Here is a 57,671-nt window from a genome sequence, read left to right as displayed (position 1 = left end):
TCTGGTGTGACTAAGGCATCTATATCGTGGCTAAATAATGCGCCTAAACCACCAAACTGAAAGCGCTGCTTTACGTCTAAGTCTACATCGGGCCACTGTTCTAAATAGGGCGAAACTACGGTTAATAACCACTGATAACAAGGGTGGCATTCCATTCCTATTCTTAATGAACCTCGTTTACCTTTTGCTATTTGCGCTATGATATGTTCGGTATGCTCTAGCTGAGGGAGGGTGCGATTAGCTAACGATAATATATGTTCGCCTGCTTGAGTTAGTCGTAAATTTCGACCTTCTTTCGACCAAACTTTAATGCCTAATTGACCTTCTAATTTTTTAATAGCGTGACTTAAAGCTGATTGAGTAAGGAATAGCGCATTAGCTGCTTCGGTAAGTGTTCCTAGTCGATCGACTTCTCTTATTATTGATAAATGTGTTCTTTCAATCATGTGATGGTTTGTTTTTTTATAAAGCTTACTTATGATTTTAATTCATAGAATCGTCTATTTATATCATTATTTTTCATAAATCTACTTGAATGCAATTAGCTTATATTATTTATAGAAATAATGTTGATCATGGCAATGTTAAGTAGCCTGAATTTTTATATGTAATCATATTAAGGTTTTGATTTTTATTGTGATTATTTTTAAGTGTTATTTGTGGAGAATTTATTTTTAATATGTCAGGTCTTCTTAGAAGAGATTAAATATTAACTGGAGGATGTTATGTGTAGTTCACCAAAACCTAAAACCCAAGTTAAGGGCACAAAGTCAGTAGGTAGTAGTGGTAGTATTTTGTCGAGTATATCTACAGAGAGCCGAATTCGATTTTCAGAGCGAGCTAATTTAGCACAAGAACGAAGAGATCAAATAAAATTAGAAGAAAAGCAAAAAGCCTTACGTCTTCAAGCTATCCATAAAAAAAATGAAAAGCGCCTATTAAAAAATAAACAAAGTCGATTAAGTTACTGGTTACTAAGTGCTAGCTTAAAAGAGATAATTCAATTATTGTTTTTAGGTAAAACTAAATCTATTTAATAAAAGCGTAGAACAAATTATAAAAAGTTACTCTTTAATTTCTATACGGTTACGTCCGTTTCGTTTAGCTTGATATAAGGCATTGTCAGCCCTGTTTAAAAAGGTACTTAATTGCTCTTTAGATTTATAAGCTGTAATACCAAAACTTATGGTAACTTTAGGTTCTATATCACTTTTCAGTAAGTTTTCTTGAATGCGTTTAGCTGTATTTTTTGCGCCTTCAATAGGAGTATCGGCTAGCATAATAATAAACTCTTCGCCGCCCCATCTACACACAGCATCACTTTCTCTTACATAAAGCTTACATGCTTGAGCAACATACTGAATGACTTTATCGCCTGTTAAATGTCCGTAAGTATCATTAACGTGTTTGAAATGGTCTATATCGAGCAAGATTAATGTGAGTGGTTGGCTTTTTCTTTTACACTGTTCAATATTGTTTAATATGATAGGTTCGAAGGCTTGTCGATTAATCAGTCCTGATAACTTGTCGGTAGTGGCCATAACCATTAATTTGCTTTGATAACGATTAAAAGCGATATGCGCAATAATTAAGACTCCTGCTGTAACCAGTAAGCTGAGTAATATATTAATTATAAAGGTTTTAGTGAGCTCTTTTTCACTGTCTACCACGCCTTGTTCAACAACTAAATACCAATTAAATTCTTCAATAAAACGGCTATTAAGATAAATTTTATTACCTGAGTTTTCATAATGTACTGAGTTTGAAGAGGTATTAAGAATTATATGTGCAAGTTCACTGTTTTTTAATCGTTTTGAAAGTTGTAAGTCATTACTAAAATTATCACCATGAAGTGTTATATCACCCGTTTTATTAATAAAATAAACGGTACGTTGGTAGCGCTGTTGGTAACTTTCGATGAGTTGTTTTACGGTATTTAAAGCCAGCCCAACGCCGGTAATACCAATGAAATTATTGTTGTAGTCATATACTTTGTAATTGACAAAAACCGTCATGTTATTTGGATCAGCGGTATCGTGATCTATATTGATTTCGTAATCTTGTGTGATAGGTGTATTTTTAAAAGAAAAATACCAATTATCTTGCGGATCGTTTTTTGATACTTTTTTGAGTATGCCTTTAGGATGGTAATAGTTGCCACTTGCATTACTCACAAAATAGCTGGTTACTATATTATATTTTGTTTGAATTTCTTTTAAGTATTTTACGACTTTCTCAGGATTATTTTCACCATTTAACTTCCAATCACGCACAAAGGTGTCTTGCGCCATAAGTGATGAGATGAAAATCGGTCTAAATAAATCATGTTGTATTTCTGAATAAATATTGTCGCTTGTTAAGGGAAGAGAGTCTGTTGAGATATGTTTTTCTATTGAGCTTCGAGCCACTTGATAACTTAGCCAACTTGTTACAAGAAAACCAGACAGTATTAAAATAGCTAGGAGAGAGCTAAAATCTTTTTGTCTTTTGAGCATTAAATATCCAAGGTAGCCGTTTAAAAAAAACGCTATTTTGACGGAATAATACTCAAATACAAGAGGAAGAAATAAAAAGTTGAAGAAACAATTAATCAAGGAGTATTAATTGTTTCTATTTATCAATTATTTAGTTTAAGAAAAGAGGCTTAAATAATGATTTAAAGTTTGTTAAGCATACTCATTAATTCTTCATTTAATGCGGTGTTGGTTAGCTTTCCTGTTTCACCATCAAAATTATCATAAAAACTTGGTACGGATAACGCACCTACAATGTTAGCGGCAAAATATGGTCCTGACGTTAACGCATTATTTAAAACGTTTTTTGCGCCACCAGGACCTGGTGTAGTAGACATAATGACCATAGGTTTATTTTGATAAAGCTTTTGTTCTATTCTTGAGGTCCAGTCAAATAAATTTTTAAAGGCTGCTGTATAAGTGCCATTGTGTTCAGCATACGAAATAATAATAGCGTCAGCCTCGCCAATTTTTTGGTAAAAGTTTTTTGCTTGCTGTGGCTGACCGAGATCTTTTTCTCTGTCTTCACTAAAAATAGGCATTTCATAATCGTTTATATCAATAATTTCTACTTCTGCATTTTCAACTAAATTTGCAGCGTATGTGGCTAATTGTTTGTTAATAGAGTTTTTACTGTTACTGGCGGCAAAGGCTAATAGTTTCATTATATTTTCTCTTTTCAATGGGTTATTAAATGTGGTTAATAAAGCTGATTAATTTGTTATTTAAAATACCAGTTTTTTGCTATGAAGTTATTTTATATAGTTTCTATATAAACATTAATAGACTTAATGTGTAAACATTGTTTCCAAATGACTTTTAATTAATTGGTGATAGCGTTATGCTTTTAAGTATAGGGTTTAATGGGATTTAGGCATGAAGAATAATCTTAAATTATTTGATGGTATGGTGTTATTTACACAAGTAGTCAACAGCGGTGGATTTACCGCTGCGTCACTTGTTAATGGCCATTCAACCTCGTTTATTAGTAAAGAAATTAATAAGTTAGAATCGCGTTTAGGCGTAAGACTATTAAGTAGAACTACACGGAAAATAAGTTTAACACCGGAAGGGCAAGCATTTTATCAACAATGTGAGCAAATGATCATAGAAGCAGAGCAAGCTTTGGGGATTATTAATCAAGCAAATACTGAACCGAAAGGCGTGCTGAAAATAAGTTGTCCTATTGGTTATGGGATGAGTCATTTACAGTCTCCTATTGCGGAGTATTCAACCTTGTATCCCGACGTAAAGCTTGATCTTGATTTTAACGATCGTAAAGTTGATGTTATACAAGAAGGGTATGATCTCGCCATAAGGGCAACGCAATATTTAGAAGACTCAAGTTTGGTCTGTAAAAAAATAGCATCCTATAAAGCGTATACCGTAGCATCACCTCTCTACTTAAAACAACACGGAACACCGCTAAAACCAGAAGATTTATCAACACATAAATGTCTTAGCTACAGTAACCTTAAAAACCCAACTAAATGGAAATTTGAAACGCTAAGTGGTGAGGTTGTTCAAGTTGATGTGCCTGCTACTATATTGTGTAATAACGCTGAAATGGAATTGGCTATGGTGTTACAAAATAAAGGTATATGTCGTTTACCTGAGTTTTATATGGAAAAAGAGTTAAAAGAAAATAAAGTGGTTATTTTATTTGAGGGTTTTAAGCAGGTTAATATTGATATTTACGCGCTATACCCTAGTAGAAAACACTTGTCGCCTAAGGTCAGAAAGTTTTTAGATTTGTTGGTTAAGGAATAGTTTTAACCGTATTGTGAACTTGTCGATAAATAATGCCGTATGAATTTTATGAAATATAAGTACTCGCAATACGCATTTCAATTGGTTTTATATAAAGGCTTTTGATTATGCAAAAGCCTTTCAGTGGAGTTTATTGGTTATTTATAGTATAGGTGCAGTACGTATACCTGAGTCTCTAATTTGCCAATATTTATTAAACATGGCTGTTACGCGTTCTTTATGCTCCGCTTTATTTACTAAGTTATTTTTTTCTTGTGGGTCTTCTTTTAAATTATATAAAGCATGTATTTTACGTTCGGTTACGTCTCTGTTTGTTTGCATGATTATTTTCCAATCACCTTCTCTCATCATCAGTTCTTTGTTACTACCGCCTTGCTGCATTAATAAGTGACGTTCTTGAAAAGGTTGTCCTAAAAATGTTGGTAATAAATTCCATGAATCTTTTGCTTGCTTTTCGTTTAACTTTACTTGGGTTAATGCGGCAATCGTTGCAACAATATCAGTACCATTAACTAAGGTATTATTTACTGAACCTGCTTTTATTTTGTTAGGCCATACAGCAATAAATGGTACTCGGTGTCCACCTTCTAAAGCTGAGTTTTTTCTTCCACTGTAAGGGCCGGATGAAAAATGACCTGCTTTTTGTTCAAATGGATTACCGATACCACCATTATCAGAAGTAAATATAATTAATGTATTATCATATTGATTTGTATCTTTTAACGTTTGAATAATTTGTGCCACTTCAATATCAAGAACACGGTTCATGTCTAAGTGATTGGTAGGAGTTGTACCTGCTATTTTAATGCCATTAATTTCTTGAGGAGGCGTATGTGGTATATGTACAGCAGGGCTCCAGTAGTTTAATAGGAAAGGTTTTTTCCCTGCATTGCGCTTTATAAAGTTAGTGGCTTTTTTTGCTAATAACATATTAAGTTTACGAGCATCCCAATGGCTTTCTCCCATTCCAGGGCCTTTATCTGAAACAAACTTTTTGTCTAATGCGCTATTTTCATCTACATAAGCAATTTTTGAATCTTTGTTAAGCGGATACCATACTGAATTTTCATAAGCCAAATACATAGGGCCTTGAACACCAGAGGGAACAGTAAAGTCGTAATCAAAGCCTATTTCTTTGGGGTTTCCTGCAATCCAACGACTTACGTCTACCACTTTCGTTTTAGGGCCTCCTCTTGTGCCGCTATATTGCGTTCCATCTTTTCTGTTAAATGTTCCGCCCATATGCCATTTACCGATAAATCCGGTTGTGTAACCTGCTTGTTTTCCTACACGGCCAATGGTTGCATCATCAGCGGTAATAGCAGTTTTATCGAATGTGCTCCATACCCCCCATGGTTGATACCCGCGGTAGGTTGAATTGCCACTCATAACGGAATAGCGAGTTGGTGCACATAAAGCGGTAGGAGAGTGAGCATCCGTAAATGACATCCCTTGTGCTGCTAAGCTATCAATAGTCGGTGTTTCAGCGACAACGGGTCTATCGCTGTATTGTTTATGAAAAGCACTAACATCGCCTAACCCCAGATCGTCAGCCATAATAATAACAATATTAGGTTGATGTTTTTGTGCGGTTGATATTGTTGAAAAAGTACAACATAAGGTGAGAAGGGTTAATTTTATTTGATGAGTTATATTCATTTTGACCTAACCTAATTGAATTTTTTATTAAAAACTATCGATACTATCGATATATAGAATGTATTTAATACGACAATCACAAGGTGACTTAACTAAAATATCACTTGCATAAGATTATTTATATAAAATTTAATATTTATATATGAATTCCTGATTAAATATATCATAAATAATTTAGAGAGGATTGAACTTTTATTGGAATTTAATTCAATCTGTTTGTGAGGTTGGTCTCATAAATAGAGTTAATATAAGGTTCTTATATGGCAAGTGCTTAATGAGCTTTTAATCTTTAACTATATTGTTGATTCAGTCTTTTTTGCCAATTACCTTCATGAGATAAATCGCAGTTTTCTTCACTATCAAACCGAATATGCTTAGCAGGTTTTTTTAATGTAATATCTAAGTCTTTTAAGCAATCTAACAGTGTATTAGTCATATGGGTTAATTCGTCTTTTTCTTTTGCATCTTCTAACGTGTCATTATCTTTAAATATGCAAATAATTTTTATACTTTGAGCAATGTTTGAAAAATTAACGGTGTGAGTCAGCCATTCAAAACCGCTAACTGTGGTTTTAAATTCTTCGCAGCATAGTGTAAGGGCTTTAATAAGTTCTTTCTCAAATTTTTTATCTTGTTTGTTCATTTTCCACTCGTAGTTCATTGTTTATAAAGAGCTGTGCTGCAAGGTTATTTCTTCAGTCAATATCATCAATTAATTCATGTTTTTTACTATTAATAAAGTCTGCTGACAGGTTTTGTCAGCAGGCTTGTTGAATAATACAAAGGCTTAAGGAAAGCCTTAAGTTAATTTAAATAAAGGAAATATTATGCAAGTTGTCGAAATTATAACATTTAAAGCAATCGCGGGTGTAAGCCATGATGAAGTGGTTGCCGTAAATAAGTTAGCGTTAAGTGAAATAGAAAAAATAGAGGGTTTTGAATATCGTTCATTATCGTTTGATGCGGTTTCAAATACATGGACTGATATTATTTATTGGAGAGACAGAGCTGCGCTAAAAGCTGCAGAAGTCGTATTTATGAGTTCTGCTGCTTGTAAAAAGCTAATGGATATTATTGAAAAAGAATCGACGGATATGAAAGTAAGCGATATTCTGTATTCAACCTGTACTGAAGCTGAAAACTGTGGCTAAAGCCGATCGATTATTAAAAATAATAACGCTTTTAAAAGGACGGCGCACTGTAATTACAGCGCGTCAACTTGCTGAAGTTGTTGAAACCTCTGAGCGTACTATTTATCGCGATATTCAAGTGTTGCTTGATACGGGGTTTCCTATTGAAGGTGAAGCTGGTGTTGGTTATCGGCTTCAACCTGGTTTTGAAATTCCACCTATTATGTTTACCGCAGAACAACTATTAGCTGTGCAGTTAGGTTTGAAAATGGTGAAAGGGTGGACGGATAAAGACCTTGCCATTGCTGCTGAACAAGCAAGATTGAAAATTGAAGCTGTGTTAGCAGAGCGCTTAAAACAAACAAACCTCGAAAATAGCTTACTCGTTCCGTCTTATTTTCTTGATTCGTCAGCATCTGATTATTCGCTTACCATTCGTAAAGCTATAAAGCAAAACTACGGTTTAACCATTGATTACATAAGAGCCGATGGTGAACATTCAACACGCAGTATTCAACCCTTAGGTTTAGTGTTTTGGGGGCAAAAATGGACCTTAATATCATGGTGTTTATTACGTGAAAGCTATCGTGAGTTCCGATTAGACCGTATACAAAAATTAAACGTAGATGAAGTGGTGATAGCGCCTAATCCTAAGGTAAGTTTAGATAACTATTTATTACGATTAAAAGAACAGTATGGTGATTGTGAGGTGTTTAGTAGTAATTCAAAATAAAAATGTAGAGCTATATTAACTCTACATTTTATGATTTTTAAATGATTAAAGCTTTAGATGTTAACTTGCCTTTGGTGTTTCTTCATACCAATCAGTCATGTCGTCGTACATTTCACCTTTCATTAGATGATAAACCGATTTGTGGTAAATTTTTATATCATGAAATGGGTCTGTTAAAATTTTAGTAAACCATACCAAACCTGATTGAACGCCCATTAATTTAAATAGGTGTACCGTTCTAAATATTACTGCACCAAAACCTACTACTAACCAAATCATTGCCATGTTGTTGACGAAGCCCATTAGCTCGGTGTGTTCTTGCATCATGCCGAAAAATGACGGTTCGAAAAATAAAATAACAGGAATTAAGGCCCAAATAGAAAGTAGCACGACTTTACGTTGTAAGTTGTAGCCGACTTTTACACTTTCTTTATGTTCGTGCGTGGCTTGGTTTACTTGGTCGTAGGTTTTAGGTTCGAAAAAGAAGTGGCCTGTTTGGCGAAGTGTCATTGCCAGTAACCAACCCACTAAAGCGGCGGCAGCAGGGTAGTAAAATACCAATACGTAACTTGCTAAAAAACAACAAGCGCTTAGTAAATGTAAAAATTGGTTGATGCGGTTGTGGTGATAAAAACGGTGATCATCCCAGCGTTGTTTTTGTAGTTCGTCGTAAAATTTCATAAGTTTCCCATTTATAAAGTAAGTGAATAAAGTTAGTTTATGTTTTTAATGCAATGTGTTGTTTTAAAGCTTTACTGTGTTACTGCACTTGCCGTTGTTTTAGTGTTTTCTGCTGATTTATTTCCTTTATTTTTTGTGTCAGACATTTTGTGACCACTTAACAAGGCTTGTCCCATATTTACACGTTGACCATTTTCTATGCCTTCACAAAACGTATAGTTTTTTGTGGCGAATAAAATAATGGTTGAGCCGTGTTGAAAATATCCCATTTCGTCGCCTTTACTAAAACGAGCATTACAATGAATGTAATTAGGCCCTTTGTATTTAATGTCTAAGGGTTTAGGTAAGAAGTTAAACTTCATGCAGGCCACTAAAATTGCAGCAACAGGTACTAAAGTTATACTGCTCTCGGGGTCGCCTGTTTTTAGTTCTATAACGGCGCGTTCGTTTTTGCAAAATAGGTTTTCAACACGCTTTAATGCAATAGGGTTCACATTCCATGTGTCGCCTGAAATGTAATTCACCTTTTTAACTGTGCAATCTACGGGGGCATGAAAACGGTGATACATGCTTGATTTAAGCCTAAGGGTGATAAATTTTCCGTCACGGTATTTATTAATTAAATGAAAGTCAGGTATTAGGTCATTTAATTCGTAAGGAAAGCCTTTTGCTTGAAATACTTTAGTGCCTTCAATGTTTCCACATGCGCCAACAATGGCATCGCAAGGACTAGTGACTATTTCTTTGTCAGAATCTATTGGGCGTAAGCCGTCTTTCAACTCGCGCGTAAAGCAGTCTTGTAGGCTTTTAAATCGTTGCTTTTTTGCGTCATTTAATTGTAAGTCGTCGGAAAAAGCAGCCCAAAGCGCGATAGATACTTTAGTTAATGTGGGGTTTTCTATTTTGCTGTACCACCCCATAAATTGTGTTAGCCAACGCCTTGGAATACGGTTGGTAATTAAAAAATTTAATTGTTCTTTTGTGGTTAACGTGTGAGTGAATTTTGTTGTTACTTTTGTCATGGAGTTAGGCAACCGTTTTCTCTTGGGCGTATACGTTTTCAGATGAACTGTACTGAGGTTCAGCGTCAGCTTTGGTGGTAGTGTGCGTGTTATGTTTATTTGTTGGATATCCTGATGGAATATCTAAACCCAAGTCACACATAAACTGATGCATAATAGGCTCTGCTTGGTATTCTGAAGCTCTTATTAATGCATTGTTTTTCATTACACTACGTTGTGTGTCGTTGCTGTAAAACTCCACTATTTTGTTCGCCATATCATTAATATTTTCAACTAAATAACCATTTTTGTTATGTTGAATAATATCTTTTGGTCCTTTGCAGTTATAAGCGAGTGTTGGCATACCGTGCACAAAAGACTCTAAAATTACGTTGCCAAAGGTGTCGAACTTTGACGGAAATATGAATAAGTCGAGTGTTAAGTACAGGGCTGAAAGTTGTTCTTTACTTTGCCATCCTAAAAATAGTGCTTCAGGTAGTTTTTCTTTTAACTCTTCAGTTGCAGGACCTGAACCTGCGATAACAAGGCGTAAATCAGGTATGGTTTGTTTCGCTTTTTCGAGTATTTTGGGTAAGTCGAATAAGCCTTTTTCTTTGCTGACTCTGCACGCAATAAATAAAATAGGTGTGTCGTCTGTAGCATCAGCAAACAGATCTGATTTTTTCATGGGTTTGGCATTAGCATTTCTTGGCTGTGTATGGTGTGCAGTTAAAAATACCTTGCTGGGTTCTAGCTGCATTTCGTGATCCGTTAGCCACTCTTTATGTTCGCTGTTTAATACAAAAATACCGTCGTATCTATTGTATAACGCACGTAGTAAACGGCGTACTCGGTCGCGTTCGTATTGTGTTAAGTCAGTGCCGTGCTTGATAAAGTCGATCCAATCGGTGTGCATAAAAAAGTAACAAGGCACATTAAACATTTGTTGAATAAATAACGACACAACTGCCATTGGTCCTTCCGTAGAGCAAATAATACGGTCGTAACCGCCTTCGTAAAATATACGCGCTATTTCCATTAAGTCAGGAATACGTATTTCTTGATCGCCATAATGAGGAACCGAAAACGTTGAAATAGGACGTACAACATAAAGGTGTGGTTCTGGCGCAATATCGGTATGACAAATTAAAAAATCGATAGGTAAATCGGCTTTTTGAATTTCTTTTAACTTGCCCGATAATGAGTTGGATACACCATTTTTATCGCGTAATGTATCGGTTAAATACAAGGCTTTATTTTGATGGCGGTTTTTACCTAAGTGGTCAGCAAAACCATTTAATAAATTACGGTTTTGGTATAAAACACGTGTAGACGCTAAAGTTGCCCCGGCTAAAAAAGTACTAATAAGTAGTGGAAATGAAAGGTGGTCGAGTAATTTTTCAACCTTCACATTACTCATGTTGTCTTTTTTTACGTTGTTACCAAAAAATAGTGCTGTAAGTTGGCTAGGTACTTCAAATTTACGGGTTATTTCTTCAGTAGAAATGTTAGTAAGTTTAGGGCCTTTATTATGGTTAATGGTTTCTTCAATTTTAGTGGCCATTAATTTGTTTAAATACGCGAATAATTTGCCAATAACATCGTTAACGGTACTTACAAATTCTTCTGGCGATTTATGTTTACTGTCGGCTATTTGTTCTAAATAATTAAAACAAAAACGATAGTTTTTAGAGGTTTGCCATTTAATGAGTTTGTTGGGTTTTTTACCTTGAAGCGCGTCATGAATAAACTGGAAGAACTTCATCGCTTTTTTGTTTTTTTGCATTTCTAACAAAAAGTTACTTACTACAAAACAACCTATTTTGTCCCATGCTGAACCTCTGTGCAGCATTATGCGTAATAAGCCGGGGTCGGTTATTTTGGTTGCCACTTGCGAAAAATAATCGAGCAGGGCGATATTGAGCTTTTGGTTTTCACCTATTTGACCAAAAGGCGATACGTTGCCTTCTCGTAGAGCTTCAAGAGCGAGAGCAGAAGGTTTTTCGGTTTCTAATCTTTTAGCTAAATTAGGAATATAAAGATTTGAGCCACATTGCCCTGCAAAAATACCTGTATGGTCGTCGGACCCTCCGGTTAAAATTTTAGGTTTGTTGGGATCAACCGCAAAATCAAAAGGGTTTAAGTTGTGTTTTTTAGCGTACGAGAGTATTTTTTCTGCCGTTAAACTTTGTGCCCAATTTAAGGTCAGTACACTTTGCCATAAATCGCGCTGACCATTTAACACTTCAAAGCGTTGAAACATTACCGCGAGCTTTTCAAATAATGAGAGATCTATTTTTTCATTTTTAGTATAAAAATAGAGTGGGTGAGGCATTATTACTGGAATGTCGGCTTGTGCTGTGTAACGAAGAAAGTCATAAATGTTTTGACGTTTTTCGTTTAACTCAACTTCTTGTTCTTTAGTAAAGCCATAAGTTAATACATGAATGTATAACTCGTACTCAGGAAAGTAACAGGTAAATTCGGCGGCAACTAAAACATCAATACCTTGGTCTAGTAGTTTCCAACATGAGCGCGCATTATTATGATTACTTACTGTGATCACATCCATGTTGTTCTTTTTAAGTAAGCTCACGAGCTCTTTTGTTTTTAGCCATGTTTCAGGTAAACGTAATATGCGGCCCCATAATTCATCGGGCACGTCGCTGTTATGATCATGGCAATGTAAATCTATTTTTAAACAGTTTTCACTGTCGAATCGATTGGCTTGAGAATTTAAGTAGTCGTTGTATTCGTTTTGTAACGACTCTCTGAAACTACTTTTGGTAACGTGCTTCTTTAATGATTGCTCTTTATTTATGGCGTCAGGGATTTGAAGCATATTAAGATACCTTCTTTATTGTTGTGTTTTTCGTTTCAGGTTTGTAGGTTAATGGTTCTTTAATGGGTTGGATGTTAGTTGTGTTTCTTACTGACGTTTTAGGTGATCTTGAATCTGCCTTTAAAGAAATACTTTTAATCGGAGAAGACATGATGTTAGTGAGAACAGGAAACATATTTGTTAACATGTCGAACAAGAACTGGCGCTTAATTTTTTGGTTAGTAAGCTCTGTTGAATGCCACCACCAACCGTCGTTTTTCATGCTAAGTGCGGCTTGAACAAAACGAGCCATAACTTCTTCAAACTCTTCATCAGTAAAGTTAAAGCTCATGATCATTCTGCCAGATCCTAACCAACTCATTTCTAAACCTGCATTTTTTAAATAGAATTGCAGCATCCAGTTGTATCGACAGGGCTTGGTATATAAAACCGATAAAATGCTATGCATATTGGTAATTTTTATCGGTAAGTTATTTGCTTGTAATTTATGATTAAACTTCTCAACGCGCTTGTCCCAAACGTCTTCTATAGTTTGGTAAATGTTTTGAATTTCAGGCGATTGAATACGATTTAAAAACTCATTCATAGCGCCCATTACATAGGGGTGAGAGTTGAACGTACCGCGTGCGAAAGACACATCAGCGGGCGCGTCTTTTCTGAATCTTTTCATTAAATGTGATTGCCCTGCTAATACGCCTACAGGCAGACCACCACCTAAGGTTTTACCGTAAGTCACTAAGTCAGCTTGCACATCAAAATAGCCTTGTGCGCCTCTGTAACCAAGCCTGAACCCTGTAAATACTTCATCAAAAATAAGTACAATGTTGCGGCGATTACATATTTCTTGAATATTTTTAAGCCAAGCTGTGTACTGTTTTTTATTGAAATTAGTGGTTCTGTCGCTGGCGACAAGTGTTGAGTCTGATCCTGAGTCAGCGTTTGGATGAAAGGCTTGCAATGGATTTATTAATACACAAGCAATATCATTTCTTGTTGATAACACTTGTAACGCGTTTTCACTTAAATCAGCTAGGGTATAAACATCGTTTACTTTACGACGATTACCTACGCCCGGTTGTACACCGTCCCACCAGCCATGGTAAGCACCACAAAAGCGTACTAAATGTGTTTTTTTAGTATGATAGCGCGCTAATCTAACGGCTTGCATAACGGCTTCAGTGCCCGACATGTGAAAAGACACTTCGTCTAATCCTGAAATACGTTTAATTAACTCGACATTTTCACCAATAATAGGGTGATACGAACCTAAAACAGGGCCTAGGTCTTTTACTTGCTCAAAGCCTTTGTCCATACAGTCTTTGTAGAAGTCGTATCCAAATACATTGACGCCGTAAGAACCCGATAAATCAAAACGCCAGTTACCGTCTAGATCTTTTATTTTTGTCCCTTGAGTTTCGTCGGTGATAGATCCTAACTTAAAAGCTTTTGGTAAGAGTTTTTGAAAAGGAAAGGGGATACGGTAATTGCTGGTAAATTGAATATCAGAAATACTTTTTTCAAGCTTATTACAGTAATCAATGGTTTTTGAACAAGCTTGATTAACGTTTGTTGCTAAATTATGTAATGCCTCTTTACGCTGTAACGCTATGTGTTCTGGTGCGCCATCACAACTAAAATAGTGAGATTCATTATATGAAAAATAAGGGATTCTACTGGTGATTCTTCGCGACCATTTACTATGTCCACGTAATGATGGGTGTTTAGCTTTAGATAGCTGTAAACGTATTCTAATACGGTTTAATACGTAAACTAAAATTACCGCAAATACACTATATAGTAAAAAATTCTCTTTCATTGTTAGTCTCAGCTATTCCTTTAGCTTTGAGATTACCAATGATATTTGAAGGATTTATTTCAGATATATGTCGTTTGTGTAACAGGTTTGTTTTAGATGTATGACAAAGCTGATAAAGGCGAAGAGTTAAGATTAAATGGGGTGGGGGGAATAAATCATCAAAGTAACTTTGAGGTGACATTACCTTGATGATTTTTTTATTACTTGATAGCGGCCCGTATTACTTACCAAATCGTCGTTGGTAAAGCTCGCTGTTTATTTCTTTAGTCGCATCAACCATAGCTTTATACGGAACATCGGCAATAGTAACAAACCCTACGTTGTAGTTTTCGCCATCGTAAGCCCGACCTGTAAGTGGAGAGTCGATATATTGAAACCAATGTGCGCCAACAAAGTAAGGGTTATCTACTACAGTTCTCATATATTCTTTGTACATACGCGCTCTGTCTTGTTGATCTGAAGCAAGTATTAACCCCGGGTGATATAAGCCGGTATCGCTTGTTGCGCCAACATGGTATTCACCAATAATACTGGGCATATCGGTTTCAGCTAAAAATTCCCATGCTTTTTCATGTAAACCTTCTTTGTAATAGTTGTAGCTCATTACGTTAACGTATTTTTTAGCGGCTTTTACGGCTTCTGGTGTCATTCCCCAATGTGCCATACGCACCCCCATGTACATATGGTTAGGTAATACTTTTTCTAATGCGTTATGTACAATTTTAAAGTATTGAGTAGCGTAAGCTTCTAATAATGTTGAGAAGTCTCCTATCATTTCATCTGTTAAATCACCTACTTTATAACCATTACTGAGTGTTTCCCATGAATCAAGGTTTGTATTCCAAGCGGTATTAAGGGCTTCAATAGACGTGTATTTTTCTTTTAATAAACGATTAAATTCATTTTTAGTTGGGCTGTCTTTATCTTTAATTGATAAGGTATGAATAACTATGCCGTAGTGGCCACGTTTAGTACTTATATTACCCCAGCTTTTTTCGTTATCGACAAAAACACCTATACACCAAGGATTGTTTTTTACTTCTTCAGCAATCACTTGAGTGGTTAGCTCTGCTCGGTGTTTAAACTCAGGATCGAATGGATCTGGCATAGGTGACCAAACGTCGTTTCCTGAAGAAACGGTTTTAAAGTCGCCAATTATCCAGCCATTAGCAAAATAAGGAATGCGATCCATTTGATAAAACTCTGCATCAGTCCAGTTACCGGTAGAAGTAAATCCCCAGTTTTTAAAGCGTTTAATGGTAACATCTCGCCATTTTTCATTGTATGAATCGGGATGAGTTTCCCCGTAACGTCTTTCTAAGTTAGCTTGGTAAAAACTAAAGGTTTCACCATGGTGAATAGGACCACGATGTACAGAACGTCGGTAACTGTAATGATTAGCTAATTCATCGTCGTAGCTAGGTAACCAAGTAAATAAGTTATGACGAACGTCTGATGAAATATAACGTGTTTTTTGTGCTTCTTTTGATACTGGGCGAATACCTAAAGAGTCTTCAGGCGTTACATCGTTTGGATCGATATATCTAACCGCATCGTCTTTAAAATCTACACCTGTAGTTGTAGTGGTATTAGCAATACGGATATTGGCTAAGGCTGAAGAAAAAAATAAGTAACCTTCAGGATCTACCATGGCCCATTTACCATCAACTTTTTCAGTTCTAAAGTAGCCTGTACCTTCTAGTTTAGGTCCGCTTTTCCAACCACCAAATTTAGAGCGATCAGCCATAGGGCCTTCTTTTTCTAATGTCGCTAATTCAGCATCCGCTAGTGCTTTTAGTTCTTTTTCTGATTTTACTTTGTTAGGAAAATCTACTTTAGCGTTTTGGCCAAATTTGTCAGTTATACCAACTAAATAGCTAGGGTCAATTTCAGGGTTTTCTCTTAATCTTACATTGTCGATGATCAAGCTTTTATCTTCATTCATCGTGTCTACGTTGTAAGTTATGCTAACAATATTTTCAAGCTGTAGTTTTTTACGGCCATTTTGCCAAAACATTTTTTGGTCAGTTGACGTCCATGCTGGTGGATCTTCACGTAAACCGCTATCAAACTCTAATTGTTCACCTTTCAATTCTGCATAGTATGTTCCGCTAGAGTGAGCAGGAATACTAACACTACGTCTATGAAACCAACCGCTGTTATCTTTAACGGTTAAATAAAGGTGTACGGAAACGTCGCTTGGGTTGGTGATATCAGTTGCTAAATTAAAAGCATTAAGCTTGCTCCAATCCCAAGGTTTTTTGGGTTGTAAAGTTACTGACGCTTTTAGCTTACTAGAATCAAAATCTATATTAAGTGCTTGTTTACCTTTAGTGACTCCATTACTTGAGACTTGTTTTATTGCTGCATTTTCACTGCTTATCCATGCAGGGATTTTTTGTTCAAAGTCTGCAATTAATACATCACTAGTTGGAGATACTGTGTTGGTAATCTCTGTTGTTTTATCGTTACCGCAAGCGCCTAATAATAGAGACATGGGTAAAAATACAGAATACATTGTTGCGTTTTTCATGCTTATTAACCTAATCAGTTTATTGAGTAAATCCACAGTAGGTTATCACTAGTAAATTTATTTGTTTATTGATGAAGGTTAACAATCTACCATGTTATTTGTCTTATGGAAACTAATTTTAACGAGGTCATTGAGGAAATGAGTGGTTAATATATGGGGTGAAAATTAATGGTTAACCTATAGATGAAAAACAGGAAAATTCGATAATAGCGCTGAGAGGGAAATCTGTTGGGAGAATTAATAAGGGGCTTTTGATATAATCAAAGCCCCTTATTAAGCTAAAGAGGTAAAGTGTAATATTGTTTTATTTTGATAGGGAATATAACAATATTATTTACGTTCTATATTCAGCATTAATTTTTACGTAATCGTAGCTAAAATCACAGGTCCAAATAGTTGCGCTTTCATTGCCACGATGAAGCTCTATAGTAATATCAATTTCAGCTTCGTTCATTATTGCTTGACCTACTTCTTCTTTGTAACTCGCGGCGCGGCCACCTTTTTCAGCGACCAATGTGTCACCAAAATATAATTCTAACAGTGTTGTGTCTAAGTCTTCTAATGATTTACATTCGCGTGAAGCATAACCTATAGCAGCGAGTACACGACCTAAGTTAGGATCTGAAGCAAACATGGCTGTTTTAACCAGCGGGCTTTTGCCAATAGAAAATCCAATGGTTTTGGCTTCTTCGATACTTAAGGCACCGTTAACGGTTACTGTTATAAATTTAGTGGCACCTTCTCCATCTCGTATGATGGCTTTAGCTAAATACTGCGAGGTTTCAAGCAGGGCATTAAATACTTCTTTAAAGCCCGCATCTTCACGACTAGTAATAGCAGGAGCATTACTTTTACCTGTAGCTATAACGATAAATGAGTCGTTGGTTGATGTGTCGCCATCAACAGAAATACAGTTAAACGATAAGTCGGCTACTTCTTTTGTTATTTCGTCTAGTAACGATTGAGTAATATTTGCATCGGTTGCTACATACCCTAACATGGTGGCCATATTAGGGTGGATCATACCTGCACCCTTAGATATTCCAGTAATCGTTACTTGTTCTCTACCTATTTTTACTTGAGTAGAGTAGGCTTTTGGAGCAACGTCTGTAGTCATAATCGTTGTTGCTGCATCAGCCCAGTTATTATTCTTTAAATTAGCTACGGCAAGAGGTAGTCCAGTTAATAATTTGTTCATGGGTAAATGTTCTAAAATAACACCTGTCGAAAAGGGTAATATAGATTCAACAGGAATATCCATGTTTTCAGCTAAATGTTGACAAGTTGTTATTGCATCTTGCATTCCTTGTTCCCCAGTGCCTGCGTTTGCATTTCCGGTATTTATTACTAAGGCCTTAATGCTGGCGACTTGGTTATTTTTAACAGCAGCTAAATGTTTTTTACATAAGGTAACTGGTGCGGCACAAAATCTATTTTTTGTAAAAACTCCCGACACAGAGCTGTTATCGGCAATTTCAATAACTAATAAATCTTTACGATTTCGTTTTTTAATATTTGACTCAGCCCAACCTAGGCGAATGCCTTCAATTGGAGTAAGTGACGCTGGGTTGAGTTCAGGTAAATTAACAGGCATAACATTTATAACAAGACAGAAAAAAGTAAATAAATATTACGCTTTTATGATTTTTTATGCAAAATAAATCGGATCGCCATCTATTTTTTATTAGCGTTTTAGTAAAAATAAACAGTGAATTACAATTTCCTATATTACTTATTAAACAAGAGCCTAGCTTGTATAACATTATATATTTACGTGGTTATCTTGTGAGTTAATCGTTAATATATATTTTACTATATTATGGATTAATTTTGTTAGGTGCTTTATGTCTTTTAAAATCATTATGTTGTTGATTGTTTTAATTGTTTTATATTTTATTTTTTTTAGGGGGAATAACAAGAAACCCACCTATAAAGTGTCTAAAACGGATAGTAAAAATTTAAAAAATCAATATCTAAAAGTTAACCCTGAACATGAAAAAAGTTCACAGTCTTTAGATAGTAACTCGAACATTATTCAAAACCCTCGTGAAGTACCCGATGGTTTTTTAAATTTTAATGTAAATATAGCGAGTGATTTAAATCAAGAAAAAACACTTGAAGTAATTAATATTGCTAAAAGGTTTAAGAAGCCTAACCCTGTTTTATTAATGTTGATTAAAGGTGCATTTGAACCTCATGAACTATTTGATTTGATTAAAGCTGATCCTAAAATGACAGCTAAAATATTAAATGCGGTTAACTCACCTTTATTTGCGTTAAGAACTCCTATTACTAGCATACAACATGCAATTAATTTTATGGGAGTCAATGCTATTAAAAATGTTGTTATGCAGATCACAGTACAAGATGCATTGAAGTTTGAAAACCCTCAACAAGAAAAAGCATATCAAAAATTATCGAAAGCAAGTTATATGGCAAGTGCATTTTGTTTACTTTTAGCTAAGGAGCTAGGTAAAGAAAACGCTGCTGAATTATCAACACGGTGCTTATTATGTTACTTGGGTGATATGGCTATGTTATCTAATGAGCCACTTATATCTGACGATTATTTATTGTCTAATTCACTGTATGAAAGGGTTAATAAAGCGCAAGAGTCTTATGGTTTTAATTCGGCCATTGTTGGTAAGGTTATGGCTCAAGAGTGGTCTCTCCCTGATTCTATTATTAATGGTATAGGCAATAGTTTATTAACTTTAAGTAATGCTAGTTTAGGTAGTGATATAAGTAATGACGAATTACAAGATAATTTACTCTGCTATATAGCCTGTCGTGTTGGTGATTTTTTTGCTTTTAATCATATTAAAGACATTTCATCTATCAACGGTTTAGGTTTAAATGATGGTGATCCTATTGAGTTTTATTATCTTCAAAATAAAATTAACTTATCAGGGCTGCAACATATTAAAGCGCTTTTTAATGATAGTATTTTTATTCGAAAGGTAAATACATTACTTAAAACTGACTAAATATTAAGTTGTATTTCTACTCAATTAAATAACATTATTAACATAATAGATTTATACTATTTTTATATAGGGTAATACAGGTGTATTATTGATGAGAATAAAATATGAAATGAATCAAAGCGGTTTTACGTTAATTGAATTAGTTGTAGTTATTGTTATTTTAGGGATTTTAGCGGCAACGGCTGGCCCTAAATTTGTTAATTTATCGGGTGATGCAAATAAGTCAGTACTTAAATCATTATCTGGTTCAATTACTTCTGCAGCAAAGCTTGTTTATGCAAAATCTATTATACAAGGTAAGCAAGGGGAAGCTGCTGATAGTATTGATTTTGATGGTGATGGAACTCCAGATATTGCTACTAAATATGGTTATCCATCTGCTCATAGATCTGATGGTTTAATCAATGCGCTAGATGTATCAGTGGATGATTGGACTTGGTCGGCTAATAATAATGATAATGTTTTTTACATCACAACAGCTACATTAGGTAAAACAAAGGGACAATATGTAAATAGGAGTAATATATCAGGAAGTAACTGTTATATTACCTATACAGGATCAACTGGTGTTGGTCAGCCTCCGACCGTAGTGGTTATTGATTCAGGCTGTTGATTGAATAGCATTCAATTAATACATTAATACGAAAAAAAACCAGCCGAAGCTGGTTTTTTAATGACATAGAATTATCTCTAGTAAAACATATTGTAAAACAATAACGCCTACTAAAAATAAAGTTAGCTACTAACGCGTTCGTTAGCTGCTTCTAATAATGGTTGCGATCCGGATTGCATTAGAGATAGGTTTTCAGAAACAACTTTCTTTGGTAATTTTGAAATCATCAAAGAGCCTGTTTTAACTGAGCCTTTATCTGCTGCAAACACCAACAGGTTTTTACCATTACATTGAATACCATCAAAAATACTACGAATTTTAAGTTTATTCGTCTTTAAAAAAGAACGCATGCGTTTCTTGTCATCAGCAGCTACATACTCACATACGCTTTGGGCGATGTTAGCAGCTTGTGCTTTCGGAGTTGTTACAACAGACGTTAATGTTAAAGCAGTAATAGTAGAAACTAGTAATAATTTTTTCATTTTAATAACCTTGTAATTAATTGAGTTAGTAAAAGAAAAAACCACGGGATGTACCTAATAGTTCGGTAACTCCGCTGTCATAGATTTACCCAATGTAAACCCTTAGACCGGTGGTTTTGCGTAACACGTTTTCGCGTGTCTTGCCTTTTCTTTGTCGAGCATATTATCAACAATCTGAAAGTCTAAAGCAAGATAATTTTTATTACAAAAAAATTAATGCTAAATATATTAGCTTCTTAAGCGATAATTTTGATTGGCGATAAAACTACTTGTACTATATTGCTTTTTTAAATGGGGTTTTTTTTAAGTTTTTGATATTTATTGTTTTTGTTTAGTCTAGACATTAAAGGTAAAGATTAGTTTATTCTAATTTATAAAGTATTTAACTGGTTAAAAAGAGTATTACCTAGTTATTTTCATAATTAGCGAGTGAAAATTCTTTTTTATACTTGACTATTAAGTCTTTACAAAAAAATATAATAGAGATAAGTACTTTTTAGACTAGTATAAAAAAACCAGCATAGGCTGGTTTTATAATGACATAGAGTTATTTCTAGTAAAACATATTGTAAAACACTTAACGCCTACTAAAGATAAATTTAGCTACTAACGCGTTTGTTAGCTGCCTCTAATAATGGTTGTGATCCGGATTGCAATAAATCTAAGTTAGCTGAAACAACTTTCTTTGGTAATTTAGAAATCATCAAAGAGCCTGTTTTAACTGACCCCTTATCTGCTGCAAACACCAACAGGTTTTTACCATTACATTGAATACCATCAAAAATACTACGAATTTTAAGTTTATTCGTCTTTAAAAAAGAACGCATACGTTTCTTATCGTCAGCAGCTACATATTCACATATGCTTTGGGCTATGTTGGCCGCTTCTGCTTTCGGAGTTGTTACAATAGTCGTTAATGTTAAAGCTGTAATAGTAGAAACTAGTAATAATTTTTTCATTTTATTAACCTCTGAATTAATTGAGTTAGTAAAAGAAAAAACCACGGGATGTACCTTATCGTTCGGTAACTCCGCTGTCATAGACTTATAATAATATAATCCTTAGACCGGTGGTTTTGCGTAACACATTTTCATGTGTCTTGCCTTTTCTCTGTCTTCTTCAGTATATTAAATAAACACCAGAAAAGCAAGGTTGGTAAGCTTTTAGTAAATAAAAAAGCTATATATATCATGGTATTAAGTTGCAGGTAAGTTAAGGTTTTGTAAAGAAGCCCCCCTAATGAGTTGTTTTTTTACTCGTTAGGGGGTTGTTTTTTAATAACAAATTTTAAATGTAATTATTTTTTATGTTTGTTAATGTTATGTTATATTTTTTTTATGCTTTTAACGCTGTAGATACTTTAGAATTAGAAGCTTTGCCTAGTTTTTCACTTATAAACCAACCAGCTTTTAATAATTTATCCATATCAATGTTAGTTGTAATGTTTAAACCATTTAGTAAATAGAGAACATCTTCCGTAGCTACATTACCCGAAGCACCTTTTGCGTAAGGACAGCCGCCTAAGCCGGCTATTGAGCTATCGATAACCGATATCCCGTTTTGTAGGGCGGTATAAATATTAGCGAGGGCTTGTCCGTATGTATCGTGAAAATGCACGGCAAGTTTTTCTACTGGAATACGTGTTTTTACAGCATTTAACATTTTTTGAACACTGGCTGGTGTGCCAACACCTATGGTATCGCCTAATGAAATTTCATAGCAGCCCATTTGATAAAGCTTTTCTGCAACTTCAGCAACCTTTTCCGGCTCAATATAACCATCGTATGGACAACCAACCACACAAGACACATAGCCTCTCACTTTAATATTTGCTTTTTTTGCGGCTTCAATTAAAGGGATAAATCGCTGTAAACTTTCTTCAATTGAGCAATTGATATTTTTTTGGCTAAATGCTTCTGAAGCTGCACCAAAAATTGCGACTTCGTCTACATTAGCATTAATGGCTGCTTCAAAGCCTTTAATATTAGGGGTAAGCGCCATGTACTTTACGCCATTTTTTTTATTAATGCCGTTAAATACATCGGTAGATGTAGCCATTTGTGGCACCCACTTAGGTGATACAAAACTGCCACTTTCAATACTGGTTACTCCAGCATCAGCAAGCATATCAATTAAGATTATTTTATCTTCTGCTGAAATTAATTGTTTTTCGTTTTGAAGGCCGTCTCTTGGGCCAACTTCCACAATAGTTGCTGTTTTAGGGAAGTTTTCTGCTACGTAGCTCATTAGCTTTCACCTTCATTTTTTTCGGTGACTGAAAATTCTAGCAATTCAGCACCACCGTCAACCATATCGCCTTCAGCGTAGAATATATTATCTATAATGCCGTCTGCTGGGGCTCTGATAGTATGTTCCATTTTCATTGCTTCCATGATCACAAGTGGTTGATTTTTAGTTACCGTGTCGCCTGATTTTACTAAAATACTGACCATAGTACCGTTCATTGGTGCGAGTAAACCACCGTGATTGTCATCATTGCCATGGTCACCTAAATCAGCTTGAATATTATTAATAACAACCGCACCTTGATGGGTATATAAGGTGATGGTGTTATTTTCTAATGTTGCTGATACTGATGACTTTATGCCATCAATGGTTGTTGTTAATTGGTTTTTATCTACTACGCCGTAGCATGAAAATACGGTGTTATTAACTGAAATAAGGTAATTACCTTTATTTGAAGGCCTGTTGTTAGCAACAGCAACTTCTTCAATTTCAATATTGTATTCAGTCGCGTTGTGTTCAAGGGTTAATTTATGCGTACACTTATCATTAAGTTGCCAGGCATTGGTATTGTTCCAAGGCGATGTTGGATCAGTAGGGCTTACTTTTGATTGATTTTGTAAGAGTAAAACCAATAAGGCTGATTTTGCTATATCTATAGACGCTTGATTAGATAACGACTCGTTAGTTTTACGATTAAATATTGCATCGTGATGCTTGTCTATAAAACCTGTATCAATATCTTCATCAATAAAAGCTTTGCTGGTGACTAATTTACTTAAAAACTCTAAGTTAGTTTTAACGCCGCCCACATGATATTCAGCTAATGCTTTGGTTAAACGTTGTAAGGCTTTTTCTCTGTTTTCGCCCCAAACAATTAATTTAGCGATCATTGGATCATAAAATACGCTAACTTCATCACCTTGGCATACGCCAGTATCTATGCGAACAAACTCTGATTCTTCAGGTGTTTGCATAAAGTTGAGGGTGCCTGTATCAGGTAGAAAGTCATTGTCTGCATCTTCAGCATAAATACGTGCTTCAAAAGCATGGCCATGAATACTTAATTGATCTTGCGTTTTAGGCAGTGTTTCACCTGCAGCAACACGTAATTGCCATTCAACTAAATCTTGTTTAGTTATAAACTCAGTAACAGGATGTTCAACTTGTAGGCGTGTGTTCATTTCCATAAAGTAAAATGAACCATCAAAATCGAGTAAAAACTCAACGGTACCCGCACCTTGATAACCAATGGCTTGAGCAGATTTTATTGCCGCTTGACCCATTTGCTCACGTAGCTCTTCAGTCATTGCAAAGGCTGGAGCTTCTTCTACGACTTTTTGATGACGTCTTTGTACTGAACAATCGCGCTCGAACAAATACACAGCGTTGCCGTAATTGTCACAAAACACTTGAATTTCTACATGACGAGGTTGTGTTAAGTATTTTTCAACTAACATGGTATCGTCACCAAAGGATGATAATGCTTCACGTTTTACTGCTTCAAAACCTTCAGTAAATTTTTCTGCACTCCATATTTGGCGCATACCTTTACCACCACCACCAGCGGTTGCTTTTAATAGCACAGGATAACCCATTTTATCAGCAGCGCCTTTTATAACGGCTTCTGACTGATCGTCTCCGTGGTAACCCGGTACTAAAGGAACGTTCGCTGCTTGCATAATGTTTTTAGCCGCAGACTTTGAACCCATAGCTTCAATTGCGCCAATTGGCGGGCCAATAAAGGTAATGTTGTTTTGATCGCATAAGCGACAAAAATCAGAGTTTTCTGATAAAAAACCATAACCGGGATGAATAGCTTGAGCACCCGTTTTTACTGCCGCTTCGATTACTTTTTCACTTAACAGGTAACTTTCTCTTGAAGGGGACTTACCTATGTAAACCGCTTCGTCAGCCATTTTTACATGAAGCGCGTTTTCATCGGCATCTGAATATACTGCAACGGTTAAAATGCCCATTTTTTTAGCTGTTTTAATAATACGACAGGCTATTTCCCCACGATTAGCAATGAGAATTTTAGTAAACATTTTACTCTGGTTGTTTTGGGTTAGTTGAGTGGTCATGTTATTTTTGTTCCTTACTAAGTGGTTCATTTATCCAAAGAGGTGTTCTTTTTTCAAAGAAAGCATTTAAGCCTTCTTGGCCTTCGGTTGATACTCTTATATTAGCAATGCATTCGCTGGTCATATTGATCAGGTCTTCATCTACTGTTTTGTTGTTTACATCAAACGCGAGTTGTTTTGCTTGTTGAACGGCCTCCGGGCCATTACTTAAAATCGAATTTGTTAAACTTGCCACTGCATCGTCAAGTAATTCAGGCTCAAATACTTCACTGACTAACCCTAAAAGTAGGGCTTTATCGGCTGAAAATCGCTCGGCAGTTTGAAAGTATCTTCTGCTTGCTCTTTCACCTATAGCATTAACGACATAAGGGCTAATAGTGGCAGGAATTAAACCTAATTTAACTTCACTTAAGCAAAAGCTGGCTTTGTTGCTGGCAAATGCAATATCACAACAACTAGCTAAGCCCACAGCGCCGCCAAATGCAGCGCCTTGAATTTTAGCTATGGTTGTTTGTGGCATAAAGTTTAATGCTTTAAGCATAAGGGCTAAGTCTTGCGCATCTTTAAAGTTTTCATCGTATGAATAACTCACCATACGTTTCATCCAACCTAGGTTTGCGCCAGCTGAAAAGCTTTTACCTGTTGACGTTAAGATCATTATTCTAATGTCTTCACGTTCTGTTATTTCTAAAAAAATATCAGTAAGGGTTGCAATAATAGTATCGTCAAAAGCATTATGATTTTGAGGACTGTTTAACGTTACTGTTGCTACGCCGTTAGTACTTACCGTAAACAAAACCAAAGATGAGTTATCGTCTGTAGCTGTTTCGTTTGTTTTTGTATTTAAAATGCTTGTCATAACAACCTCAATTACATTCTGAAAATGCCAAATTTGGTGTCTTCAATCGGTTTGTTTAATGAGGCTGAAATAGCTAAGCCTAAGGTATCGCGAGTTTGTGCAGGATCAATAACGCCGTCGTCCCATAATCGAGCTGATGCGTAATAAGGATGACCTTGATGCTCGTAATTTTCTACAATAGGTTTTTTGAATTCAGCTTCGGCTTCAGCGCTCCACTCTTCACCTTTTAATTCTTTTTGATCACGCTTCACTTGTGCTAAAACACCGGCAGCTTGTTCTCCGCCCATTACTGAAATACGTGCATTTGGCCACATAAATAAGAAGCGTGGATCGTAGGCTCGACCACACATACCGTAGTTACCTGCACCAAAGCTTCCGCCAATTAATACAGTAAATTTAGGTACTTGAGCGGTAGCAACAGCCGTTACCATTTTAGCGCCATGCTTAGCAATGCCACCCGCTTCGTATTGTTTACCTACCATAAAGCCGGTGATGTTTTGTAAAAATACTAAAGGAATTTTTCTTTGCGAACACAGTTGAATAAAGTGAGCGCCTTTTTGGGCTGATTCACCAAATAAAATGCCATTGTTAGCAACAATACCTACAGGGTAACCATAAATACGGGCAAAACCACAAACCAGTGTTGTGCCGTATAATGCTTTAAATTCGTCAAAGTTACTTGAGTCAACAATACGTGCAATAATTTCTCTAATATCAAAAGGTTGACGTGAATCTTTTGGAATAATGCCGTAAATTTCTTCGGTGTTATAAGCTGGAGCTTGAACAGCTTCTATTTTAATTGATATGTCTTTAACGCGATTTAAATTAGCAACAGCGTTGCGAGCAATATCTAGCGCGTGATTATCGTTTTGAGCGTAATGATCAGCAACGCCTGATGTTCTACAATGTACGTCTGCGCCACCTAAGTCTTCAGCACTTACAACTTCCCCTGTAGCAGCTTTTACGAGTGGTGGGCCAGCTAAGAAAATTGTCCCTTGTTCTTTAACAATAATAGACTCGTCTGCCATTGCTGGAACATAAGCACCACCTGCAGTACAAGACCCCATAACCACAGCAATTTGTGGAATAGCTTGTGCTGACATATTAGCTTGATTGAAAAAAATGCGTCCAAAGTGTTCTTTATCTGGAAATACATCGTCTTGATTGGGTAAGTTAGCACCACCAGAATCAACAAGATAAATACAAGGTAAGTTATTTTCTTGTGCAATAGTTTGCGCTCTTAAATGTTTTTTAACGGTAAGAGGGTAGTAAGTTCCACCTTTTACTGTGGCATCGTTAGCAACAATAATACACTCTTGCCCAGCGACACGCCCTATACCTGTAATAATGCCAGCAGCAGGAATATCGTCGTCATACATTTTATACGCAGCTAATTGAGATAATTCTAGAAAAGGTGAGCCTGGATCGAGTAGGGCTTTTACACGATCTCGTGGCAGTAATTTTCCGCGAGATAAATGTTTTTCTCTACTTCTTTCACTACCGCCTAACTTAATGTTAGCAATTTTCTCTTTTAAGTCATCAACTTGCTTTTGCATATGAGCTGAATTTTCGAGAAAGTCTGGGCTACGAGTATTTATTTTTGAAACTATTTTAGTCACGAAGAGCCACCTTGATTCTTTTTTGTTACACCGATTGAGCGTTGTATTCCTCCTAAATATAGGAATATATTTAGGAGGTTGTGATTAATTTTTGGAGGAAATGGATTATTTTGATTCAGCGAATAATTCGCGGCCAATCAACATTCTACGAATTTCTGAAGTACCCGCGCCTATTTCGTAAAGCTTAGCGTCACGTAGTAATCGCCCTGCAGGGAATTCGTTGATGTAACCATTACCGCCTAATAATTGAATAGCATCTAATGCCATTTTAGTTGCTAGTTCAGCTGAATAAAGGATAACGGCGGCAGCATCTTTACGAGTGGTTTCACCACGGTCACATGCTTGAGCAACTGTGTAGGCATAAGATTTAGCAGCATTCATTTGTGTGTACATGTCTGCTACTTTGCCTTGTACCAGTTGAAATTCACCAATAGATTGACCGAATTGTTTGCGGTCATGAATGTAAGGGACCACTAAATCCATACACGCATCCATAATACCTAATGGGCCACCGCTTAACACAACACGTTCGTAATCAAGGCCAGACATTAATACTCTAACGCCTTTGCCTTCTTCGCCTAATATGTTTTCAGCAGGTACTTCACAATCTTCAAAGACTAGCTCACATGTATTTGAACCACGCATACCTAATTTGTCTAATTTTTGATGACGAGAAAACCCTGGAAAATCTCTTTCTACAATAAATGCGGTGATACCTTTAGAGCCCGCGCTTGTGTCTGTTTTAGCGTAAATAACAAATACATTGGCGTCTGGACCATTGGTGATCCACATTTTGTTACCGTTAAGAATATACTTATCGCCTTTTTTATCGGCTCTAAGTTTCATACTTACAACATCAGAACCTGCGTTAGGTTCAGACATAGCTAAAGCACCAATGTGCTCACCGCTACATAATTTAGGTAAGTATTTTAATTTTTGTTCATGGCTCGCATTTTTACTTAATTGGTTAATACATAAGTTTGAACATGCGCCATAACTTAAGCCTACAGATGCTGAAGCTCTACTGATTTCTTGCATCGCAACAATATGCTCTATGTAACCTAAACCAGAACCGCCATATTGTTCTTCAACTGTCATCCCTAATAAACCCATATCGCCAAACTTACGCCATAAGTCGTTTGGAAATTCGTTGTCGATATCAATTTGTGCTGCACGTGGCGCTATTTCGTCACGTGCGAAGGCATTAACTTGATCACGGATCATATCTACCGTTTCACCCAAGTTAAAATTTAGAGAGGTAAAAGAAGAAATCATTTGCAGTTCCTTTTTTGTATATTTACTTATACGTAATTAATTATTGTTAATAGGGTCTGTCGAAATTTCGAGATTACTTGAATCCTTAAATATCAACCGACTCTTATATTTGAAAGTGTTTTTTCACAACTTTCTTCTAGGTTTTCTAATTCGTCTAGTACAATTTTTATGTCGTCAAGTTGCTGTTTTAGATGTGCTTTTTTTTCTGAAATTATGCTCATCATTGTTTTTAATTGGGTAGCACTTGTTTTGTCGTGGTCGTAAAGTTCAAATATTCGGCCTGTTTCAGCAAGGGAGAACCCTAGTCTTTTACCACGTAAAATTAGCTTTAAACGTACTCTATCTCCATGACTATAAATTCGTGTTTGACCTTTGCGCGTTGGAGATAACAAGCCCTGATCTTCGTAAAACCGTATAGTCCGTGTAGTAATATCAAACTCTTTAGATAAATCGCTAATTGAATACTTTTTAACTTTGGCTGAATTCATTTTTAACCTTTATGTGTTTATACCGTTTGGCATCGTTAAAGTGATTGACGGATACACTTGCGCTATATTCATTTTTAAATATTAGCGGAAGTTTACGTTAACGTCAACTTGGTGTATGATTTAATTAATCGAATAAAAAAATCTAACAATAGATAAATTTTTTAAAATACTCTGGAAACAGAAAGCATATAAAATAAGTATAAATACAACGATGAGGAATTAACATGTCTGCTGAAGATTATGTAGTAATAGTATCTGCTGTAAGAACCCCTATGGGTGGCTTTCAAGGAGGATTAGCTAGCGTTGAATCTCCTAAACTTGGTGCAACCGCGATCAGCGCAGCGCTTGAGAAGGCTAACTTAGCGAATGACCAAGTTGATGAAGTGATCATGGGCTGTGTTTTACCTGCGGGTTTAAAGCAAGCACCAGCTCGTCAGGCATCTATTGGTGCAGGTTTAGCCTTGTCTACCGTATGTACCACTATTAATAAAGTTTGTGGTTCAGGCATGAAAGCCGCAATGCAAGCACATGATGCTATTTTAGCAGGATCAATTAATGTGGCTATTGCTGGCGGTATGGAAAGTATGAGTAATGCACCTTATATGCTACCAAAAGCGAGAACTGGTATGCGTATGGGGCACGGTCAAGTACTTGATCACATGATGTTAGACGGTTTAGAAAATGCTTATGACGGTATTTCTATGGGATGTTTTGCTCAAGAAACGGCAGACGCGGCTAGCTTTACTCGTGAAGATATGGATGCTTATGCAATACGTTCATTGTCACGTGCAAATGCTGCGATTGAGTCAGGTGCTTTTAAAGAAGAAGTTGCAGCGGTTACCGTTCAATCACGTAAAGGTGATGTTATTTTTGATACAGACGAACAGCCAGGCAATGCGCGCCCTGATAAAATTCCTAGTTTACGTCCAGCTTTTAAGAAAGATGGAACAATTACAGCGGCAAATTCAAGCTCAATTTCTGATGGTGCAGCAGCACTTGTTTTAATGAAAAAGTCTGAAGCGGATAAGCGTGGTTTAACCCCTTTATGTAAAGTGGTTGCTCATGCGACACATGCACAAGCTCCAGCAGAGTTTACTGTTGCTCCTGTTGGCGCAATGAATAAAGTATTAGCTAAAGCGGGTTGGACAACACAAGACGTTGATTTATACGAAATCAACGAAGCGTTTGCTATGGTAACTATGCTAGCCCTTAAAGAACTTTCTTTAGATGCTGAAAAAGTAAATGTTAACGGTGGTGCTTGTGCGTTGGGTCATCCATTAGGCGCTAGTGGTGCACGTATTATGGTGACATTAATACATGCCCTTAAAAATAGAGGTTTATCTAAAGGTGTAGCGTCACTTTGTATCGGTGGTGGTGAAGCCACAGCCATTGCGTTAGAAATGTTATAACATTATTTATCGCGAGTTCAGGTTTATTAGAGCGTGTTGGCCTTTTGAGTATAAATTTTATTCAAATTCAACACACTCTAATATACTCGTTTTATTGCTTGATAAGGGGTATTCGTTTTAATAAATATATGATCTGAAGCTATAAGACTTGAATAATTTTTTCTAAAGGAAGGCGAGACTTAGGTAATTTCGCGTTATAATCTTCTGCTTTGTCATGATAGCCAAGTACAAGTGCTGCATCGCATAAATACCCATCAAGCTCTTTTGCGAAAATTTCGCTAATTAATTCTGCATCAACACCTTCCATAGGCGTTGAATCAATACCTAATCGTGCAGCTGCGTGCATCGTATTTCCTAAGGCAATATAAGTTTGAGCTTTAGTCCATGCTTCATTGTTACCATCGGTATCTGTATTTAAATCGACAAATGCGAAAGCTCCAAATGCTTGTTCTCTATTTTCTTCTTGTGTGCGACCATTTTTTATATCCGCATCAATAACCTTTGCGTAATCTTCACGTGTATATTTAGGGTTATGTGCAAATAAAATAATATGAGAAGCCATTTTAATATGCGGTTGATTAAACTGGAATTTATTTACAAATGTATCGTGCATACGTTGTTTGGCTTCGTCAGACTCTATAACTATGAATTTCCAAGGTTGAGAGTTAATTGATGAAGGTGAAAGACGCATTGCTTCATAAATTATAGCTAAATCTTCTTGAGGTACACGTTTTGTTGGATCATAACGCTTTGCTGTGTAACGCTTTTGTAAATCGCTGATAATTGGGTGAGTCATTTTTTCTCCGTAAAATAGGCAGATATACTAACTATTACTATATTGAGTCGGTTTAATGAAAAAACAATTTTTTATGAGACTTATTGATGAATTAATTGTAAGTGTTTATTTTAAAATTAAATGTTGGTTATGCATGAAAGATAAAGTTTAGTGAACCTCTAACTCATTTTATTTATTGAGTTAGAGGTGGTTAGGGTAAAATTAAAAACGATTTAAATTAAATGTTAATGGGGATTTTATAGCGTTTAGTTATTGGTCTAAATATTTCTTTAAATCTTCTTCAACAGGTTTTTCTCTCCATGAAGGTCTATTTTTTTGTTTACGTTTTAGTTTTTTTACTAGAGTGGTTCGAGCTCTATTTAGTGCTATATTGACGGCTGAGGTCACAGAGTTTTGATTATCTGTTACCACAATGTCAGGCATGCCTCCCGCATGAATAACAACGCGACAAGTTTTATCTTTACCCCCTTTAGGACCATTTATATCATTCACTGTAACGGTAATTTTTTGAATATTGTCACATATTTTATTAAACATACGGATTGCTTTTTGGCGAATACGTAATTTGCTTTCATTGTTTAATTCAATATTTAGCTCTGTAATCGTTAATTCCATTGTGCGCCTCTTTAATAAAAAAATAAAAAATAAAAAGTTAGATTAGTTACAAGGAAACTTGGTAATTAAGGTTTCTAGTAATACTTCTTTAAGTGAAATATCAGCGAGTTTTTCAATGTTTATTGATTTAGCTACAGTTGAAGCAATTTTTTTTCTATCATACTCAATAGGAATACAAAATTGATAGGTTGCATCAGATTGTAATCCTGTAGGCGCTGTAAATACGCGTGTTTGATATGCGCGTTTTAAAAAGTCGCTCTGTGGTTCCGATTGTTTTTTTATCATCGCTTTGGGTTGCATAGCTGCATCTTCAGACAATAATGAAGAATCTATAAAACCATCGATATATAACTTACATGGGTTTATTTCACTTTTATCTTTCCCTTGTTGATATGCTGAACATGACTGAATGATGTCTGATTTAAAGTCAGCAAACGAAATGTTTGGAGATATAATTAAGGCAACAGCAGTTAAATTAAGCATTAGATGTTTTAGTTTTTTCATTGCTTTTCTCCTAAGTTGTTAAGTAATTTTTTTGATGAGTGTTTAATTAACCATGCACCAGTAAAGGCTGAAATTAATGAACCTACTAGTACGCCTACTTTGACCTGAGTTTGATAAGCTAGACCTTGCTCTTCAAAGGCTAAAGACCCGATAAATAAACTCATAGTAAAACCAACGCCACATAGTAAACACACGCCGTATAATTGCGTCCAAGTTGCGTCTTTAGGTAAGCTACACAGCTTTAATTTAATAGCGATAAAGCAGGCCGTAAAAATTCCGAACTGTTTACCAATGAACAGGCCTCCAATAATACCGACAGAAATAGGAGTAAATAATTCATCAACTGAAGCGTCAGTGAGTCCTACACCTGCATTTGCAAAGGCAAAGAGTGGTAACACAAAAAAAGCAACCCAAGGATGTAGTCCATGCTCTATTTGGTACGACATTGATTGAGATTTTTCACGTGCTATAGGGATAAACCAAGCAACAGCAAAACCAGCTAAAGTAGCATGTACGCCTGATTTTAATACGGCTGCCCATACAATGATTGACACCAATATAAAAGGGGTTTTATTTTCTAGTTTTAATCGATTGAAAATAAATAAAGTTACCAAGCCAACAATAGCGACAACTAAGCTGTTTGGAGCGAGATCTTGTGAATAAAAAATTGCGATAATTATTACTGCGCCAATATCGTCAATAATAGCTACAGATAATAGAAACAGTTTTAAACTTGGTGGTAGATGTTTACCAAATAAAATAAATATACCGAGAGCGAAAGCTATGTCTGTGGCCGAAGGAATTGCCCAGCCGTTCATTGCTACAGCGTCTTGATAGTTAAAAGCTACATAAATTAAGGCTGGAAAGATAATACCTGCGATGGCGGCTAGAAATGGTAAAACAATTTGATCGGGTCGAGATAATTGTCCGTAAAATAATTCACGCTTAATCTCTAAACCTACTACAAAAAAGAAAATAGCCATTAATCCATCGTTTACCCAAAGTACCAAGGGTTTACTGATTGAAAATGTGCCTAAGGTGATGCTAACGGGAAATTCTAGAAAATCATTGTAGCTCGCACTAAAAATACTATTTGCCATAACTAAAGCAAGTGCAGCGGCAATAACTAAAATAATACCTGAGCTAGCATCTGTTTGTATAAATTGCTTCCATTGTAGAACAAGTTTATTTTCTGACATAGATACTCCTTTTTTAGTTACCAGTAATAGTTATAAAGAAATAAAAGTAACAATAAAAGTCGTATAAAGTTGCGATGTACTCAATAATAAGTTGATAATAATGGTGTATTATCAACTTATTTATTTTTGTGAATTATCCTTCATAAAGGAAAGGTTATGGCTAAACTTAACTACCATCATTTGTACTATTTTCAAACTATTGCAACACACGGAAGTATTGCTAAAGCCTCTAGTGCTATACATATTACACCACAGGCGTTAAGTGCTCAGTTAAGCCTACTGGAAGAGCAATTAGGGTATCCGTTATTTGAACGTAAAGGTAAGCGGTTGGTTTTAAATGATATAGGTCATGTCACGTTAAGCTACGCTCAAGAAATATTTAGCTTAGGTGATGAATTACTGAATTCATTAAAAAACCATTCTACCGACTTTACTTATCGATTTTCTATCGGGGTAACCGACGTTATAGCTAAAGTATTTTCGTTTAATTTTTTGAAGGCTATATATACTACTGACGAGTCGATAAAATTAGTATGTAAAGAAACAAGCCTAGAGGTGTTATTAGGAGAACTTGCTACCAATAAATTAGATGCAGTGTTAAGTGATACCTCTTTACCGCCTTATTCTCCTTTAAAAGCATATAGTCATTTAGTGGGGAAGTGTGGATTAAGCTTTTTTGCGCATGAAAGTTTAGCTAAAAAGCTTATAGAAAACTTTCCGCAATCACTTAACGGTACGCCATTTTTCACTGCAGGAGAGGGCTCTAATCAACGCTTGAGTGTGCTGTCTTGGTTTGAACAATTAAATATTTCACCTGTTATTATTGGCGAATTTGATGACTCTATTTTAGCGCACTATTTTGGTCAAGCAGGGTATGGTGTATTTTGTGCGCCAACGATTATTGATAAACACGTGATTGAGCAGTTTGATGTTAAATTAATTGGTAGAACGACAGATATTACTGAGCATTATTATCTTATTTCTCCAGAGAGAAAAGTGAAACATCCCGCTGTACAACTGCTTTTAAAAGAAGGTAAAAAATTGTTTGAACAGCCAATAATCTAAGTTTAGGTATTGGTTGTATATTGAGTTAGTTATGGCTAACTCAATATTTTAGGGGGTATGTTAACTAATTATATTTTCACCACGGTTTTCTTTTTGGTGAATAGTTACAGGCCAGCCAGGAAATTGATTACTTGCCTTGCCATCAGTAACATCAACTAAAAAGCGGTATGAGTCTAAAGTATAAGTGAGCTTGTCTGTATCAAAGGTAATAAAACCAAAACCACTGCCTTTTTCATGGGCATGTACATATCTATTTTCAGAGCGTCCTACTTCAGGGTTTCCCACTGCATAGACGTAAATTTTATTACCAAAAGTATCTAAGTATTCACCTGTTTGAGCAAGCTGATGAGCCGGTCTATTTTTGTAAGGAATATTAGCTACATCAGGTAACCACCATCTTGGCCATCCCGCTGAAATTGCTGGAGTACAGAATGCCCAATTACTGTCACGTTGCTGATTAACACCATATTGAGTTAAGCTGCCTAAATGTGTGTCACCACAAATATGTAACGCCATAGAAGGTCGCATTATATCTATTGCTTTATTACGTGCAGATGCTGGAAAACCACTAGAGTCGAAATCATATTTTAAGTAACGGTTTGGTTTAGGCTGATGTGTGGCAATACCCGCAAATACAGTTTGGCTTAATACCGCTTTAAGTTTGCATGCATTCCAGTCTTTGCCCCATTTTTCTAAGAAGTTTTCTTGGCGTTTACCTAATAGATCTAACCCTGGCGGGTTATAAGCTGGATTGATAAATAGTGGATCTTCATTTTGTCCTGTAATGCCTACTTCAACATTAATACTTTCTGGTCCACTTTTCCATTGCCTATCAGCAAGAATAGCAAAGCTAACCCCACCGTAAACTAAGTCGCCATAATACGAACTAATTCCGTTAGTAGGAGTTGGATCATATGCATCAGGATGATGTCCAACATTAGTTCGGTGAACCGTATTTACGACTCTAGGAGATTGAATGTATCCTCCCAATATACTAGCGCCAAAATCTTTTTCAGGGTTTTTCATTGTGGCGCCACCTTCACCCCACAAGTTACCTTGTAATACATCGTGGTCATCAGGTAAACATACCGTTGGACTGTTTCGCATTACGTCTCTAAAAGCCCAACCAAATTGATAAAATTTTCTTAAATAGTTAAGAATAGATTTTGTGTCAGGACTACGAATATAACCAAATCCACCATGGCTTTCATAAAGTTGGTCGCCAGAGAAAAACACAAGGTCAGGATCAAGTTTAGCCACGTTTTCAGCCACTGGTTGATAGGGGAAGCCAATGTCATTTTGGCAAGTTAGTGCAGCCATACGTAGCTTAGAATCGCTAGGGTTTGCTTTTATATTCCCTGTCCATATATCAGGAGTTTCTGAGCCATCTTTGTGTTTTTCGATATAAACAATACGATAAGGTGTGTCTCGTGTTTCATCCCAATTAGCGATTCTAAAGGTGGCAACCCAGCCATCGTTATTCAATGCTTCTTTGCCTAACGATACCCATTTATTATTTTGTTTAACTTGTAATTCTAATGTTTGGTTGTCTTTATCGCCTAAAGGTCCTGTGAATGCATTTATTTTCATCACATAACCTTCAGTAGTACGAGAGTTACTGAGTGTATACATGCTCCATAAAATAGGACCAAATTTTTGTTCGTCGGTTACTGAGAATGCTTCACCCTGTAAAACCCATTGGTTAAAGCTATATCGACAGCCTTGGTTCTTTATGGGGGGTGGGTTTGTAGTAACAGACGCAATTGAAAAATTACTGACTAATGCAACATTACCTAATAATTTTTCAGATGGTTCTAAGTGAAATAGTTCACCTATTATTTTATTTGAAGCAATATCTTTGGCGACTAACTTTAACGACATAGCACCTAATTGTGGTGAGCCGGAAAGATGAATTGATATGCTTTTATCTTCAATATTAATAGTGAGTGGTATTTTTTTATCGCCAAGTACTAAATTATTACCTAATACACCACAGTCATAGCCTTTTTGAACAAAGCAATTACTCTTGTGTTCATTTAAATCGCTACGAGCACCTAAACGAATGCCTGCGCCTCCGTCTTTTAGGTTTTGTTCTAAACGCTTTAGATTGACTGAAATATTGAATTCGCTATTAACCTTGGTTAACTGATGCGTTAAAGAGTGGATACTTCTATTACCACCTTTACTTAAACATTGTGCTTCACCATTTTTAACTTGCCAATCTTCCATTGGATTAGCCCAGAACTCACCGCCAAGCCAAACTCTATTATGAGTTTTATGCCATTTATCTTGTGTTTTTGTTGTACCTGTTTTTACAGACGGATTATTTGTTTTTGTATTCGTATTCACACAACCACTTACACCACTGGCAACTACGCCAGCTGCAACAAATTTAAGGGCTGACCGTCTAGATAGTTTTTTATCCATGTTTTTTTGTTTGTTGTTAATTGTTGACTATATGATTGCATTTAATTTTATTAAATTCAAATGTATAAAAGTAGCTATAGCTTTTATTTGAATGATTTTTCTATTTTGTATGAAGAACTACTTAATTAAAGGTTTATTTAATATTGGTTTATGTAAAGCTTTAGTTTGTATAAATGCATGTGTTTTTATTCCAAATAATATTCAGATAAAATATTTAAAAAATATAAATCAATTGATTGAGTCATAAGGTTTGTTAATATCTTAAAAAATCAAACATCTAGCCAAAATACTTTCTTTAAAACCATAAGTAATTAATTACGTTTTTTGTTAAAAAATATTTACGTTTTTGAAGGTTTTTTCAACGCGCATCTTCTGTTTACACTGAGTATGGTGATATCATTAAAAAAAACGAATAACTTAACGATTTACTTGAGGAAATATAATGTCTATCACGATTCAGCCACTTGATGTGAATCAACGCCGATCTTGTCCTGAGAATTTTGCGTTTGGTACTACCTTTTCAGATCACATGTTTACACAAGAATACGACCAAACATCTGGCTGGAATAATGCTTTAATTAGCCCTTATCATTCATTATCGCTTGATCCTTCTGCTGCTGTCTTTCATTACAGCCAAGAAATTTTTGAAGGTTTAAAAGCTTATAGATCTCCTACAGGTGTTATTAATTTATTTCGTCCTGAAGAGAATATTAAACGTTTTAATCGTTCTGCTAATCGTATGGTTATGCCGCAAGTTGACGAAGCTTTGCATTTAGATGCTATTAAGTCATTAATCGCTTTAGATCATCAGTGGGTTCCGTCTCAAAACGGTTCATCGCTTTATATCCGTCCAACCATGATTGCTACAAGTCCTAAACTTGGTTTAGGTGCCAGTTCTAATTACCAGCATTTTATTATTTGTGGGCCAGCAGGCGCATACTTTAAAGGTGGTTTAGAGCCTATTGCTGTGCATGTTGCTGATAAATACCGTCGTGCTGTTGTTGGTGGTGTTGGTGAAGCTAAAACCGGTGGTAACTATGCGGCTAGTTTATATGCGTCTGAAGATGTTGTTAAAAAAGGTTATTCTCAAGTGCTTTGGTTAGACGCAGTAGAAGGGCGTTATGTTGAAGAAGTAGGCGCGATGAATATCTGTTTTGTTTATGAAGGTAAGCGTATTGTAACGCCTTCATTAAGTGGTAGTATTTTACCGGGTGTTACGCGCGATTCTTTGTTAAAGCTTGCTCCTACATTAGGTTATGAAGTTGCAGAAGAGCGTTTAGACATTGAGCTTATTCTTGCTGATATTGCGAGTGGTAAAATAACTGAGGTATTTGGTTGTGGTACGGCTGCGGTTATTTCACCTGTTGGCGTATTGTGCTTTAAAGATAAAGATTACGTTGTAAATAATCAAAAAACGGGTGCGGTGTCTAAGCATTTATATGATGTGTTAACGGGTATTCAGTACGGTACGCATGAAGACACTTTTAACTGGATTCAACCGGTTGAAATATAATAAAACGAGTGATTATGACTTTTATTAGTATTAATTAGTTTTATTTGTAAGTATTTATATGGTTTGTTGCTTTGTTGTAACAAACCATTTTTTTTAGATTTTAATATCTAATATGCCTTCCTCTTTATTAGTTGTAACAAAGTATTTCTAACTCATTTAAACTTATTACCTATCATTCTTAAAATCTCCTTATCTGTAGTAGCTTTACATTAAATTTATTAGGTAAGGCTTATTTGATTTTATATTTAATATCTTTATATACGTATTACGAATGATGGTAATTACATTTGAAAATGTTAGTATTCTGGTTATAAATTTTAGATGTTCAGCATAGTTATTTGGAATTCAATGCCCATGATTCAGTTAAATATTAACGATAAAAATTACGAAGTAGATGCGCCTGAAGATATGCCTATATTATGGGTATTAAGGGATTTGCTTAATAAGAAAGGAACAAAATTTGGTTGCGGTAAAGGTTTATGTGGTTCTTGTACTGTTCATTTAAATGGTGAGCCCATTCGTTCTTGCGTTACACCTGTAGGTATTGCTAAAAATAGTAAAATAAAAACGATTGAAGGTGTAGACGAAACTGGTGCTCATCCTATTCAAATTGCATGGAAAGAAAATAATGTACCTCAGTGTGGTTACTGTCAATCAGGCCAAATTATGAGTGCACTTTCGTTACTTGAATCTAATCCTAAGCCTTCTGATGATGATATTACTAATGCTATGCAAGGTAATATTTGTCGCTGTGGTACGTATCCTAGAATTAAACAAGCTATTAAAGATGCATCTAAAGCTATGGAGAGTAAATCATGAAAGCAGTTCAGTTAAATAGACGTGATTTTTTAAAATATAGTGGTTTTGGGGCGTCGGGTTTATTACTAGGTTGTGCTACCGCTAAAACGAATATGTTAGCTTCTACTTTACAAGGCGCTACAGCTGTTGATACTTCGCCTGAAACACTTAACTTATTTGTTTCTATTGGTAGTGATAATAGAATTCATTTAATTAATCACCGTTCTGAAATGGGGCAAGGTAGTAAAACAGGTATTACTCAAATTATTGCTGATGAGTTAGATGTTGATTGGCAAAATATAGAAGTAATACAAGGTTTAGGTAATTACGATTACGGTAGCCAAAATACTGATGGTTCAACAAGTATACGTAGCTTTTATAGTAAAATGCGTGAAATGGGGGCGTCTGCAAAGCGCATGCTAGAAAGTGCTGCGGCGCAATTTTGGCAGGTTGATTTAGCTCAAGTAGAAGCTAAAAATCAGGTAGTGATAAATAAGGTTACCGGTAAGCAATTAACTTATGGTGATTTAGCTGAACTAGCGGCTAAGCAGCCTGTGCCTGATGTTAAGTTATTAACACTAAAAAATGAGAGTGACTTTAAGTTTATTGGTAAACCTGTAGCGGCTGTAGATTTAGACGATATTGTTACAGGTAATACGGTTTTTGGTATTGATCATGAAATGCCTGGTTTATTAACGGCTGTTATTGTTCGTTGTCCTGTAATTCACGGGAAGGTTAAGTCGTTAGATGATTCTGCAGCTCGAAAAATTCCGGGGGTTGTTGATGTTATTCAAATGCCTGAAACAACCTTGCCTGTAGTATTTAATCCTTTAAATGGTGTTGCTGTTTTAGCAACGAATACATGGGCAGCTATGAAAGGGCGTGAAGCGCTTAAAATAGAATGGGATTTAGGTAAAAACCAAGACTATAACTCGAAAGATGCGTTAGCCATGATGGCTGAAACAGTGAAAAAACCGACTAAAGTTATTGGTAAGAAAGGTGATGTTGATGCGGGGTTTGCTAAAGCTAAAACTGTAATTGAAGCCAGTTACTCAGTACCTTTTGAAGTGCATGCGCCTATGGAGCCGCCAATGTCTACCGCTATGGTAACAGGTGATTCGTGTGAGATTTGGGCATCTTCTCAAAACCCTCAAGCTATTATGAAGCATACCGCTAACTTACTAGGTACCACTGAAGATAAAATTAAGGTGCATGTAACCTTATTAGGTGGTGCTTTTGGTCGTAAGGCTAAAGCTGATTATTCACTTGAAGCGGCTTTTTTGTCGAAAGCTTCGGGTAAGCCGGTAAAAGTTGTTTGGACACGTGAAGACGATATTCAATCAGGTTACTTTCATGCGGGGTCAGCTCAGTACATGAAAGCTGGGCTAGATGATAATGGTGGTATTATTTCTTGGTTGCAGCGTGTTAGTTATCCTTCAATTTTTAGTACGTTTAGCCCTAAAGATAAAGGTATTCAAGGTTTTGAACTTGGAATGGGTTATGGTGATTTACCTTTTGAAATGGAAAATTACCAAGCTGAAGCGTCAAGTGCTAGAGCTGCTGTAAGAATAGGTTGGATGCGTTCAGTATGTAATATTCAACAAGCCTTTGCTTTACATAGTTTTGTTGATGAATTAGCTCATAGCCAAAATATTTCTACACCTAAGTTTTTGAAGGCTATTTATGGCGCAGATCGTAAAATTAATCCTAAAGAAGAGTACAACTTTAAGTATTTTAACTATAACGAACCTTTAAAAAAGCATGCTATTGAAATTTCTCGTTATCAAGCGGTGTTAGATAAATTAACGCAAGAAGTTAATTTTGATGAAAAACTGCCAGCAGGACAAGGCTGGGGTATTGCAATACATAGATCATTTGTAAGTTATGTGGGGGTGGCAACTAAAGTCGAAGTAACCAACGGACAACTTAAAGTGTTAGATGTGCACTGTGCGATTGATTGCGGAACGGTTATTAACCCTGATCGAGTAACGTCGCAAATGGAAGGGGCCATGATTTTTGGCTTATCTCTCGCTTTAATGGGTAAAGTTGATATTGAAAATGGAGCAGTAGTTCAGTCTAACTTTCATGACTATCAAGTGCTTAGAATGTCGCAAACACCTAATATTCATGTGCATCTTATTCCTAACGGAAATTATCCGGGCGGTGTGGGTGAACCGGGTGTGCCACCATTAGCACCAAGTTTAGCTAATGCGGTATTTGCTGCAACGGGCGAGCGATATAGAACATTGCCATTAAATAAATATTTATCTGTTTAATACTTACCTGTTTAATAGTTAACCGTGAACACTAAACGGTAATATTTTGAATTTATAAAAAACCTAAGTAACTTAGTTGCTTAGGTTTTTTTTGCTTAATACTTTGAATGTTTTAAACAAAGTTAATGGACTTATTAAAAGGTAACTCTCTAATTCTTTTACCTGTAGCGGCAAATATAGCGTTACCCAAAGCCGGAGCGGCTGGTGGTGTACCCGGTTCACCAATGCCTCTTATTTTCTCTCCGTTTTCTAGCACTTTTACTTGAATATTAGGTGTTTGATTCATTCTAATGGCATCGTATTGATGAAAATTAGTTTGTTCTACTTTTCCGTCTTTTACCGTTATTTCTCCCATCATGGCGGCGGATAATCCAAAAATAATACCAGACATTACTTGAGCTTCAATATTACGAGGATCTAACGCTATACCTACATCTACTGCGGCATATACATTGAGTATTTTTATGCCGTTTGGTGTGTTTTCTACTTCTACTATTTCAGCTACAGGCACGCCAAAAGATAAGGTGAAAGCGATACCTAATCCTATGTTTTTAGGGCGCTTAGTATGCCAGTTTGCCATTTGAGCCACAGCTTCTATCACTTTTTTACTGGGATGATGATTAATTAAGTTGAGCCTACAGGTTAGGGGATCTATACCTGAGCTATGGGCTAATTCGTCGATAACACTTTCATGAAAAAATCCATTTTGCGAAGCACCAACTGATCGCCACGAGCTAATGGGTAGCATTTCAGGTACTTTGTAACCTCGTACTTGATAGTGTTCAATGTTGTAGGGTTGCTCCCAAGCGGCTTGTACTATGGAAACGTCAGGCCCAGCTAAAGGAATGTCCATTCTACCCATTTGGGAGGTTAATACCGAAGGACAAGCAAGTTGCAAGTCGAGTGCTTTTATTGTGTGATTGGTACTTACGCCTTTAAATTTAGCCAGTGCTAAAGGTCGGTAGTAATCGTGTGTGGTATCTTCTTCTCTCGACCAAGTAACTTTTATAGGTTTACCTTTTGTGTGTTGCGCTATTTCAATGGCGTATTTAATAAAGTCCATTTCTGCTCTTCGGCCAAAACCACCTCCCATATAAGTGGTATGCACAATAATATTATTGGGAGTTAGACCTGTGATTTTTTCTGCTTCTTTTACTATTTGTGTGGGGTTTTGATTACCTGCCCATATTTGAATTTTATTTTGTTCAATTAACACTGTGGCATTTAATGGTTCCATGGTGGTATGAGCTAAATAAGGAACCTTGTATTCACCTTTTATTATTGTTTCAAATGATTCATCTATATTCGTTATTGCACTGTCTACGTCGCCTTCTTGTTTGAGAGTGCTGTCTATGTATTCTTCAGTAAATGAATTTTTGACTACCTCGAACATTTCATCTGTTGACGCAGGGTAGGGAGCATTGTCCCAAGTAAAACTTATATTTTTAGCGGCTTGTAATGCATACCAAGTATTACTGGCTATAACGGCTACACCTTTGTTATTCAGGTTAATAACCTGTTTTACGCCTGTCATAGATACTGCATTTGAATCGTCGTAGGCGATCAACTTAGCGCCCAAATTCGGATTCATTTTAACGGTGGCATACAATAAATCATCAGCATTAACGTCTATTGAAAATTCAGCTGTTCCGGTACATTTCGCTACCATATCTATACGAGGTAACGATTTTCCTAGCAACTTCCAGTCTTCTTTTCTTTTTAATTGTATATCTGTAGGTGGTGTTATTTTTTGTGCTGTAGGTGCAAGTTCACTGTAAGATATTTTTTCTCCGCTACTACTTACAACATGCCCTTGGTAAGTAAAGAGTGTTGTTTTGTCTACTTTTAATATTTGTGCTGCAGCTTCAATAAGTACGGCTCTGGCTGTTGCTCCGGCTAATCGCATTTTTTCATATGCATCAACAATTGAAGAGGATCCGCCTGTAATTTGCATACCTAAAAACTTGGCCGGTATTTTGGTTAGTTTTCTAATACTGTTAGCCATTAGGCCATTATTGGTGGGAGCAAAAGGTAAGCCTTCTTCTAATACCGCTGCATTATGGTAGGTGCTTGATGCTGGGCCATGTTCTACTCTTATTGTTTCCCAGCTTAAGTCTAGCTCTTCAGCTACTAAAGCCGCTAGCGTTGTGTGTATGCCTTGCCCCATTTCTGCTCGGGGAGTAATTATAGTAACGCCTTGCTGATCAATTTTGATATAGGGCGTGATTATAGACTGGTTAAGTTTAGGAAATTTAAGTAATGGATTGTCTTGAGGTTGTTTGTATTGGTAATAGCCAAAAGCGACGCCACCTGCAATAGCGGTAGAGCCAATTAAAAAACTTCGGCGGGTAAATGTTTTTAGTTTACCCATTACTGTCACCTTCAGCTGATGTGCCTATTAAGGACATGGTGTGTTTTTCTTGAATTATATTGATCGCTGCAGTTTTTATGGCGGCTCTAATTTTTGGGTACGTACCACATCGACATAAATTACCAGACATGGCGTTGTCTATATCTGAATCTGTAGGAGAGGTATTTTTTGTAAGCAGTGCAACAGCTGACATAATTTGCCCCGGCTGACAGTAACCACATTGCGCGACTTGATGCTCTACCCAAGCTCTTTGCACGATATGCATGGCTGATGGTGTGCCTAGCCCTTCAATAGTTGTTATGTCGTCATAAACTTGTCCAACCGGAAATGTACATGAGCGAACGGCTATTTTACCTATATGGACAGTACACGCGCCGCACATGGCAATACCGCAACCGTATTTAGGCCCTTTTATATTTAGTTCGTCTCGTAATACCCAAAGCAAGGGCATATCGTTATCTACAACTAGGTTATGTGTTTTGCCATTGACTTTGATGTCCATATAAACCTTTTATTTTTATAATTATGGTAATTCCAATATTAATCATTTGTTGTTTATTTCTATTGATGATTTATGGTTTTTAAAAATACAGCATGTATTTATTTATCTTTTGTTATTGAAATCGCTTTTAATAATGAAGGAGTAAAGGATTCAAATCCGTAAATGCCTTGGTTTATAAGTCTTCTTGCTTGTTCAATATGACTTATTTCGTACACGACCCAAGTTTCTTTTTTAGTAAAAAATTCTTCAGTAGTTGGGATGATATTAATATCAGAAAAAATAATCTCAGGTTTTAAATTCGATAACATTTTTATTGAGTAGTGCTTCCAACTGGGCAAAACATACGCGATAGGTAACGTTGAATTTTTTTTAACGAGTCTTAAAAACCGATAAGAAAACCCGATAATAACGACCTGTTTTATAATTGGCTTTAGCGTGTTGATAATTGTTTTATATACATACTGGTACGAAAAATAGCAAAAATTAATATTTTTCACTTCTACATACAAGGTTACGTTTGGGGATTGTTGAATGAGCGAAACCACTTGAGAGAGCATAGGAATATAGTAATCATTATTTAATACTGTTGTTTTTTTACGAGGCGTTAAAGGTTGCTTATTAATGTGTGAAAAGCTAACTTTGGACATACAAGTATCTAAATTTAGCATTGCTTTTAGGTTGTTATCGTGAAAAACGACAGGTAGGCCTTCTTGAGTAAGTTGAACATCAATTTCAATATGTTCTATGCCATTATTGATAGCCGTTTTAATGCTGTCTAATGTGTTTTCTATATGGTGTTCACAATCGCCGCGATGAGCAACCCAGTGAACTTTAGATAAGTTATCGAGCATCATATAATTGTTACGTATGTTATTAAATATTATTGAGTTCTTTGTTAAGCCAATCTATACCCGTTTGCCAGCCAAGCTCTAAACCTGAAAACATTTTTAAATTAAAGTTATCTACTTCTCGGGTTGTTAAAATGCTATGGGTCGATTTTTTACTTATGTCGTTATAGTATACGACGGCCATCGCTTTTAGTCCCTCTAGTGAACCTATGGTAAGTTTAGCCTCAAAGGTGTAACTGTAATGATTGACTCTATTAATTAATAAACCAAAATCACCTTTAAAGTGCTCAGTTAGAAATTGCTCGTATTCATCAACCATTTCAAGCGTTATTACGACATTATTATTAATAATAATTTCGGCAATATTCTCAGATAGAATGTTAATAAATCCAAAGCTTAAAACTTTTTTCATTAGGGAGCTTATTATCAGTGCATGAGTGTTGGTTATTTTGCTAAGTATATAACATATTTTTTACTGGGTAGACGATATGTGTCGATTGCTATTCAAGCTGTTGAATTTTAAAGTTAAATAAGTTTAATTAAATGGTGGGATAAGAGCTAAACAATACCAAGTAGGTAAATTAACTTCATTGATATTGCTTAGGCGATTTTATTATTACGTTCTACTATTTATGTAATTTTCATAGTCAGGAATTTTTTTCTCGTATTCTGTATCAAACAAAGTTGAGTTAATCAAAAAGTCAGCAGAGGCTTGATTACAAGCAACAGGAATATTCCATACAGCGGCAAGTCTTAGAAGCGCTTTTACATCAGGATCATGGGGTTGTGCTTCTAATGGATCCCAAAAGAAAATAAGCATATCTATTTTTTGTTCAGTAATAAGTGCGCCTATTTGTTGGTCACCACCTAATGGACCACTAATCAGTTTATTAATGGTTAAGTTTGTATTTTTACCTAATAATGTGCCCGTAGTACCTGTGGCATATAGTTTGTGTGCTGCAAGCTTAGATTCAAACTTTTGACACCATAAAAGCAAATCTTTTTTCATATTGTCGTGAGCAACGAGAGATATAGATTTTTTTTGAGAAGATGTAACCGTTGTGTATAACATGGATAAACTCGTATTTTCGTTATTATTACAGGTATCTTTAAATAATAACGGCGTAAAGTAAACACTAGATCGTGAGTAATTGACTTTGTTTTTAATGATTAAAATTTTATTTTTAAACTGTTTTATAAGTTGACTTATCTTTTAACAATCGCGACTATGTAAAAGTTATTATTAACTTATTAAATATAAAGAACGATAAAATATGTTTAACCTTCTCATTACAGTATTAAATCCTATTCTTAACCGTGTGGTCTTTGCGGCCAAACGCTGGATGTTTTTTTCTGTGGTGAATTGATAATAAAGTAACTCATTATTTTAAAGCCGCAGAACAAAAATTCTGCGGCTTTTGTCTTTTTATAAGTAAAGTTTGCAGGATTTCTCGGCATCATTCATACCGTTAGGTATAACAAGGAGATAGATTATGTCGGTACCAGCTGCTTATTTTGCTGTTGTATTAATTTGGTCAACCACACCGTTAGGGATTACTTGGAGTAGCGAAACAGTTAACCCAACACTGGCGGTACTAGCTCGTATGGTTATTGCTGTTGTGCTTGGCTGGTTAATTTTAAAAGTAAGTAAAATAGAGCTTCCTCTAAACCGACAAGCATTTAAATTATATGGTTATTCAACCATTGGCATTTTTGGTGGTATGTCGTTTGCCTATGTTGCAGCCCAGTATATTTCTTCGGGGTTAATATCTTTGATTTTTGGTTTGGCGCCTATTCTTTCAGGCATTTTAGCTCAAAAAATATTAAACGAACCTAAGTTTAGTAAAACCAAAAAGTTTGCATTGTTATTTGCCATGGTCGGTTTAGCTATAGTTTGTTACGACAAGGTTTTTGCACAAACAGGCGCTTTATCTTCTGATAGTTATTTAGGCATAGCTGCGGTTTTATGTGCTGTTTTCTTTTTTAGTATCAGTGGTGTATTGGTAAAGAGTGTTGATATAAAAATAAATGCGTTAGCTTCAACTGTGGGCTCATTAGTGTTTTCAATCCCATTTTTTGTTGCAGTATGGTTGGTTTTTGATGGAACTTTACCAGTAGATGAGTGGGAAACTAAATCGTTATTAGCTATTTTATACTTAGGCGTATTTGGTTCTTTAATCGGTTTTATTGCTTATTATTATGTATTACAAAAATTAGATGCGAGTACGGTAGCGTTAATAACTATGATAACGCCTGTTATTGCCATATGTTTTGGCGCATTACTTAATAATGAAACAGTTACCGACAATTTAATTATCGGAGCTTCGTTTGTTATGGGCGGTTTAGCTTTATATCAATGGGGCGGGAGAAAACGCACTAAGGTTACGGTTCCAACTTAGTTGTTAATCTCGCTATTATTCTATTTATAAAACGCTTATTCTTACTATTTAATACTTAATTTAATGGTAAGAATAAGCGAGGTTCACATTTAAATGAAGTTGTCTGTTGGTTTTAGGCGTGCGGTAAGTACTGATATTGATTTTTTATTATTGTTAAGAAAATCAACAATGACAGAGCATTTGAATAATGCGGGTTTTAATTTTTCTGAGCAAGATCATATTAACCGTATTAATGAGTTTTTTAATGACTCATTTATTATTACTAATCATCAACAAAATATAGGCTTAATTAAATTAGGCGTGTTTTCAAACCGTATTCATATTCGACAATTTCAAATACTTCCTGTATTTCACCGAAAGGGTATTGGCAGTTACGTTTTAAATGTGGTGAAAAAAAAGGCGAGAGAAAACCAATTGCCTATTACGTTAAATGTATTATTTGATAACCCCGCAAAAGATTTATACATAAGGCATGGTTTTTATGTTGAAGAGCAATCAACACTTGAATATAAAATGAGGTGGGAGGAAATTTAGCTCTCGAGGCAGTTGTTTTTTCGTGATTATGATGAACACATTATCTTTGTGACAAGATTGTTCTATTTATAACATCATAAAAAGTATTTCCTTAACAAATAAGGTAGGTGCTGCTTTACTTTTTAAATGTTTATTAAAGGTATTATATGTTTTTTGAAGGTTCAGAAAAAAGAGTAGAAATTATAATTAATAATCCTAAATATTCCCTTATTAACAATTTAAGTGATGTTTTTTGGAGTGAACTAATTGATTGCAGCCAAGCCAAAATTTTATCCAAAATAGATAATAAGCAATGCAAAGCTTTTATTTTATCTGAATCAAGTTTGTTTGTTTGGCATAATCGTTTTGTAATATTAACTTGTGGTGTTACAGGCTTAGTTAATTCTGTTGAATATTTTGTTCAACAAATGGGGAAACAGTCCATTGGATATTTGACGTATCAACGTAAAAATGAGTATTACTCGAAAGCCCAACCTACTTCTTTTAGTGATGATATTAAAAAACTTAAAACGTATGTTGAAGGAGATGCATTACGTTTAGGCGACATGGATAGTAATCATGTATATTTATTTCATAAAAAAGAGGGGATTCAGCATAAACATTTTAATAAATCTTATGAGTTTTTTGCTTATCAAATAAGCGATAAAGCTTCTAATGAGTTAACTCGTCGTAATTTAAAAAATACGGAAATACGAAAGTTTCTGAGACTTGATTATTTATTGGAAGGATTTGATATAGATGATCATGTATTTGAACCTTATGGATATTCAATTAATGCAATAAAAGCAGATGAATATATTACTATTCATGTAACCCCTCAAGCTGAAAGTAGCTATGTAAGCATAGAATCTAATGTGAATTTAAGTTATTTAATTCCTAGTATATTAAATGTACTGCAACCTCAAACTTTTGATTTATTATGTTTTAATGATGATGTTTTTGATTATGAATTATCAGGAGAGGCTGATAAAAAATATTCACGCTTTAAATCAGTTTCCCGCAGATTAAATAATGGAATGTTTGTATGTTATTCAAACTATGTCTATATTCAAGCTAAAAATGTTAAAGTGATCGAATGTAATGTGATTGAACTATATCCAGTATCATAAATATTGCTTTTATCAATTTATCGACATGACCTTTTTTGCTCGCTTTGAACACCATAAAATACATCTATTAATATGAGTCATGTTAACAGCTTTTGAAAGTTTTTCTGGCACTTAATTAAGTTTTATAAACTGGAATTTTACTTGGTGATAGTGTTATATAGTATAAATCTAGATGGATTTTTTAAGATTTTGATTAAAAATAAATTTATTGATGTCTAGACTCTCTATATTGTTTAGGTGACATGCCAATAACTTTTTTGAATAGTCGGGAGAAATAATATGGATCACTATAACCCAATTCCCCACCTATTATTTTAATTGTTTTTTCCGTGTTATCTAATTGGAAACATGCCCTTTGAATTTTCATATTAATAAAATGTTGTATAGGTGAACTATCGGTAAGTTCTTTAAATTTTTTTAGAAAATGAAATTTAGATAACTGACTGTGATGGGCTAAGGCATCTAAACTAAGCTCTTGATGTAAATTATTCTGCATTAGCGTTTCTACATCATTTAAATTAAAAGAGGAATTATTGTTAAAAGACGTAAGTCTTAATTGCAGTGCTAAAAAGCTTAATGATTGTTGTAAAACATGAACGGCATGAATAACGTTAGTGGCGGTATATCCTCTGCTGCCTAACTCAAGTAATTCATCAAAATCGTTAGATATATTAGTTAATGCGCCAACATGAGCTACACCATCATCCATCTTCATTAATAATCTTTGCGCAAAGTAATCAGCTAAACAGCCATCAAAGTTAATCCAAAACAATGCGTTTTTATGTGCTATTTTTATGTTTTTTTTATTTTCTATTTGTAATTTATATTCAAATGCTTCATTTGGAGAAATAACCACAAGATCACCACGTTTTAACTTTCTTACTTTGTTTTTATAATGCAATACTCCATGATCGGTTAATGAATAAATAAGCCAATGGCTGCTGGTTCGCTTTTGCTGTATTTGATAAAAGTTATTTTGAGATTTTCCAAGGGATATGGGGTACATGCCCTCTGTTAATGGGTGTACTTTCAGTTTATCTAATAAAAATATAGGAATAATTAGCCTAATATCATTCAAGTTTTTTTTTAGTTCAACCTTCCTTTGTTTGCCAATAAGCGCGTTACTCATTTTATATTGCCTATTTGAAAGTAATAGCAATATAGTCCATCAAAATAACAATAAAATCAATTTTAGCTCCTTATTTAGTATGTTTAAATTTTATTATCAAAATAAAAATAGCAATAACGTACTAATTTTAGGCTTTGCTTTACGCATTGTGCATCTTTCAGCTAAATAGGGTGAGATATTTAAATGAATACCGAACGATACCAATTAAAAAATAAGATAAGAATTGTAACAGCGGCTTCATTATTTGATGGGCACGATGCAGCAATTAATATTATGCGTCGAATTTTACAATCAAGTGGTGCTGAAGTTATTCATTTAGGACATGATCGTAGCGTTGAAGAAGTGGTAAATACCGCAATACAAGAAGATGCTAATGCTATTGCTATGACCTCATACCAAGGTGGTCATAATGAATACTTTAAATATATGTACGACCTATTAAAAGAACGTGGCTGTGAACATATAAGAATCGTTGGCGGTGGTGGTGGTGTAATATTGCCTGACGAAATAAAAATGCTACAAGATTACGGAATTACTCGTATTTATTCTCCTGATGATGGCCGTGAACTTGGCCTTTTAGGTATGATTGATGACATGCTTGAGCGCTGCGACTTTAAAACAGGCATGAATGTTAAAAAAGATGATGTAGCAAATTTAAAGAAAAACGATAAACAAGCAATTGCTCGTTTAATTTCAGCCGCAGAAAATGCACCAGAAGAAAATAAAGCGGTTTTAGACAAAATTCGTAAAATAGCGGCGACAGGCACTACACCAGTTTTAGGTATTACTGGCACGGGTGGAGCAGGTAAATCATCATTAGTTGATGAACTTATTCGTCGATTTTTAATGGCAACTCATGATAGTAAAATTGCGATTGTATCGGTTGACCCGTCAAAGCGTAAAACGGGTGGTGCTTTGTTAGGTGACCGTATTCGTATGAATGCGGTTAACAACGATCGTGTTTATATGCGCTCGTTAGCGACTCGTCAATCAAACCTTGCATTATCTGTTTATGTAAACGATACATTAGAGATCCTGAAAGCGACAGATTTTGATTTAATCATTTTAGAAACTTCAGGTATTGGTCAATCAGATACTGAAATTGAAGAACATTCAGATGTTTCTTTATATGTTATGACTCCTGAATACGGTGCAGCAACGCAGTTAGAAAAAATAGACATGCTTGATTTTGCTGACATCATCGCATTAAATAAATTTGATAAACGTGGTGCTTTAGACGCTCTTCGCGATGTAAAGAAACAATATAAACGTAACCGTGGCATGTTTGAAGCCGGCGATGAGGAGGTTCCTGTTTATGGCACTATAGCATCGCAGTTTAATGACCGTGGTATGACTGAACTTTATAATGCGGTAATTACCGCTTTAAATGATAAAGCAGGGTTAGTTGTTGGTGATATCTTGCCAATTGAAGGCACATTAGCTAATAAAAGTAGTGTTATTCCGGGTAACCGTATTCGTTATTTATCTGAAATATCAGAAAACAATCGTAGTTATGACGCTTGGGTAGAAAAACAATCACAAGTTGCGCAAAAGCTTTACGGTATTCATAAAGCGATTGAAACAGCAAAAGAAACAGAGGTTTCTGAGCAGTTAGTTATGCAACTTGAAACTTTATATAGAAAAGTCGAATTAGATCTTGATCCAAAAAACAAACTGTTACTTGAAGAGTGGCAAACTAAAGTTCAACGTTATAAAGACCCTGAGTTCAAATTTAAAGTACGCGATAAAGAATTATCAATTCAAACTCATTCTAAATCACTATCTAATTCTGACATTCCTAAAATCAGTATGCCTAAGTACCAAGGGTGGGGCGACATCCTAAAATGGATCTTACAAGAAAACGTACCGGGTGAATTTCCATACACTGCGGGTTTATTTCCATTCAAACGTGAAGGTGAAGATCCAACACGTATGTTCGCAGGGGAAGGTGGTCCAGAAAGAACTAACCGTCGCTTTCATTATGTATCAAAAGGTATGCCGGCAAAACGTTTATCAACCGCATTTGATTCTGTAACTTTGTACGGTAATGATCCTGCTATACGCCCAGATATTTACGGTAAAATAGGTAACGCTGGGGTTTCAATTTGTTGTCTTGATGATGCAAAAAAACTGTATTCAGGTTTTGATTTAGCCCATGCAATGACTTCCGTTTCAATGACCATAAATGGTCCAGCACCTATGCTGTTAGGCTTTTTCTTAAATGCGGCAATCGATCAACAGTGTGAGCGTTATATTACTGAGCAAGGCTTAGAAAAAGAAACTCAAGCGTTAATTAAAAAAATATATAAAGACAAGGGCTGCGAACGCCCAAGTTACCAAGGTGATTTACCCGAAGGTAATAATGGCTTAGGTTTAATGTTGTTAGGTGTTACGGGTGACCAAGTATTGCCTCCTGCTATTTATCAAGAAATAAAAGCAAAAACCTTAACCTTAGTACGAGGAACCGTACAAGCCGATATTCTTAAAGAAGATCAAGCGCAAAATACCTGTATTTTCTCAACAGAATTTGCACTACGTTTAATGGGGGATGTGCAAGAATACTTTATTGAAAAAGGCGTTCGTAACTTCTACTCAGTGTCTATTTCTGGTTATCATATTGCAGAAGCTGGCGCTAACCCGATAACACAATTAGCATTAACGTTAGCCAACGGCTTTACCTTTGTTGAATACTACTTAAGCCGCGGTATGGATATTAACGAATTTGGTCCTAACTTATCATTCTTCTTCTCTAACGGTATTGACCCAGAATACGCAGTAATTGGTCGTGTAGCTCGTCGTATTTGGTCAAAAGCCATGAAAAATAAATATGGCGCTAATCCTCGTGCGCAAATGTTAAAGTATCATATTCAAACATCAGGCCGTTCATTACATGCGCAAGAAATTGATTTCAACGATATTCGTACTACATTACAGGCGTTATATGCAATAAATGATAACTGTAATTCATTACATACCAATGCTTATGATGAAGCTATCACAACCCCAACGGAAGATAGTGTTCGTCGCGCTATGGCTATTCAATTGATTATTAACCGTGAATTAGGACTATCGAAAAATGAGAATCCAATTCAAGGTGCTTTTATTATTGAAGAACTTACAGACTTAGTTGAAGAAGCGGTATTAACTGAATTTGATCGCATTAACGAGCGTGGTGGTGTACTAGGCGCAATGGAAACCATGTACCAACGTGGAAAAATTCAAGAAGAAAGCTTACATTACGAACACTTAAAGCATTCAGGTGAATACCCGATTATTGGAGTAAATACCTTCTTAAGTTCTAAAGGTTCACCAACAGTGGTACCTGATGAAGTTATTCGTGCAACCGAAGAAGAAAAGAATTATCAAATTGAAATGTTAGCAACACTACAAAAAGCCAATAAAGACCAAGCGCAAATATTGTTGAAAAAACTGCAAGCTGCGGCTATTAATCATGAAAATATTTTCGAGTTAATGATGGATGCGTGTAAAGTTTGTTCGTTAGGGCAAATAGTAAACTCCTTATTTGAAGCTGGCGGTCAATACCGTAGAAATATGTAGTTAATATTCGGTAAATAAATAGCTCAAACCATTAGGGTCTGTTGACCTTTTAGGTATGTTTTTGCAGCAGTCTGTTTGATTTTTATACGAGGCATAGTGATTGATGTGTGGTCGTTCCACATAAAATCACTATAACGATGTAGAAATATCAAACAGGCGCTGCCCAAGGGTACATTTAAAAGCGATTTATTCTTCGTTGCCTACATGGATGTAGGTACTTAGATTATGCAGGAGCATATAATCTGTAAACCTTTTTTACATAGATGACTATGTGACAAAATGTTTGCCTTGACTAAAACGCTTTTAAATTGAACAAAAATCATACTCGAAAGATCAACAGGCCCTATAGTTAAGGTAATAGATTTGGGGCTATTAATAAAAGAGAATGAATAAATGAATTCAGTTATTTTTAAAGAGTTAACTTGTCGTCATAATCAAAAAATAGGCATTGCTGAGCTTAATAATCCTAAAGCTTTAAATGCCCTAAATCTTGATATGATCAGATTATTGCATACACAGTTAAAATCTTGGCAGAATGATAAGGATGTTAGTGCCGTTTTATTACAAAGTACTAGCGAAAAAGCATTCTGTGCGGGCGGCGATATTGTAAGCTTATATAACGATATAAAAATAGGCCAACATAACAAAGCACCTTTAGATGATAAAAAGTTAACGCAAAGTTTATCATCAGATTTTTTTAAAGAAGAATATGCCTTAGATTTATATATTCACGAATATTCAAAACCCATTATTGTTTGGGGTAATGGTTTTGTTATCGGTGGTGGATTAGGTCTATTTGCTGGTGCTAGCCATAGAGTCGTTACTGAAAATACACTAATGGCGATGCCTGAAGTTGCTATAGGCTTATACCCTGAAGTTGGTGCAAGCTGGTTTTTAAACAAAATGCCTCATAAAATAGGTGAGTTCTTGGCAATTACTGGAGCTTTTTTTAATGCCGCTGATGCACATTATTTAGGATTATCTAACTTCTCAATTAAACATAACTATAAAGAAGAAGTCATTGACGTTTTATGTAAAATTGACTGGTCAGAAGGTGAAGACTCTTATAACCTAGTAGATAAGGTACTAAACACTTTTGACAAGTTGTCTACTGCTGAAATTCCTCAATCATTAATTAAACCTAATCAAGCTGTGATTGCTGATTTAATGAATCTTAATAATATAAACGATATTGCAACTAGCTTAAGTAATACTCAATATAACAATAAATGGCTACAAGAAGCTCAAGTTAAATTTAATAACGCGAGTGCATTAAGTTCTGCTATTGCATACCAACAACTACAACGCACAAAAACATATTCTAAGGCTCAATGCTTTGAAGCTGAACTGAACTTATCTCGACGATGTTGTCAGCATAAAGAATTAGAAGAAGGTATAAGAGCTCAATTGATTGATAAAGACAAAAATCCTCAATGGACATATAAACATTGTAAAGAGATAGAACCCGAAGTGATGACGTGGTTCTTTTCCCCAATTAATAGTACAGATTAAGGAATTTACATGAATTTACAAGATAAAGTTATCGTTATAACCGGTGGCGGACAAGGATTAGGCCGTTCAATGGCTGTATATTTAGCAACTTACGGTGCGAAGTTAGCTTTAATAGATTTAAACGAAGAGTTATTAGTTGAAACCGTCAAGTTAGTTGAAAAGGCAGGTTCAACAGCAAAATACTATTTAGCTAACGTAACCTCTGAATCTGAAGTCGAAAATACTTTTACTCAAATTAATACCGATTTTAATGGTTTTGATGGCTTAATTAATAATGCAGGAATATTACGCGACGGTATGTTTGTAAAAGCTAAAGATGGAGTTGTTGCTAAGAAAATGTCTTTAGATCAATTTCAGTCTGTTATTGATGTAAACCTTACCGGTGTGTTTTTATGTGGTCGTGAAGCCACTGTACACATGATTGAGCAAAAGCGTAAAGGCGTTATTATTAATATGTCGTCTATCGCTCGTGGTGGAAACATGGGGCAAACTAACTATGCAGCATCTAAAGCTGGCGTAGTGGCAATGACAATAACATGGGCAAGAGAACTTGGCAGACATGGTATTCGTGTAGGAGCAATCGCACCAGGCGTTATTCGTACAGCAATGACAGATGCAATGAAGCCTGAAATGCGTGACCGTCTAGAAAAAATGAAACCAGTAGGGCGCCTAGGCGAAGCTGATGAAATAGCCCATACCGTGAAATACATTTTTGAAAATGAATTCTTTACCGGTAGAGTTGTTGAGATTGATGGTGGTCTTTGTATGTAATTATCCTTATAGGTTAATGAATGCAGTAACGAAAGAAAAGATGAGTTTTACTCGTCTTTTTTGTTATTTAAAGGTTAAATAGCCATAAGTTAATATTTACTAAATATATTTATATGAAAAAAGCATTATTTTTAGACCGAGATGGCATCATTAATGTTGATCACGGATATGTATATCAAATTGAAGAATTTGAATTTATGCCAAAGATCTTTGATTTATGTAAGCTAGCTGTTGAAAAAGGTTATCTTATTATTGTTATTACTAATCAATCAGGGATTGGACGAGGTAAATATACAGAGTTAGACTTTGAAAAACTAACAAAGTGGATGAATGAACAATTCTTTATTAATAGCATTTATATAACGGACGTTTTTTATTGTCCCCATCATCCAGAAAAAGCGATAGGTCATTACTTAAAAACTTGTGATTGTAGAAAACCTGCTCCAGGTTTAATTAATCAAGCTGTAAATAAATATCAAATAGATGTAACTCAAAGTATATTTATTGGTGATAAGCAGTCAGATATCGAGGCTGCAACGTCTGCAGGAATACAAAAGAAAGTTTTATTTTCTCATGTTCATTCACAAAGTCAGAAGTTAGATACCATTTACACTGACGACTTGGATAAAATAAGAACGATTTTTGTATGATTTGTTTGTTAATCAAACAACTTTAAATTAATTTAAAGTTTTTTCAAAATAAGTGTTGACGTGACCTCAAAAATCTCTAAAATGCGCTCCACTTCTTCAGGGAAACCCAGAGAAGGTAAGTATAGGAAATACTTAGTTCACTGAATAAGGACAGCGAAGTGGCGGTTTTGATAGGTTTAGTCAGGCTTAATTGGTCGATTAAACAAAAGATAACTTTTAAAATCTTTTAAAATCTTTTAAAAAGAATTTCAAAAAGAATTTCAAAAAGTTGTTGACATCAAAACTGAGACGCGTAGAATGCGCATCTCGCTTCAGGCAAGGCCTGCAGCACAAGAGCTTAACGAATGCGATTAACCT

48 protein-coding genes and 2 riboswitches (1 of these 50 running past the window's edge) are annotated in these 57,671 nt (G+C 35.5%); of the genes, 18 read left to right on the top strand and 30 right to left on the bottom strand.

Features of this window, described 5'->3' with window-relative positions:
* Nucleotides 1-446, bottom strand: partial view of a LysR family transcriptional regulator gene (locus B0X80_RS00240; RefSeq protein ID WP_077337854.1) — the 5' portion only. The gene continues 448 nt to the left of window position 1, outside the view; only the first 446 of its 894 coding nucleotides appear in the window; the start codon lies at nucleotides 444-446; its stop codon lies beyond the left edge, outside the window.
* Nucleotides 447-725: 279 nt separating this feature from the next.
* Here B0X80_RS00240 and B0X80_RS00235 point away from each other — a divergent pair, with 279 nt between their 5' ends.
* Nucleotides 726-1,037, top strand: coding sequence for a hypothetical protein (locus B0X80_RS00235; RefSeq protein WP_077337853.1), 312 nt, complete (start codon nucleotides 726-728; stop codon nucleotides 1,035-1,037).
* A 27-nt stretch (nucleotides 1,038-1,064) separates the two neighbouring features.
* Here the strand turns inward: B0X80_RS00235 and B0X80_RS00230 are convergent, their stop codons facing one another.
* Nucleotides 1,065-2,495, bottom strand: coding sequence for a sensor domain-containing diguanylate cyclase (locus B0X80_RS00230; protein WP_077337852.1), 1,431 nt, complete (start codon nucleotides 2,493-2,495; stop codon nucleotides 1,065-1,067).
* A gap of 161 nt (nucleotides 2,496-2,656) precedes the next feature.
* On the bottom strand, nucleotides 2,657-3,178 hold the full coding sequence (locus B0X80_RS00225) for an NADPH-dependent FMN reductase (protein ID WP_077337851.1): 522 nt from the start codon (nucleotides 3,176-3,178) through the stop codon (nucleotides 2,657-2,659).
* Between the two features lie 211 nt (nucleotides 3,179-3,389).
* Here B0X80_RS00225 and B0X80_RS00220 point away from each other — a divergent pair, with 211 nt between their 5' ends.
* The gene (locus B0X80_RS00220) at nucleotides 3,390-4,283 is read left to right on the top strand and encodes a LysR family transcriptional regulator (RefSeq protein WP_077337850.1); all 894 of its coding nucleotides are present in this window, start codon (nucleotides 3,390-3,392) and stop codon (nucleotides 4,281-4,283) included.
* A gap of 141 nt (nucleotides 4,284-4,424) precedes the next feature.
* Here the strand turns inward: B0X80_RS00220 and B0X80_RS00215 are convergent, their stop codons facing one another.
* Both B0X80_RS00215 and B0X80_RS00210 read right to left on the bottom strand, forming a co-directional pair.
* Nucleotides 4,425-5,942: a sulfatase family protein gene (locus B0X80_RS00215; protein ID WP_077337849.1), complete on the bottom strand. Its 1,518-nt coding sequence runs from the start codon at nucleotides 5,940-5,942 to the stop codon at nucleotides 4,425-4,427.
* Between the two features lie 289 nt (nucleotides 5,943-6,231).
* Complete coding sequence (locus B0X80_RS00210; protein WP_077337848.1) at nucleotides 6,232-6,585, bottom strand: hypothetical protein; 354 nt, start codon at nucleotides 6,583-6,585, stop codon at nucleotides 6,232-6,234.
* 184 nt (nucleotides 6,586-6,769) lie between these two features.
* Here B0X80_RS00210 and B0X80_RS00205 point away from each other — a divergent pair, with 184 nt between their 5' ends.
* Together B0X80_RS00205 and B0X80_RS00200 are read left to right on the top strand one after the other, a co-directional pair.
* A complete protein-coding gene (locus B0X80_RS00205) occupies nucleotides 6,770-7,093 on the top strand; it encodes a hypothetical protein (RefSeq protein ID WP_077337847.1) in 324 nt (107 codons plus the stop codon).
* The gene (locus B0X80_RS00200) at nucleotides 7,086-7,805 is read left to right on the top strand and encodes a helix-turn-helix transcriptional regulator (protein WP_077337846.1); all 720 of its coding nucleotides are present in this window, start codon (nucleotides 7,086-7,088) and stop codon (nucleotides 7,803-7,805) included. Before B0X80_RS00205 ends, B0X80_RS00200 begins: the two co-directional genes overlap by 8 nt.
* A 60-nt stretch (nucleotides 7,806-7,865) precedes the next feature.
* On the opposite strand, the gene B0X80_RS00195 is transcribed toward B0X80_RS00200, so the two are convergent.
* The 6 genes from B0X80_RS00195 to argJ all read right to left on the bottom strand — a co-directional run bounded on the left by B0X80_RS00195 (nucleotide 7,866) and on the right by argJ (nucleotide 18,272).
* Entirely contained in the window at nucleotides 7,866-8,486 is a 621-nt protein-coding gene (locus B0X80_RS00195) for a hypothetical protein (protein WP_077337845.1), read from the bottom strand.
* Nucleotides 8,487-8,557: 71 nt separating this feature from the next.
* A complete protein-coding gene (asd, locus tag B0X80_RS00190; protein ID WP_077337844.1) occupies nucleotides 8,558-9,508 on the bottom strand; it encodes an archaetidylserine decarboxylase in 951 nt (316 codons plus the stop codon).
* Between the two features lie 4 nt (nucleotides 9,509-9,512).
* The gene (locus B0X80_RS00185; protein WP_077337843.1) at nucleotides 9,513-12,329 is read right to left on the bottom strand and encodes a glycosyltransferase; all 2,817 of its coding nucleotides are present in this window, start codon (nucleotides 12,327-12,329) and stop codon (nucleotides 9,513-9,515) included.
* A gap of 1 nt (nucleotide 12,330) precedes the next feature.
* Nucleotides 12,331-14,145 (bottom strand): aminotransferase class III-fold pyridoxal phosphate-dependent enzyme, encoded by a 1,815-nt coding sequence (locus B0X80_RS00180; protein WP_077337842.1) that lies wholly within the window; start codon nucleotides 14,143-14,145, stop codon nucleotides 12,331-12,333.
* 220 nt (nucleotides 14,146-14,365) lie between these two features.
* Complete coding sequence (locus B0X80_RS00175; protein ID WP_077337841.1) at nucleotides 14,366-16,678, bottom strand: beta-galactosidase; 2,313 nt, start codon at nucleotides 16,676-16,678, stop codon at nucleotides 14,366-14,368.
* 334 nt (nucleotides 16,679-17,012) lie between these two features.
* Nucleotides 17,013-18,272 (bottom strand): bifunctional glutamate N-acetyltransferase/amino-acid acetyltransferase ArgJ, encoded by a 1,260-nt coding sequence (argJ, locus tag B0X80_RS00170; protein ID WP_077337840.1) that lies wholly within the window; start codon nucleotides 18,270-18,272, stop codon nucleotides 17,013-17,015.
* 250 nt (nucleotides 18,273-18,522) lie between these two features.
* On the opposite strand from argJ, the gene B0X80_RS00165 reads away from it, so the two are divergent.
* Both B0X80_RS00165 and B0X80_RS20615 read left to right on the top strand, forming a co-directional pair.
* Nucleotides 18,523-19,665 (top strand): HDOD domain-containing protein, encoded by a 1,143-nt coding sequence (locus B0X80_RS00165; protein WP_077337839.1) that lies wholly within the window; start codon nucleotides 18,523-18,525, stop codon nucleotides 19,663-19,665.
* A 91-nt stretch (nucleotides 19,666-19,756) separates the two neighbouring features.
* Nucleotides 19,757-20,278: a type II secretion system protein gene (locus B0X80_RS20615; protein ID WP_281252985.1), complete on the top strand. Its 522-nt coding sequence runs from the start codon at nucleotides 19,757-19,759 to the stop codon at nucleotides 20,276-20,278.
* Nucleotides 20,279-20,400: 122 nt separating this feature from the next.
* On the opposite strand, the gene B0X80_RS00155 is transcribed toward B0X80_RS20615, so the two are convergent.
* The 8 genes from B0X80_RS00155 to B0X80_RS00120 form a co-directional block, all read right to left on the bottom strand.
* On the bottom strand, nucleotides 20,401-20,760 hold the full coding sequence (locus B0X80_RS00155) for a DUF3718 domain-containing protein (RefSeq protein ID WP_245825339.1): 360 nt from the start codon (nucleotides 20,758-20,760) through the stop codon (nucleotides 20,401-20,403).
* Between the two features lie 61 nt (nucleotides 20,761-20,821).
* Nucleotides 20,822-20,915, bottom strand: a riboswitch (cyclic di-GMP riboswitch).
* A 444-nt stretch (nucleotides 20,916-21,359) separates the two neighbouring features.
* Complete coding sequence (locus tag B0X80_RS00150) at nucleotides 21,360-21,719, bottom strand: DUF3718 domain-containing protein (protein ID WP_245825338.1); 360 nt, start codon at nucleotides 21,717-21,719, stop codon at nucleotides 21,360-21,362.
* Between the two features lie 61 nt (nucleotides 21,720-21,780).
* Nucleotides 21,781-21,874, bottom strand: a riboswitch (cyclic di-GMP riboswitch).
* Between the two features lie 221 nt (nucleotides 21,875-22,095).
* Nucleotides 22,096-23,007, bottom strand: coding sequence for a hydroxymethylglutaryl-CoA lyase (locus B0X80_RS00145; protein ID WP_077337838.1), 912 nt, complete (start codon nucleotides 23,005-23,007; stop codon nucleotides 22,096-22,098).
* Complete coding sequence (locus B0X80_RS00140; protein ID WP_077338337.1) at nucleotides 23,007-25,052, bottom strand: acetyl-CoA carboxylase biotin carboxylase subunit; 2,046 nt, start codon at nucleotides 25,050-25,052, stop codon at nucleotides 23,007-23,009. Before B0X80_RS00140 ends, B0X80_RS00145 begins: the two co-directional genes overlap by 1 nt.
* A 37-nt stretch (nucleotides 25,053-25,089) precedes the next feature.
* Nucleotides 25,090-25,947, bottom strand: coding sequence for an enoyl-CoA hydratase/isomerase family protein (locus tag B0X80_RS00135; RefSeq protein ID WP_077337837.1), 858 nt, complete (start codon nucleotides 25,945-25,947; stop codon nucleotides 25,090-25,092).
* 11 nt (nucleotides 25,948-25,958) lie between these two features.
* A complete protein-coding gene (locus B0X80_RS00130; RefSeq protein ID WP_077337836.1) occupies nucleotides 25,959-27,566 on the bottom strand; it encodes a carboxyl transferase domain-containing protein in 1,608 nt (535 codons plus the stop codon).
* A 105-nt stretch (nucleotides 27,567-27,671) separates the two neighbouring features.
* Nucleotides 27,672-28,841 (bottom strand): isovaleryl-CoA dehydrogenase, encoded by a 1,170-nt coding sequence (locus B0X80_RS00125; protein ID WP_076418743.1) that lies wholly within the window; start codon nucleotides 28,839-28,841, stop codon nucleotides 27,672-27,674.
* A 92-nt stretch (nucleotides 28,842-28,933) separates the two neighbouring features.
* Nucleotides 28,934-29,329 (bottom strand): MerR family transcriptional regulator, encoded by a 396-nt coding sequence (locus B0X80_RS00120; RefSeq protein ID WP_076418742.1) that lies wholly within the window; start codon nucleotides 29,327-29,329, stop codon nucleotides 28,934-28,936.
* Nucleotides 29,330-29,553: 224 nt separating this feature from the next.
* Here B0X80_RS00120 and B0X80_RS00115 point away from each other — a divergent pair, with 224 nt between their 5' ends.
* Nucleotides 29,554-30,738 carry an acetyl-CoA C-acyltransferase gene (locus B0X80_RS00115; protein ID WP_077337835.1) on the top strand — a complete coding sequence of 395 codons (1,185 nt, stop codon included), beginning with the start codon at nucleotides 29,554-29,556 and terminating at the stop codon, nucleotides 30,736-30,738.
* Nucleotides 30,739-30,877: 139 nt separating this feature from the next.
* On the opposite strand, the gene B0X80_RS00110 is transcribed toward B0X80_RS00115, so the two are convergent.
* The 4 genes from B0X80_RS00110 to nhaA all read right to left on the bottom strand — a co-directional run bounded on the left by B0X80_RS00110 (nucleotide 30,878) and on the right by nhaA (nucleotide 33,852).
* Nucleotides 30,878-31,534: a nitroreductase family protein gene (locus B0X80_RS00110; protein ID WP_077337834.1), complete on the bottom strand. Its 657-nt coding sequence runs from the start codon at nucleotides 31,532-31,534 to the stop codon at nucleotides 30,878-30,880.
* A gap of 249 nt (nucleotides 31,535-31,783) precedes the next feature.
* Nucleotides 31,784-32,149: an HPF/RaiA family ribosome-associated protein gene (locus B0X80_RS00105; protein ID WP_077337833.1), complete on the bottom strand. Its 366-nt coding sequence runs from the start codon at nucleotides 32,147-32,149 to the stop codon at nucleotides 31,784-31,786.
* Nucleotides 32,150-32,191: 42 nt separating this feature from the next.
* Complete coding sequence (locus B0X80_RS00100; protein ID WP_077337832.1) at nucleotides 32,192-32,653, bottom strand: hypothetical protein; 462 nt, start codon at nucleotides 32,651-32,653, stop codon at nucleotides 32,192-32,194.
* Nucleotides 32,650-33,852, bottom strand: a complete 1,203-nt coding sequence (gene nhaA / locus B0X80_RS00095) for a Na+/H+ antiporter NhaA (protein WP_076420609.1) — start codon at nucleotides 33,850-33,852, stop codon at nucleotides 32,650-32,652. Before nhaA ends, B0X80_RS00100 begins: the two co-directional genes overlap by 4 nt.
* Before the next feature lie 156 nt (nucleotides 33,853-34,008).
* Between nhaA and nhaR the strand changes: the two genes are divergently transcribed.
* Nucleotides 34,009-34,917, top strand: coding sequence for a transcriptional activator NhaR (nhaR, locus tag B0X80_RS00090; RefSeq protein ID WP_077337831.1), 909 nt, complete (start codon nucleotides 34,009-34,011; stop codon nucleotides 34,915-34,917).
* 60 nt (nucleotides 34,918-34,977) lie between these two features.
* On the opposite strand, the gene B0X80_RS00085 is transcribed toward nhaR, so the two are convergent.
* On the bottom strand, nucleotides 34,978-37,344 hold the full coding sequence (locus B0X80_RS00085; RefSeq protein ID WP_077337830.1) for an alkaline phosphatase D family protein: 2,367 nt from the start codon (nucleotides 37,342-37,344) through the stop codon (nucleotides 34,978-34,980).
* A gap of 442 nt (nucleotides 37,345-37,786) precedes the next feature.
* On the opposite strand from B0X80_RS00085, the gene B0X80_RS00080 reads away from it, so the two are divergent.
* From B0X80_RS00080 to B0X80_RS00070, 3 genes are all read left to right on the top strand, one after another.
* On the top strand, nucleotides 37,787-38,857 hold the full coding sequence (locus B0X80_RS00080) for a branched-chain amino acid aminotransferase (protein ID WP_077337829.1): 1,071 nt from the start codon (nucleotides 37,787-37,789) through the stop codon (nucleotides 38,855-38,857).
* A gap of 354 nt (nucleotides 38,858-39,211) precedes the next feature.
* On the top strand, nucleotides 39,212-39,676 hold the full coding sequence (locus tag B0X80_RS00075; RefSeq protein WP_076419000.1) for a (2Fe-2S)-binding protein: 465 nt from the start codon (nucleotides 39,212-39,214) through the stop codon (nucleotides 39,674-39,676).
* Nucleotides 39,673-41,931 (top strand): xanthine dehydrogenase family protein molybdopterin-binding subunit, encoded by a 2,259-nt coding sequence (locus B0X80_RS00070; RefSeq protein WP_077337828.1) that lies wholly within the window; start codon nucleotides 39,673-39,675, stop codon nucleotides 41,929-41,931. Before B0X80_RS00075 ends, B0X80_RS00070 begins: the two co-directional genes overlap by 4 nt.
* A gap of 112 nt (nucleotides 41,932-42,043) precedes the next feature.
* Here B0X80_RS00070 and B0X80_RS00065 read toward each other — a convergent pair whose 3' ends face one another.
* From B0X80_RS00065 to B0X80_RS00045, 5 genes are all read right to left on the bottom strand, one after another.
* Nucleotides 42,044-44,302 (bottom strand): xanthine dehydrogenase family protein molybdopterin-binding subunit, encoded by a 2,259-nt coding sequence (locus B0X80_RS00065; protein WP_077337827.1) that lies wholly within the window; start codon nucleotides 44,300-44,302, stop codon nucleotides 42,044-42,046.
* On the bottom strand, nucleotides 44,295-44,804 hold the full coding sequence (locus B0X80_RS00060; protein WP_077337826.1) for a (2Fe-2S)-binding protein: 510 nt from the start codon (nucleotides 44,802-44,804) through the stop codon (nucleotides 44,295-44,297). The genes B0X80_RS00065 and B0X80_RS00060 overlap by 8 nt, the downstream gene beginning before the upstream one ends.
* A 98-nt stretch (nucleotides 44,805-44,902) precedes the next feature.
* Nucleotides 44,903-45,658 carry a glycerophosphodiester phosphodiesterase family protein gene (locus B0X80_RS00055; RefSeq protein ID WP_077337825.1) on the bottom strand — a complete coding sequence of 252 codons (756 nt, stop codon included), beginning with the start codon at nucleotides 45,656-45,658 and terminating at the stop codon, nucleotides 44,903-44,905.
* A 19-nt stretch (nucleotides 45,659-45,677) separates the two neighbouring features.
* Nucleotides 45,678-46,064, bottom strand: a complete 387-nt coding sequence (locus B0X80_RS00050; RefSeq protein ID WP_077337824.1) for a hypothetical protein — start codon at nucleotides 46,062-46,064, stop codon at nucleotides 45,678-45,680.
* 204 nt (nucleotides 46,065-46,268) lie between these two features.
* Complete coding sequence (locus B0X80_RS00045; protein WP_077337823.1) at nucleotides 46,269-46,724, bottom strand: methylglyoxal synthase; 456 nt, start codon at nucleotides 46,722-46,724, stop codon at nucleotides 46,269-46,271.
* Nucleotides 46,725-47,145: 421 nt separating this feature from the next.
* Here B0X80_RS00045 and B0X80_RS00040 point away from each other — a divergent pair, with 421 nt between their 5' ends.
* The 3 genes from B0X80_RS00040 to B0X80_RS00030 all read left to right on the top strand — a co-directional run bounded on the left by B0X80_RS00040 (nucleotide 47,146) and on the right by B0X80_RS00030 (nucleotide 49,694).
* On the top strand, nucleotides 47,146-48,051 hold the full coding sequence (locus B0X80_RS00040) for a DMT family transporter (RefSeq protein WP_077337822.1): 906 nt from the start codon (nucleotides 47,146-47,148) through the stop codon (nucleotides 48,049-48,051).
* A 93-nt stretch (nucleotides 48,052-48,144) separates the two neighbouring features.
* The gene (locus tag B0X80_RS00035; RefSeq protein WP_077337821.1) at nucleotides 48,145-48,585 is read left to right on the top strand and encodes a GNAT family N-acetyltransferase; all 441 of its coding nucleotides are present in this window, start codon (nucleotides 48,145-48,147) and stop codon (nucleotides 48,583-48,585) included.
* 146 nt (nucleotides 48,586-48,731) lie between these two features.
* Entirely contained in the window at nucleotides 48,732-49,694 is a 963-nt protein-coding gene (locus tag B0X80_RS00030) for a hypothetical protein (protein WP_077337820.1), read from the top strand.
* Nucleotides 49,695-49,899: 205 nt separating this feature from the next.
* On the opposite strand, the gene B0X80_RS00025 is transcribed toward B0X80_RS00030, so the two are convergent.
* Nucleotides 49,900-50,823, bottom strand: coding sequence for an AraC family transcriptional regulator (locus tag B0X80_RS00025; RefSeq protein WP_077337819.1), 924 nt, complete (start codon nucleotides 50,821-50,823; stop codon nucleotides 49,900-49,902).
* Between the two features lie 183 nt (nucleotides 50,824-51,006).
* Between B0X80_RS00025 and B0X80_RS00020 the strand changes: the two genes are divergently transcribed.
* The 4 genes from B0X80_RS00020 (at nucleotide 51,007) to gmhB (ending at nucleotide 57,314) form a co-directional block, all read left to right on the top strand.
* Nucleotides 51,007-54,381 (top strand): methylmalonyl-CoA mutase family protein, encoded by a 3,375-nt coding sequence (locus tag B0X80_RS00020; protein ID WP_077337818.1) that lies wholly within the window; start codon nucleotides 51,007-51,009, stop codon nucleotides 54,379-54,381.
* A 393-nt stretch (nucleotides 54,382-54,774) separates the two neighbouring features.
* Complete coding sequence (locus B0X80_RS00015; protein ID WP_077337817.1) at nucleotides 54,775-55,893, top strand: enoyl-CoA hydratase/isomerase family protein; 1,119 nt, start codon at nucleotides 54,775-54,777, stop codon at nucleotides 55,891-55,893.
* Between the two features lie 9 nt (nucleotides 55,894-55,902).
* The gene (locus tag B0X80_RS00010; protein ID WP_077337816.1) at nucleotides 55,903-56,664 is read left to right on the top strand and encodes an SDR family oxidoreductase; all 762 of its coding nucleotides are present in this window, start codon (nucleotides 55,903-55,905) and stop codon (nucleotides 56,662-56,664) included.
* A 113-nt stretch (nucleotides 56,665-56,777) separates the two neighbouring features.
* Nucleotides 56,778-57,314, top strand: coding sequence for a D-glycero-beta-D-manno-heptose 1,7-bisphosphate 7-phosphatase (gene gmhB / locus B0X80_RS00005; RefSeq protein ID WP_077337815.1), 537 nt, complete (start codon nucleotides 56,778-56,780; stop codon nucleotides 57,312-57,314).
* Nucleotides 57,315-57,671 lie beyond the last annotated feature (357 nt).

It is taken from the genome of Pseudocolwellia agarivorans, from assembly GCF_002000085.1.
GTDB lineage: Bacteria > Pseudomonadota > Gammaproteobacteria > Enterobacterales > Alteromonadaceae > Pseudocolwellia > Pseudocolwellia agarivorans.
The sequence above is the reverse complement of the archived record's forward strand: the minus strand, read 5'-3'. Positions and strand labels throughout refer to the sequence as shown.

What these genes read in the sequence shown, in the direction of transcription:
- B0X80_RS00185 (WP_077337843.1), bottom strand. Translation starts at nt 12,329, where the DNA reads ATGCTTCAAATCCCTGACGCCATAAATAAAGAGCAATCATTAAAGAAG.
- B0X80_RS00145 (WP_077337838.1), bottom strand. Translation starts at nt 23,007, where the DNA reads ATGAGCTACGTAGCAGAAAACTTCCCTAAAACAGCAACTATTGTGGAA.
- B0X80_RS00085 (WP_077337830.1), bottom strand. Translation starts at nt 37,344, where the DNA reads ATGGATAAAAAACTATCTAGACGGTCAGCCCTTAAATTTGTTGCAGCT.
- B0X80_RS00205 (WP_077337847.1), top strand. Translation starts at nt 6,770, where the DNA reads ATGCAAGTTGTCGAAATTATAACATTTAAAGCAATCGCGGGTGTAAGC.
- B0X80_RS00115 (WP_077337835.1), top strand. Translation starts at nt 29,554, where the DNA reads ATGTCTGCTGAAGATTATGTAGTAATAGTATCTGCTGTAAGAACCCCT.
- B0X80_RS00110 (WP_077337834.1), bottom strand. Translation starts at nt 31,534, where the DNA reads ATGACTCACCCAATTATCAGCGATTTACAAAAGCGTTACACAGCAAAG.
- B0X80_RS00040 (WP_077337822.1), top strand. Translation starts at nt 47,146, where the DNA reads ATGTCGGTACCAGCTGCTTATTTTGCTGTTGTATTAATTTGGTCAACC.
- B0X80_RS00070 (WP_077337828.1), top strand. Translation starts at nt 39,673, where the DNA reads ATGAAAGCAGTTCAGTTAAATAGACGTGATTTTTTAAAATATAGTGGT.
- B0X80_RS00035 (WP_077337821.1), top strand. Translation starts at nt 48,145, where the DNA reads ATGAAGTTGTCTGTTGGTTTTAGGCGTGCGGTAAGTACTGATATTGAT.
- argJ (WP_077337840.1), bottom strand. Translation starts at nt 18,272, where the DNA reads ATGCCTGTTAATTTACCTGAACTCAACCCAGCGTCACTTACTCCAATT.
- B0X80_RS00020 (WP_077337818.1), top strand. Translation starts at nt 51,007, where the DNA reads ATGAATACCGAACGATACCAATTAAAAAATAAGATAAGAATTGTAACA.
- B0X80_RS00195 (WP_077337845.1), bottom strand. Translation starts at nt 8,486, where the DNA reads ATGAAATTTTACGACGAACTACAAAAACAACGCTGGGATGATCACCGT.
- B0X80_RS00025 (WP_077337819.1), bottom strand. Translation starts at nt 50,823, where the DNA reads ATGAGTAACGCGCTTATTGGCAAACAAAGGAAGGTTGAACTAAAAAAA.
- B0X80_RS00230 (WP_077337852.1), bottom strand. Translation starts at nt 2,495, where the DNA reads ATGCTCAAAAGACAAAAAGATTTTAGCTCTCTCCTAGCTATTTTAATA.
- gmhB (WP_077337815.1), top strand. Translation starts at nt 56,778, where the DNA reads ATGAAAAAAGCATTATTTTTAGACCGAGATGGCATCATTAATGTTGAT.
- B0X80_RS00050 (WP_077337824.1), bottom strand. Translation starts at nt 46,064, where the DNA reads ATGAAAAAAGTTTTAAGCTTTGGATTTATTAACATTCTATCTGAGAAT.
- B0X80_RS00075 (WP_076419000.1), top strand. Translation starts at nt 39,212, where the DNA reads ATGATTCAGTTAAATATTAACGATAAAAATTACGAAGTAGATGCGCCT.
- B0X80_RS20615 (WP_281252985.1), top strand. Translation starts at nt 19,757, where the DNA reads ATGAGAATAAAATATGAAATGAATCAAAGCGGTTTTACGTTAATTGAA.
- B0X80_RS00100 (WP_077337832.1), bottom strand. Translation starts at nt 32,653, where the DNA reads ATGAAAAAACTAAAACATCTAATGCTTAATTTAACTGCTGTTGCCTTA.
- nhaR (WP_077337831.1), top strand. Translation starts at nt 34,009, where the DNA reads ATGGCTAAACTTAACTACCATCATTTGTACTATTTTCAAACTATTGCA.
- B0X80_RS00215 (WP_077337849.1), bottom strand. Translation starts at nt 5,942, where the DNA reads ATGAATATAACTCATCAAATAAAATTAACCCTTCTCACCTTATGTTGT.
- B0X80_RS00220 (WP_077337850.1), top strand. Translation starts at nt 3,390, where the DNA reads ATGAAGAATAATCTTAAATTATTTGATGGTATGGTGTTATTTACACAA.
- B0X80_RS00175 (WP_077337841.1), bottom strand. Translation starts at nt 16,678, where the DNA reads ATGAAAAACGCAACAATGTATTCTGTATTTTTACCCATGTCTCTATTA.
- B0X80_RS00105 (WP_077337833.1), bottom strand. Translation starts at nt 32,149, where the DNA reads ATGGAATTAACGATTACAGAGCTAAATATTGAATTAAACAATGAAAGC.
- B0X80_RS00235 (WP_077337853.1), top strand. Translation starts at nt 726, where the DNA reads ATGTGTAGTTCACCAAAACCTAAAACCCAAGTTAAGGGCACAAAGTCA.
- B0X80_RS00065 (WP_077337827.1), bottom strand. Translation starts at nt 44,302, where the DNA reads ATGGGTAAACTAAAAACATTTACCCGCCGAAGTTTTTTAATTGGCTCT.
- B0X80_RS00030 (WP_077337820.1), top strand. Translation starts at nt 48,732, where the DNA reads ATGTTTTTTGAAGGTTCAGAAAAAAGAGTAGAAATTATAATTAATAAT.
- B0X80_RS00135 (WP_077337837.1), bottom strand. Translation starts at nt 25,947, where the DNA reads ATGACAAGCATTTTAAATACAAAAACAAACGAAACAGCTACAGACGAT.
- B0X80_RS00120 (WP_076418742.1), bottom strand. Translation starts at nt 29,329, where the DNA reads ATGAATTCAGCCAAAGTTAAAAAGTATTCAATTAGCGATTTATCTAAA.
- B0X80_RS00060 (WP_077337826.1), bottom strand. Translation starts at nt 44,804, where the DNA reads ATGGACATCAAAGTCAATGGCAAAACACATAACCTAGTTGTAGATAAC.
- B0X80_RS00180 (WP_077337842.1), bottom strand. Translation starts at nt 14,145, where the DNA reads ATGAAAGAGAATTTTTTACTATATAGTGTATTTGCGGTAATTTTAGTT.
- B0X80_RS00125 (WP_076418743.1), bottom strand. Translation starts at nt 28,841, where the DNA reads ATGATTTCTTCTTTTACCTCTCTAAATTTTAACTTGGGTGAAACGGTA.
- B0X80_RS00015 (WP_077337817.1), top strand. Translation starts at nt 54,775, where the DNA reads ATGAATTCAGTTATTTTTAAAGAGTTAACTTGTCGTCATAATCAAAAA.
- B0X80_RS00140 (WP_077338337.1), bottom strand. Translation starts at nt 25,052, where the DNA reads ATGTTTACTAAAATTCTCATTGCTAATCGTGGGGAAATAGCCTGTCGT.
- B0X80_RS00155 (WP_245825339.1), bottom strand. Translation starts at nt 20,760, where the DNA reads ATGAAAAAATTATTACTAGTTTCTACTATTACTGCTTTAACATTAACG.
- B0X80_RS00080 (WP_077337829.1), top strand. Translation starts at nt 37,787, where the DNA reads ATGTCTATCACGATTCAGCCACTTGATGTGAATCAACGCCGATCTTGT.
- B0X80_RS00210 (WP_077337848.1), bottom strand. Translation starts at nt 6,585, where the DNA reads ATGAACAAACAAGATAAAAAATTTGAGAAAGAACTTATTAAAGCCCTT.
- B0X80_RS00165 (WP_077337839.1), top strand. Translation starts at nt 18,523, where the DNA reads ATGTCTTTTAAAATCATTATGTTGTTGATTGTTTTAATTGTTTTATAT.
- B0X80_RS00225 (WP_077337851.1), bottom strand. Translation starts at nt 3,178, where the DNA reads ATGAAACTATTAGCCTTTGCCGCCAGTAACAGTAAAAACTCTATTAAC.
- asd (WP_077337844.1), bottom strand. Translation starts at nt 9,508, where the DNA reads ATGACAAAAGTAACAACAAAATTCACTCACACGTTAACCACAAAAGAA.
- B0X80_RS00055 (WP_077337825.1), bottom strand. Translation starts at nt 45,658, where the DNA reads ATGATGCTCGATAACTTATCTAAAGTTCACTGGGTTGCTCATCGCGGC.
- B0X80_RS00045 (WP_077337823.1), bottom strand. Translation starts at nt 46,724, where the DNA reads ATGTTATACACAACGGTTACATCTTCTCAAAAAAAATCTATATCTCTC.
- B0X80_RS00010 (WP_077337816.1), top strand. Translation starts at nt 55,903, where the DNA reads ATGAATTTACAAGATAAAGTTATCGTTATAACCGGTGGCGGACAAGGA.
- nhaA (WP_076420609.1), bottom strand. Translation starts at nt 33,852, where the DNA reads ATGTCAGAAAATAAACTTGTTCTACAATGGAAGCAATTTATACAAACA.
- B0X80_RS00150 (WP_245825338.1), bottom strand. Translation starts at nt 21,719, where the DNA reads ATGAAAAAATTATTACTAGTTTCTACTATTACAGCTTTAACATTAACG.